42 protein-coding genes and 1 other RNA gene (1 of these 43 cut by a window edge) are annotated in these 57,671 nt (G+C 32.4%); 13 read left to right on the forward strand and 30 right to left on the reverse strand.

All coding sequences use genetic code 11. From position 1 onward, the window contains the following. Positions 1 to 14: 14 nt before the first annotated feature. The 8 genes from L3X39_RS07215 to typA all read right to left on the reverse strand — a co-directional run bounded on the left by L3X39_RS07215 (position 15) and on the right by typA (position 10,091). Positions 15 to 1,088, reverse strand: coding sequence for a glycosyltransferase (locus tag L3X39_RS07215; protein WP_237231099.1), 1,074 nt, complete (start codon positions 1,086 to 1,088; stop codon positions 15 to 17). A 10-nt stretch (positions 1,089 to 1,098) separates the two neighbouring features. After that, positions 1,099 to 2,214 carry a glycosyltransferase family 2 protein gene (locus tag L3X39_RS07220; RefSeq protein ID WP_237231100.1) on the reverse strand — a complete coding sequence of 372 codons (1,116 nt, stop codon included), beginning with the start codon at positions 2,212 to 2,214 and terminating at the stop codon, positions 1,099 to 1,101. Further along, complete coding sequence (locus tag L3X39_RS07225; protein WP_237231101.1) at positions 2,204 to 3,508, reverse strand: hypothetical protein; 1,305 nt, start codon at positions 3,506 to 3,508, stop codon at positions 2,204 to 2,206. Before L3X39_RS07225 ends, L3X39_RS07220 begins: the two co-directional genes overlap by 11 nt. A 129-nt stretch (positions 3,509 to 3,637) precedes the next feature. Then, a complete protein-coding gene (locus L3X39_RS07230) occupies positions 3,638 to 4,987 on the reverse strand; it encodes a phosphoethanolamine transferase (protein WP_237231102.1) in 1,350 nt (449 codons plus the stop codon). 259 nt (positions 4,988 to 5,246) lie between these two features. Then, the gene (locus L3X39_RS07235; protein ID WP_237231103.1) at positions 5,247 to 6,539 is read right to left on the reverse strand and encodes an O-antigen translocase; all 1,293 of its coding nucleotides are present in this window, start codon (positions 6,537 to 6,539) and stop codon (positions 5,247 to 5,249) included. A 31-nt stretch (positions 6,540 to 6,570) separates the two neighbouring features. Continuing rightward, positions 6,571 to 7,872 (reverse strand): O-antigen translocase, encoded by a 1,302-nt coding sequence (locus L3X39_RS07240; RefSeq protein WP_237231104.1) that lies wholly within the window; start codon positions 7,870 to 7,872, stop codon positions 6,571 to 6,573. Positions 7,873 to 8,056: 184 nt separating this feature from the next. After that, a complete protein-coding gene (locus L3X39_RS07245) occupies positions 8,057 to 8,290 on the reverse strand; it encodes a uroporphyrinogen decarboxylase (RefSeq protein WP_237231105.1) in 234 nt (77 codons plus the stop codon). Between the two features lies 1 nt (position 8,291). Continuing rightward, positions 8,292 to 10,091 carry a translational GTPase TypA gene (typA, locus tag L3X39_RS07250; RefSeq protein ID WP_237231106.1) on the reverse strand — a complete coding sequence of 600 codons (1,800 nt, stop codon included), beginning with the start codon at positions 10,089 to 10,091 and terminating at the stop codon, positions 8,292 to 8,294. A 142-nt stretch (positions 10,092 to 10,233) separates the two neighbouring features. Here typA and L3X39_RS07255 point away from each other — a divergent pair, with 142 nt between their 5' ends. Both L3X39_RS07255 and kdsA read left to right on the forward strand, forming a co-directional pair. Next, positions 10,234 to 10,584 carry a hypothetical protein gene (locus L3X39_RS07255; protein ID WP_237231107.1) on the forward strand — a complete coding sequence of 117 codons (351 nt, stop codon included), beginning with the start codon at positions 10,234 to 10,236 and terminating at the stop codon, positions 10,582 to 10,584. 32 nt (positions 10,585 to 10,616) lie between these two features. After that, positions 10,617 to 11,435, forward strand: a complete 819-nt coding sequence (kdsA, locus tag L3X39_RS07260) for a 3-deoxy-8-phosphooctulonate synthase (RefSeq protein ID WP_237231108.1) — start codon at positions 10,617 to 10,619, stop codon at positions 11,433 to 11,435. Here the strand turns inward: kdsA and L3X39_RS07265 are convergent. After that, positions 11,425 to 11,808 carry a DUF1801 domain-containing protein gene (locus tag L3X39_RS07265; protein ID WP_237231109.1) on the reverse strand — a complete coding sequence of 128 codons (384 nt, stop codon included), beginning with the start codon at positions 11,806 to 11,808 and terminating at the stop codon, positions 11,425 to 11,427. The two genes, kdsA and L3X39_RS07265, sit on opposite strands and share 11 nt — an antisense overlap. Before the next feature lie 93 nt (positions 11,809 to 11,901). Here L3X39_RS07265 and L3X39_RS07270 point away from each other — a divergent pair, with 93 nt between their 5' ends. The 8 genes from L3X39_RS07270 to L3X39_RS07305 all read left to right on the forward strand — a co-directional run bounded on the left by L3X39_RS07270 (position 11,902) and on the right by L3X39_RS07305 (position 16,815). Beyond that, complete coding sequence (locus tag L3X39_RS07270) at positions 11,902 to 12,510, forward strand: hypothetical protein (protein ID WP_237231110.1); 609 nt, start codon at positions 11,902 to 11,904, stop codon at positions 12,508 to 12,510. Between the two features lie 11 nt (positions 12,511 to 12,521). Next, complete coding sequence (locus L3X39_RS07275) at positions 12,522 to 12,821, forward strand: hypothetical protein (RefSeq protein WP_237231111.1); 300 nt, start codon at positions 12,522 to 12,524, stop codon at positions 12,819 to 12,821. A 4-nt stretch (positions 12,822 to 12,825) separates the two neighbouring features. After that, on the forward strand, positions 12,826 to 13,119 hold the full coding sequence (locus L3X39_RS07280; protein WP_237231112.1) for a winged helix-turn-helix domain-containing protein: 294 nt from the start codon (positions 12,826 to 12,828) through the stop codon (positions 13,117 to 13,119). Positions 13,120 to 13,166: 47 nt separating this feature from the next. Then, positions 13,167 to 13,931: an oxygenase MpaB family protein gene (locus L3X39_RS07285; RefSeq protein ID WP_237231113.1), complete on the forward strand. Its 765-nt coding sequence runs from the start codon at positions 13,167 to 13,169 to the stop codon at positions 13,929 to 13,931. Between the two features lie 75 nt (positions 13,932 to 14,006). Next, positions 14,007 to 15,395, forward strand: a complete 1,389-nt coding sequence (locus tag L3X39_RS07290; protein ID WP_237231114.1) for a DUF4153 domain-containing protein — start codon at positions 14,007 to 14,009, stop codon at positions 15,393 to 15,395. Positions 15,396 to 15,397: 2 nt separating this feature from the next. Beyond that, positions 15,398 to 15,766, forward strand: a complete 369-nt coding sequence (locus tag L3X39_RS07295; RefSeq protein ID WP_237231115.1) for a hypothetical protein — start codon at positions 15,398 to 15,400, stop codon at positions 15,764 to 15,766. Positions 15,767 to 15,784: 18 nt separating this feature from the next. After that, positions 15,785 to 16,162: a ribosomal maturation YjgA family protein gene (locus L3X39_RS07300; RefSeq protein WP_237231116.1), complete on the forward strand. Its 378-nt coding sequence runs from the start codon at positions 15,785 to 15,787 to the stop codon at positions 16,160 to 16,162. Positions 16,163 to 16,254: 92 nt separating this feature from the next. Then, complete coding sequence (locus tag L3X39_RS07305) at positions 16,255 to 16,815, forward strand: DUF1361 domain-containing protein (protein ID WP_262910969.1); 561 nt, start codon at positions 16,255 to 16,257, stop codon at positions 16,813 to 16,815. On the opposite strand, the gene L3X39_RS07310 is transcribed toward L3X39_RS07305, so the two are convergent. Genes L3X39_RS07310 through L3X39_RS07320 form a run of 3 tightly spaced genes read right to left on the reverse strand, consistent with a single transcriptional unit; the run spans position 16,810 to position 19,350 of the window. After that, positions 16,810 to 17,592, reverse strand: a complete 783-nt coding sequence (locus L3X39_RS07310) for an SDR family NAD(P)-dependent oxidoreductase (RefSeq protein ID WP_237231118.1) — start codon at positions 17,590 to 17,592, stop codon at positions 16,810 to 16,812. The genes L3X39_RS07305 and L3X39_RS07310 overlap by 6 nt on opposite strands. Before the next feature lie 21 nt (positions 17,593 to 17,613). Beyond that, complete coding sequence (locus tag L3X39_RS07315; protein ID WP_237231119.1) at positions 17,614 to 18,819, reverse strand: NAD(P)-dependent oxidoreductase; 1,206 nt, start codon at positions 18,817 to 18,819, stop codon at positions 17,614 to 17,616. A 9-nt stretch (positions 18,820 to 18,828) separates the two neighbouring features. Next, a complete protein-coding gene (locus L3X39_RS07320; RefSeq protein WP_237231120.1) occupies positions 18,829 to 19,350 on the reverse strand; it encodes a DUF1801 domain-containing protein in 522 nt (173 codons plus the stop codon). A gap of 140 nt (positions 19,351 to 19,490) precedes the next feature. On the opposite strand from L3X39_RS07320, the gene ssrA reads away from it, so the two are divergent. Beyond that, positions 19,491 to 19,885, forward strand: a transfer-messenger RNA (tmRNA) gene (gene ssrA / locus L3X39_RS07325). A 149-nt stretch (positions 19,886 to 20,034) separates the two neighbouring features. Here ssrA and L3X39_RS07330 read toward each other — a convergent pair. From L3X39_RS07330 to L3X39_RS07395, 14 genes are all read right to left on the reverse strand, one after another. Next, complete coding sequence (locus tag L3X39_RS07330) at positions 20,035 to 21,882, reverse strand: family 43 glycosylhydrolase (RefSeq protein ID WP_237231121.1); 1,848 nt, start codon at positions 21,880 to 21,882, stop codon at positions 20,035 to 20,037. 3 nt (positions 21,883 to 21,885) lie between these two features. Beyond that, the gene (locus L3X39_RS07335; RefSeq protein WP_237231122.1) at positions 21,886 to 23,577 is read right to left on the reverse strand and encodes a sulfatase family protein; all 1,692 of its coding nucleotides are present in this window, start codon (positions 23,575 to 23,577) and stop codon (positions 21,886 to 21,888) included. 5 nt (positions 23,578 to 23,582) lie between these two features. Continuing rightward, entirely contained in the window at positions 23,583 to 24,461 is an 879-nt protein-coding gene (locus L3X39_RS07340; RefSeq protein ID WP_237231123.1) for an alpha/beta hydrolase, read from the reverse strand. Next, the gene (locus L3X39_RS07345) at positions 24,462 to 27,065 is read right to left on the reverse strand and encodes a glycoside hydrolase family 2 TIM barrel-domain containing protein (protein ID WP_237231124.1); all 2,604 of its coding nucleotides are present in this window, start codon (positions 27,063 to 27,065) and stop codon (positions 24,462 to 24,464) included. 19 nt (positions 27,066 to 27,084) lie between these two features. Then, positions 27,085 to 29,310: a glycoside hydrolase family 3 N-terminal domain-containing protein gene (locus L3X39_RS07350; protein WP_237231125.1), complete on the reverse strand. Its 2,226-nt coding sequence runs from the start codon at positions 29,308 to 29,310 to the stop codon at positions 27,085 to 27,087. A gap of 8 nt (positions 29,311 to 29,318) precedes the next feature. Continuing rightward, positions 29,319 to 31,625: a beta-glucosidase BglX gene (bglX, locus tag L3X39_RS07355; RefSeq protein WP_237231126.1), complete on the reverse strand. Its 2,307-nt coding sequence runs from the start codon at positions 31,623 to 31,625 to the stop codon at positions 29,319 to 29,321. Between the two features lie 3 nt (positions 31,626 to 31,628). Continuing rightward, on the reverse strand, positions 31,629 to 32,342 hold the full coding sequence (locus tag L3X39_RS07360) for a carboxylesterase family protein (RefSeq protein ID WP_237231127.1): 714 nt from the start codon (positions 32,340 to 32,342) through the stop codon (positions 31,629 to 31,631). A 101-nt stretch (positions 32,343 to 32,443) separates the two neighbouring features. After that, positions 32,444 to 33,436, reverse strand: coding sequence for a metallophosphoesterase (locus tag L3X39_RS07365; protein WP_237231128.1), 993 nt, complete (start codon positions 33,434 to 33,436; stop codon positions 32,444 to 32,446). Positions 33,437 to 33,443: 7 nt separating this feature from the next. Beyond that, positions 33,444 to 34,808 (reverse strand): glucoamylase family protein, encoded by a 1,365-nt coding sequence (locus L3X39_RS07370; protein WP_237231129.1) that lies wholly within the window; start codon positions 34,806 to 34,808, stop codon positions 33,444 to 33,446. 6 nt (positions 34,809 to 34,814) lie between these two features. Next, on the reverse strand, positions 34,815 to 36,170 hold the full coding sequence (locus L3X39_RS07375; protein ID WP_237231130.1) for a glucoamylase family protein: 1,356 nt from the start codon (positions 36,168 to 36,170) through the stop codon (positions 34,815 to 34,817). A gap of 119 nt (positions 36,171 to 36,289) precedes the next feature. Beyond that, complete coding sequence (locus tag L3X39_RS07380; RefSeq protein ID WP_237231131.1) at positions 36,290 to 38,032, reverse strand: LamG domain-containing protein; 1,743 nt, start codon at positions 38,030 to 38,032, stop codon at positions 36,290 to 36,292. Positions 38,033 to 38,044: 12 nt separating this feature from the next. Continuing rightward, positions 38,045 to 39,580 (reverse strand): RagB/SusD family nutrient uptake outer membrane protein, encoded by a 1,536-nt coding sequence (locus L3X39_RS07385; protein ID WP_237231132.1) that lies wholly within the window; start codon positions 39,578 to 39,580, stop codon positions 38,045 to 38,047. Positions 39,581 to 39,592: 12 nt separating this feature from the next. Then, positions 39,593 to 42,610, reverse strand: a complete 3,018-nt coding sequence (locus L3X39_RS07390; protein ID WP_237231133.1) for a SusC/RagA family TonB-linked outer membrane protein — start codon at positions 42,608 to 42,610, stop codon at positions 39,593 to 39,595. Between the two features lie 225 nt (positions 42,611 to 42,835). Then, the gene (locus tag L3X39_RS07395; RefSeq protein ID WP_237231134.1) at positions 42,836 to 45,535 is read right to left on the reverse strand and encodes a helix-turn-helix and ligand-binding sensor domain-containing protein; all 2,700 of its coding nucleotides are present in this window, start codon (positions 45,533 to 45,535) and stop codon (positions 42,836 to 42,838) included. Positions 45,536 to 45,814: 279 nt separating this feature from the next. On the opposite strand from L3X39_RS07395, the gene L3X39_RS07400 reads away from it, so the two are divergent. Together L3X39_RS07400 and L3X39_RS07405 are read left to right on the forward strand one after the other, a co-directional pair. Continuing rightward, entirely contained in the window at positions 45,815 to 48,334 is a 2,520-nt protein-coding gene (locus L3X39_RS07400) for a M14 family metallopeptidase (protein ID WP_237231135.1), read from the forward strand. Between the two features lie 133 nt (positions 48,335 to 48,467). Further along, a complete protein-coding gene (locus L3X39_RS07405) occupies positions 48,468 to 51,761 on the forward strand; it encodes a VPS10 domain-containing protein (RefSeq protein ID WP_237231136.1) in 3,294 nt (1,097 codons plus the stop codon). 105 nt (positions 51,762 to 51,866) lie between these two features. On the opposite strand, the gene L3X39_RS07410 is transcribed toward L3X39_RS07405, so the two are convergent. The 4 genes from L3X39_RS07410 to L3X39_RS07425 all read right to left on the reverse strand — a co-directional run. Beyond that, the gene (locus L3X39_RS07410; protein ID WP_237231137.1) at positions 51,867 to 53,618 is read right to left on the reverse strand and encodes an alpha-amylase family protein; all 1,752 of its coding nucleotides are present in this window, start codon (positions 53,616 to 53,618) and stop codon (positions 51,867 to 51,869) included. A gap of 5 nt (positions 53,619 to 53,623) precedes the next feature. Further along, on the reverse strand, positions 53,624 to 54,550 hold the full coding sequence (locus tag L3X39_RS07415; RefSeq protein WP_237231138.1) for a carbohydrate kinase family protein: 927 nt from the start codon (positions 54,548 to 54,550) through the stop codon (positions 53,624 to 53,626). Positions 54,551 to 54,696: 146 nt separating this feature from the next. Further along, complete coding sequence (locus tag L3X39_RS07420) at positions 54,697 to 55,854, reverse strand: MFS transporter (RefSeq protein ID WP_237231139.1); 1,158 nt, start codon at positions 55,852 to 55,854, stop codon at positions 54,697 to 54,699. Between the two features lie 9 nt (positions 55,855 to 55,863). Beyond that, positions 55,864 to 57,671: the 3' portion of a trehalase family glycosidase gene (locus L3X39_RS07425; RefSeq protein ID WP_237231140.1), read on the reverse strand. Its footprint extends 61 nt past the window's final position; 1,808 of the gene's 1,869 nt are visible here — the last part of the coding sequence; its start codon lies off the right edge, out of view; the stop codon is at positions 55,864 to 55,866.

A 57,671-nucleotide genomic window follows, 5' to 3' on the forward strand; every position in this document is an offset into this window, starting at 1 on the left:
AAAACCTGATTATTCTAAACTAAAAGTTTTTCCCATTCTTTAGAAATATTTTCAATTGAAAATTTATTTATACTAGACTTGGCATTTTTTTTACAATTATGATATAATTCTTTATCTAATACAAAGGAATCAAATGCTTTTGCTAAGGCTTCTGGGTTATGATTTTCGACCAACAAACCATTATTTTCATGTTTTATAATTTCCTTTGGTCCAGATTTACAATCAACTGAAATTACTGGTGTCTCGCATGCCAAGGACTCAATTAAAACCATGGGAAAACCTTCATGTCTACTAGTTAAAGTTGTAAAAAGAGCCTTCTTAACAAATGGAAATGGATTCTTTATATATGAAGTGAGAATCACATCATTTTCAAGCTGGAATTCACTAATTTTTTCTTTTAATAAAAAAGTATCTTTCCCATCTCCTACTATTTTTAGCTTTATATTATTCTGCCAAAGGACCGATTTTTTATATGCATTAAGTAGTAAAGTTAAATTTTTTACACTTTCTTCAATTCTACCATAAAATAGTATATAGTTCTCTTTAACTTCAATAGCTTCATTTACATTTCGTTGTATCCTACTTAAATCAATTGGGTTATATATCTGAACACAATTCTTGAACTTATATTTATTTATAACTGTATTAAGAATTGCATTGCTTACCGCTACTATTTTATAATTGTTGTTATAAATTAGTTTTGCTAAAAATACAGATTTAGGTAAGTAATTTTTAAGATAATGACTATGTACTATTGATATTATCTTTTTTGCTTTAAATATATAACGATATAGAAAAAATTCTTTTAAAAATTGACTTCTCGTGCGATTATCTATTATATAATCGAAGTCATGAAGTCTAAAATATTTTTTTAAAATTTTGATCTTTTTTAAAGTAGAATTACTCCCTTCTAATGTTTGTTCTAAATTAAACAAGGACCCAGAAAATTCGTAATCAACAAAATCTTTCGTAGTAACTATATGAACTTCATGACCTAATCGGTCTAAAACTTTAGAAAGTGAGGCACAAAACCGCTGTGCTCCACCATTAGCCAAAGAAGTTGTGATTAAACAAATTTTTTTCGACATTGCCTAATAATTATATTTCTTCTTTTAAACCCAAAATACTAAAAAAGAAGCTAAATAAAATTAACTGTATTCCCATTGCAGCAATTGTCGTAGCGGGAACCATAGTATTTAATATATGTTCAAGGGTCGTGTCTTCATGTAAAACAAAAAAAGATAATACTACTCCTAAAGCAACTAAAAGGAACCCTAATAACAAACCTCTTTCTAAAGTAAAATATAAAAACAATTTATTATAACTTTCCTTTCTTGGTATTAAACCATGATTTGTGGCATAAATTTTTGTTAAAGCATAGAAAACAACAAATTGAAAGCTTATCAATAACAATCCAGAAAATAATGGTATATATTTTTCAGATATTAACTCGTTTGAAAATAGTGTTGTTAATGTTCCCGCTAAACCTAATAACATAAAAAATATTCCAGGAATAAGAAATAACCATTTGGGACTGTAAAGCAATAAAAATCTTAAATGTCGCCAACCATCTGGAAAGGTTCGAAGATGAGCTTTTCTAGACCTACCTGATGGGTAAACTGTTGTAGGTACTTCTGTTATTTTTAAATTTAACAAGGACGCTTTAACAATTACTTCTGATGCAAACTCCATTCCAGGGGTTGTTAAATTCATTTTATTGAAAGCTTCTCTAGTAAAGGCTCTTAGACCACAATGAAAGTCACCTATATTAGTTTTAAAAAATAAATTGCCAATAAAAGTAAGCACCGGGTTACCAATATAACGATGTAAAAAAGGCATAGATTCTGATAGTTTTTTTCCTTGAAATCTATTTCCAATAACGAGATCAAACCCTTCTTCTAATTTTTTTACAAAGGGCAATAAATTTAAAATATCATGGCTATCATCTGTATCTGCAGTGATAATATATTTTCCTTTTGAATAATTAATTGCTCCTATGGATGCATTTCCATAGCCTTTATTTTCAATATTTACAACTATCGCACCTAATCTTTTAGCAATTTCTTGAGAGCCATCTGTACTGCCATTATCACCAATAACAACTTCACCCTGTATGTTATTGTCTGACAGGAAACTCTTTGCTTTATTAATACAAAAGCTTATTGTTTCAGCCTCATTCAAACAGGGCATTACAATAGACAATTCAATTTTCATTACTTAATTTAAGGTTTAAAATTTCGTTTATAAACAAAATAACTATGGCAAAAATCAACCAATCAAAATAAAAAACATAACGCTTGACTGAGTGCATAGGTATAGCTATGAGTACATTGTTTGCAAACATAAGTAATATACCTAAAACAATGAATTTACTTAAAGAATCCTTATTCTTATATAAAAAAATAATACCATAAAATAATAATATTAAAAATAACAACATTTGCTTTGCACTAACAAATGAGTTTACTAAGTTTTTTAAAAACAATTTAAACCAATCTTGAAAATTATTTTTTATAAGAGGAAACAACATTTTTGAACACAGATTGTTTAATTTTATGTTTTGCTCTTCAAAACTAAGTTTCTCATTTTCATAAAATCCTAATCCAAGTTTATATATTCTTTTATTGCATATATTTGAGAAATTTTGATGGTAAAATTGATAATCATGTTTTAAAAGTTTATCATCAAGTTGATTTCTTAATAGTTTTGAGTTTTTTAAACTCGAATATATTGTTTTAAAATACTGTTGCTCCTCTGGGTCTTTAAACAAGTCCGCATCTGCTTCATTTGACACAAAAAATGGTGAGGTTATTAAATGAACATAATTCATGGTATTATTTACAAAATAACCAAAAACAATCTTATTATACACTCTTTCAGATAAACTAGTAATTAACGGTAATACAACAATAACAATTAAAACTGGTATACTTTTTAAGCCTTTTTTATCTTTAAAAACAACATATAGAGCTATCAAAAGTAAAACTGGAACAAAAGCTAAAAACTGCCCTCTAGTTAAAATTAAAATTATTAGTATAAAACTTAATCTATAAGCACATTTTAAGTCCGTAGTAACAAACATTTTTAAGGCGTACCTAAAAAACACTAAAAAAATTGGGTAAGTAATTGCTTCCGATAAAATTGCACTCCCTAAAAAATGCAAATAGATACACGGAGCAATCATAATTAGTTGTAAAATAAGTGCTCCAATAAAATGTATTTTAAATAGCGATTTAAGATATCTTAATAAAAAATCAATCCCTAAAATAATGATAATATATTGAGTTATTACTAAAGGTATTTCAAAATTACTATTAAATATCCAGACAAATGCTTTTAAAAATAAACAATAAATTGGCGAATGGTTAAACGCCATATCCAAAAAAGTATAACTATCCGGGTAGTATATAGCTCCTCGAGATATTACAATTACTCCTACTGCTAGATATATAACTAGTTTTGCATAGTTGTAAAGTCTTAAGTTTTTAATTTTTTTTAAAAATTCCATAATGATTAATAGCTACTATATAATTTGATTCCTAAGTTATAACCAACAAAAATTTAATAACTTTAATTTAAATAATTTAACAGTTTTATTTTTCAAAACCTCTAATTAGAATTTTATTTGTGGTCCAAGTTAATCTTTAAAGTAAATATCATAATTAACGGTGTCGAAAACAATACGTTTTCTTTCTTTAAAATATTCACTAAAAATACTTCGTGAAGAATCAACCTCATTGGATTTTATACAAAATAAATCTGCCATTGAATGAAACAAATCATCAATCATATACTTTGTATCAAGATTCAAAGATGAAATAACTCTTTTATTTTTATAGTTTTCAGATTGCCATAATATTAACGGTATTTCATACACGTTTTTGGTTTGCACCCTGTCTCTGTAATGTCCAGCAAACTCAATATCATCATAAACTTCTTCTCCGTGGTCTGAAAAATATAACACACAACTAACGGTATTGGTGTTTTTAATAGATTCAATAACTTTATTTATAATATAATCTGTATATCTAACAGCATTATCATAAGCGTTTATTTGATCATAAATATGTTTATCATTAAACTTAGTTTCAGGTACATCGTTAAAAAACTTAAAACTTTCAGGATAGCGGTTTTTATAGTTCATATGAGTACCCAAAGTATGCAAAAAAACAACTTTTTTATTTGCTTTACCAGATAAAACTTCATTCATTTTTTCAACCAAAACTTCATCAAAAACCGTTTCTTCTTTAGCATTTTTAATGTTCATGAAATAAGATTCATTTGCTCCCATTCCTATTTTAGTGATATGTGAATCATTAGCTCCTAATGGCTTCTGCGCCGAAATCCAGTACGTTTGAAAGCCTGCTTGGTTTAATAATTGAATAATTGAACCATCAAATTTACCATCAGGATTTTCATAATTGCCTAACGTAAGCGCCTTTGTTAAACTGGCAATGGTATAAGTATCAGGGCTAATGACTTTATTATATATTAATAAGTCGTTCTTTATTTCATCAAGTAATGGTGTTGTATTTCTATAATAGTTATAAATTCCTAAATGTGAACGTGCAGTAGATTCACCAATTATTATTACATATATCTCATCTTCATCTTCATCAAAGGTTCTTTGAACAAAGGTAAAATCTCCATTTTTATTTATGGCGTATTCAGCTAATTTTTTGGATTCAACATAATACAGAACGGCAGACCTCACTACCATATAAGGTAAATTATAAATAATGAGTCCTGAGAACTTTAGGACAACAACGATGCTCAATACAAGTAAAGCTATTTTCCTTCCAATAGGTTGAAACTGGAAGCTATGCTTATTTAATTTATACAATGCCAACAAAGTCAAAATTAGCATTACAACTCCTGAAAATATAATAGGCCTATCTATATAAAACCCAATAAACTCTTTGGTTTCTTTAGAGTTGGTATCAAAAGCGATAAAAATAGCCGATTCGGTAAATATGGTTTTAAACAAATAATAAAACGCCGTTTCCAAAAATATAACAAAGGAAAAAATAATAAAGGATGTACTCAGATAATATTTTTTCAATCTATAATTCTTAAAAATATATAGTGGACAAATGACTATAACTGCAAATAAAATATTCTCAACTAGATTTAAAAATACATCCTCCGTTATTTTGTTAAAAAAGCATTCAAAAATAAACGCAAATACTATAAGGTATAAATATTTAAAAAATAATGTTTTAAAATTAGCCATTTTATTTACCCGTTTATAGCACTTTAATCATTCCAAAAAAATTGTTTCTTAAAATATACAACACAACAATAAAATATATAATATATCTAACTAAATGCGCTATTACAATACCTTCAGTTCCATATAAGCCTATAAAATATTCAGAAAAAGCATAGAACAATAAAACCGATAAAAGTTCAGTAAAAATAAAATATCCTATCTGTTTCTTAGCTAAGAATTGATACGAAATAACGATTGCAATAAATTTAACTAAATCTCCTAATAACTGCCATTTGAAGAAGCTCCCTATAGATAGGAATTCATCAGTATACAGAAGCTGTATGATTAAATCTCTTAAAAAAAATACTAATAACATTCCAACAACTATAAAAGGTAATAGCATCTTATAAATTTTGAGTACTTCATTTCTAAAATCAATTGTGTTTGTAATTTTTGAATAACGAGGTAATATATACAATGGAAAAACAGCTGCCGAAAATTGCATATAGGTTTTTGAAATAGATGTCATGGCCGTCCAATAACCAGCATCTGCGATTCCAACCTCTTTTTCTATTAAATTTCTTATAGCAACATCCGTTACGTTAATAAAAAAGATAACGACTATCATCATAAAACTATAAGACAGCAATTTACTTTTAAAACTTAAATTGAACGATATGCTCTTTAAATTTATATATGGTCTATACGAATTACGAAACAGAATAATATAAGTTAAAAATTGAATTATGGGGATTAAACTAATAGCTAGCAAACTCCCTTTTACATTAAATTTTAAAGTAAAATAAACAATTAAAACTGTACTTATTATAATTGTTAGTAATGTTAGTTTTGTATACAATTTATAGGCAGAAAGACCATTTAGTAGTGCATATAAAATGGCATTTAATGCCATAAAAGGCATTATAAATGCTAAAACTTTAAATATAAAAACGTAGTCATTATTTAACCCAAAAATTAATTCGTTTAGGGTTTCTGAGGCAAAAAATAAAATTAAAAAAGAAACAATTGAAGCTAAAGTTGCAAAAACAAAAGTTGTAGAAAACAAATTATTTAATTGCGTTTTGTCTTCTTTAAATTCAGCTATATATTTTATTATTCCATTTGATGTGCCTAAAATAGAAAACTGCTCTAAAAAGCTTATAACATTTTTTAAATTCCCAACCAAAGCAATACCTTCAGCACCAATTAATATAGCTAGTGCTTTTTGGGTAATAACTGAAAAGACCATTCTAATAAAAACAACTATTGTATTGGCAGAAGTTACTTTTAATAATAAATTATTCTTTATAAAGCTTGGTAAATTCAATGATTAAGTAAAGTAAATTAATAAAAGTTGTCTAACTTTTTTCAGTATCAATACCAAAAAGCGAGCTTCCAAAAATCAGTAAAATTATACTGTAATACATAACATAGCTTACTAAATGCGCCACAACCGCACCTTTAACACTGTTAAATACATCTATAAAATAAATACTAGTAATGTATAAAATAATAATTAAAAAAGCTTCGGTTAATATGTAATGCCAAAACATTTTTTTAGCTAAAAACTGATATGCAATAACTATAGACAATATTTTAACAAAATCTCCCAACAATTGCCATAAAAATAAATCCTCTACTGGTAAAAATTCATCGGTAAAAATTGCCAAAATAATATACTTTTTAAGCAAATAAACCAGTAGCATACCAATCACCAATATGGGTATTATCGTTTTATAAAAGCTAAATACTTCTTTTTTAAATGCTTTAGTGCCTTCAATTTCAGAGAAACGTGGTAAAAGGTATAATGCTATTAAGGAACTAACAAGCATTAAATAATATTTAGATATCCTAGTCATGGCTTCCCAAAAACCTGCATCTTTATAACCAACATTATCAATAATATATGATCGAATTGCAATAGTTACTAATGGTAAAAAAACTGCTGTAAAAAGCGCCATCAATGAATAGGTGCTCATTTTTTTAAAAAACCCAAAACTCACATTCTCAACACGTATTAACGGCACCAAGCTTCGTCTATTAATAATACCTACCAATGTTATTAGAAATATTATAGATTCTGCTATAACTACTGAAATTAAAGCACCTTTCAGCTTTTCCTGGTAAATTAAAAGTAATGCTATAGAAACACTAAGTATTTGCCCAATAATGTTAATGACAATAAGTATTTTATACTTTGAAAAGCCATTCATTATTGAGAATGAAAATACATTTAAAGCATAAAAAGGAAGTACAATAGCAAATATTTCAATTACAAAAGTGTAATTATTATATACTGGGAAAATGGTGTCATTTATCCACTGTGCGTTGAAATAACAAAAAATGGAAACTATAATAGTTGATATAAAACCAGTATAATAAACTGTTGATAGTGTTTTACTTAACTCTATGGTATTATCCTTAAATTCAGAAACATATCTTACAACGCCTTTATAAAAACCAAGAGTTGCTACAGAATGTGAGGCACTAACAAAATCTCTAAGATTACCTATTAAGGCTAAACCTACAGGGCCAATAAAAACCGCAACTGCTTTAGAAGTAAGTAATCCGGCTATTATTCTAGTTATTACTGAAGCAGTTTGTAACGAGGCAATTTTAACTAAAACCTTATTGTTTATGTAGTCTATTAATTTTTTCAATTAATGTTAAGTTTTCTTAGCATTTAATTTTTTAAACATGGCTGAAACCAATAGCTAAACGCTAAAAACAATTAAATTATTCTTTTAGCATTAATAAAGAAACCAAATATACAAAATCATTTAGCTTTTATTAATCTTCCAACTAAAAGATAACCCGACCCTTATTCGTAGTTGGAACTCTTAATTAATACTTTTTTCTAGTTAAATAATATAAATTAATACCTAAGATAGCCAGATTAGTAATAATAATTGGTTTTGAAATTGGGGTTAGCACAAATCCATATACAACAAATAGTAAACACCCAAAAGAGTTTACTATTCGTAATTTTACAACAGATTTCATTAAGAATGATATTAGCACTGTAGCCATAGCTAAATAACCAATCCATTCAACATAAGAAACCCCTAATAATTCCATGTTATATTGATTTATTTCGCTTACGCTCAACCTCTGTTAAAAGTATTTTACGCAACCTAATATGGTTTGGTGTTACTTCAACATATTCATCCTTTTGAATATATTCTAAAGCCTCCTCCAATGAAAATTTAATTGCAGGTATAATTTTTGCCTTATCATCTGCGCCAGAAGAACGTACGTTGCTTAACTTTTTGGTTTTTGTTACGTTAATGGTCATATCATCACCACGAGAGTTTTCGCCAATTACCTGTCCTTCATAAATATCTTCTCCTGGGTCAATAAAAAACTTACCTCTATCTTGTAATTTGTCAATAGAATAAGGAATAGCCTGACCTTTTTCCATTGACACTAATGACCCGTTTTGACGTTCTGGAATACCTCCTTTTAAGGGTTGATATTCTTTAAAGCGATGCGCCATTATAGCCTCACCCGCAGTTGCAGTTAAGAGCTGATTTCGCAATCCAATGATTCCTCTTGAAGGAATAATAAACTGACAAACCATACGCTCACCCTTTGCTTCCATGCTCAACATTTCACCTTTGCGCATAGTTACCATTTCGATAGCCTTACCTGAAACAGTTTCAGGCAAATCAATGGTCATTTCTTCAACAGGTTCGCATTTTACACCATCAATTTCTTTAATAATAACTTGTGGTTGTCCGATTTGTAATTCGTATCCTTCACGACGCATGGTTTCGATTAAAACCGATAAGTGCAATACGCCTCGGCCAAATACCAAAAATTTATCCGCGCTGTCCGTTTCATTTACACGCAGCGCCAAGTTTTTTTCTAATTCTTTATTTAAACGATCTTTTATATGACGAGAGGTTACAAACTTACCGTCTTTTCCAAAGAAAGGAGAATCGTTAATAGTAAACAACATACTCATAGTTGGTTCATCAATCGCAATGGTTTTTAAACCTTGTGGATTTTCAAAATCGGCAACAGTATCCCCAATTTCAAATCCTTCTAGACCAACCAAGGCACAAATATCGCCTGCTTGAACTTCGTCTACTTTTTTACGTCCTAAACCCTCAAAAGTATGTAGCTCTTTTATTTTCGATTTTACAATGCTTCCATTTCTTTTTACTAAAGAAATGTTTTGCCCTACTTTTAATTGTCCTCTTGTTAAACGACCAATAGCAATTCTTCCTGTAAAAGATGAAAAATCTAAAGATGTGATTAGCATTTGGGTAGTTCCTTCTTCAATTTTTGGAGCCGGAATATGTTCAATAACCATATCAAGTAATGGTTCGATATTTTCAGTTTGATTTTGCCAATCATCACTCATCCAATTGTTTTTGGCAGAACCATAAACGGTTGGAAAATCTAACTGCCACTCTTCTGCACCCAGTTCAAACATTAAATCGAATACCTTTTCATGAACTTCCTCTGGCGTACAATTTTCTTTATCAACTTTATTGATAACTACACAAGGTTTCAAGCCTAAATCTATAGCTTTTTGCAATACAAAACGCGTTTGTGGCATTGGTCCTTCAAAGGCATCAACTAAAAGTAACACACCATCTGCCATATTAAGTACACGCTCCACTTCTCCTCCAAAATCGGCGTGACCAGGTGTGTCAATAATATTGATTTTAGTGTCTTTATATACAACCGAAACGTTTTTAGAAGTAATTGTAATACCTCTCTCTCGTTCCAAATCATTATTATCAAGAATTAAATCTCCTGTGTTTTCGTTTTCACGAAATAACTGACAGTGATACATAATTTTATCAACCAACGTAGTCTTTCCGTGGTCAACGTGTGCAATAATTGCAATGTTTTTAATATTAGCCATAATAGCGCCTTATTTTAAGCGTGCAAAGGTACGTGATATTTAGTTAAAAATATGTTATATAATGTCTCTATTATAATTTTTATTTTTTGTTTTCGTTAATTTTATCAAACTACCAAGCTCTCAACATCAAAAATATAATTTTATGAGCCCCATTAGTCGATATACAAAGTTAATTCCTTATCTGTATTTTATTGCCATAAGTGCCTATTGGTTTACTGACGTTAATAGACATGAAGGCATATATGCATATCCTATACTATTATTTGCCATACCTTTTATTTGGCAAATATTTAAGCCTAATAAAAAACTAAACTTTGTTTTAGGCATTACATTTGTGTGCTTATCTTCATATTTAATACTAGCTTATTTATATGATATAACTTCATTTACTGATAAAACTAAAAAGTTTTTTGTGTATGGCGGACTATTCGTATTTGCGAATTTTGCCATGGCGCTATGGATAATAAGAAATAGTTTAAAAGAAAATATTTAATATGTAACTTTGTTGCTTAAATTTTTAAGCAAATGAACCTTAACGACGTTCCTAAGTTAAAGCATACCAATTCTAATAACTTTTTTCTTTTATGTGGACCATGTGCTATTGAAGGTGAAGATATGGCGCTACGTATTGCAGAAAAAGTAGTTACTATTACCAATAACTTAAAAATCCCTTATGTTTTTAAAGGAAGCTTCAAAAAAGCTAATCGTAGCAGAATTGATAGTTTTACTGGTATTGGAGACGAAAAAGCTTTAAAAATTTTACAAAAAGTTTCAAATACTTTCGATATTCCAACGGTAACCGATATTCACGAGATTTCAGATGCTTCTTTAGCAGCACAATATGTTGATGTTTTGCAGATTCCTGCTTTCTTAGTGCGCCAAACCGATTTGGTAGTTGCGGCAGCTAAAACGGGTAAAGTGGTGAATTTGAAAAAAGGGCAGTTTATGAGTCCCGAAGCCATGAAGCACGCTGTACAAAAAGTAAAAGACGCAGGTAATAATAAAGCTTGGATAACCGATAGAGGTACTATGTTTGGTTATCAAGATATGATTGTTGACTTTCGAGGTATTCCAACCATGCGCAACTATGCTCCTGTAGTTTTAGATGTTACCCACTCTTTACAGCAACCAAACCAGAGTGAAGGAGTAACGGGTGGCAGACCAGATATGATTGAAACTATTGCCAGAGCTGGTGTAGTAAATAATGTAGATGGTTTATTCATTGAAACGCATTTTGATCCTGCGAATGCAAAAAGTGATGGTGCCAATATGTTACATTTAGATAACTTAGAAGGGCTTCTCACTAATTTAGTTGCTATAAGAAAAGTAATTTCTAAGTTTTAGATTTTGGCTTTAAAATAAGCTTAAATGGATTGGTGTTTATTAACAATTGTTGCTCAATAACATAAATAATAACCTCATCTATTATATCATCAACGGTTTTAAAACGTAGAGATGTAACTGTTTTTCTGTTGGTAACCACAAAATACTCTCTATACTCCTGTAAAGCATCACCATGCCAAAAAGCTAAATCCACATAGTCTTTAGATTGATTCAAATAACACAATGGAATACCGTTACAGTAATAAAATGGTATTTTCCATTTATAAAATAATTGTGCATTAGGAACAACCGCTTCAATAATGCTTTGAAGTTGTAACAAAATAGTTTTATAAGGCTCTTCTTGCCTTAAAATATAATCTTCAGCAGGTTTCATTTCTTTAAAAAAGATATTATTTCAAACTTAACAAAAATTTATGATGAAAAATTGAAAATTATTTATTTACTTTGTATTTCAAAGTACTTTTATATGGAATCAAAAGATTATTTAAAAGACATAAGCGAGATTAAAGATTTAATGAATAAATCATCTCGTTTTATTTCGTTGAGTGGACTCTCTGGAATCTTAGCTGGTATATATGCACTAATTGGTGCGACCATAGCTTATTGGCTAGTAACAACCTCGGTCAGAGGTTATTTAATTTTAGATGGAACTATTTTTAGAATTTGTTTTGCTATATTATTAGGTGTTGCATTTTTAAGTATAGTCACAGGAATTTATTTAACAACTAAAAAAGCCAAGAAAAACAACGAAAAAATATGGGATAGTTCATCAAAACGGTTATTGTTTAATTTTTTGGTTCCTTTAATTACTGGAGGCATTTACATTTTAATCATACTAAACCAAGAACGTTATGGACACACCGCTGCCTTAATGCTCATTTTTTATGGGTTGGCTTTGGTAAGTGCATCTAAATACAGTATTGGAGATATTAAATATTTAGGTTTTACAGAAATTATTTTGGGTTTAATTTGTGCTTTAATACCTAGCTATGGGTTTTGGTTTTGGGTTTTAGGCTTTGGGGTTATGCACATAGTTTATGGTACTTGGATGTACTTTAAATATGATAAAAATTAAAATTTAATAAAATGGGAAATTTAATTATACAAAACAAAAGGCTTTTAATCATATTTCTTTCAGTAGTAGTTATACTATCAATTCCATTAATAGGTATGCAATTTTCAAATGAAGTAAATTGGTCTGTATTTGACTTTTTAATTGCTGGAATATTATTATTTGGAACAGGTTTAGCTTTAGAATTCGTTGTTAAAACTGTTAAAACTAAAAACACCAGAATAATTTTAATTGTTGCGATTATAGTACTTTTAACATTGGTTTGGTTAGAACTTGCTGTCGGTATTTTTGGAACTCCATTTGCTGGAAGTTGAATTTATGAGCATTATAAACAATATAAATAAAGCTTTTGATCATCGGATTAGATTGGGTATTATGTCCATTTTAATGGTGAACGAGTATGCCGATTTTAATATGTTAAAAGAATTACTGGATGTAACTGATGGCAATTTAGCAAGCCATACCAAAGCTTTAGAAAATGTAGAATATATTAAAGTGGAAAAGCAATTTATAGGACGAAAACCAAATACACGATACTCTACTACAAAACTTGGAGCTTTAGAATTTAAAAAACATATTGATGCACTTGAAAAATTAATTAACAAACAATAATTTTTTTAATCATTTACTTTGTATTTCAAAGTACTTTAATATATATCATGAAAGATTTCGTAGATAAACATTCAATCGTTAGAAATATTTGGGGAAATAGCGATACCATTCTCCTCATATTTGCCGGTGCTTCAGCCGAATTTGCTCTAAACAAGGCTGTTGATTGGTTGTATTTTACAGGACAGCTTCCTAAAGACCCTCTAAGCAGATTATTTTCAACAGTTTCTTATGCGCGTCAAATCGTGTTTTCGGATGATGAATCTGCACTAAAAGCTATTCAGAAAATAAATACAATACATACATCAGTAGAAAATAAACGCGGGAAACCAATTCCCGATTGGGCTTACAAAGATGTGCTTTATATGCTTATTGACTACTCCTTAAGATCTTATGAACTTCTTGAGCGCCCACTTTCATATTCAGAAAAACAAGAGGTAATTAATGTATTTACAAAAGTTGGAAAAGACATGGGTTTAAATGAATTACCAAAAACCTATAGTTATTTTGATGAGATTAGAAAACAACACTTAAAGCAAGATCTCAATTATGGAGCATATACCAAAGACCTTTATAAACAATATCGTAAACACCTGGGCATTATTCGTTACAAATTGTTATTGGAAACTCAAAAAATGTTATTGCCAAAGCATGTTCGTGAATTACTCAAATTAAGGAAAACAGGAATAATGTATTTAATAATTCCAGTTTATAAATGGTGTAGATATTTAAAAATAGACAAACTATTAAAAATATTAATACTACCTACAGCATATCAAAAAGACATCAAAGCATTAAATATTATAAACACATAAAAATTCATCTTGTTGAACTCAAAACCCAAACTCTGAAGAAAACTGAAAATTATTAAAGCAATTTAAAATCAAAACATGAAAAAACTATCACTATTCACAGGAGCACTCTTATTCAGCACCCTATTTTACAAACAAAATATTGGGTTAAACTTAACCTTATTTAGCTTAACAACCATTCTAATATTAGGTATTTACAATCCGATTGCATTTAAAAAGAAAAGAACAATTGCCTTCTGTATTCTTTATATAATAACAGCAATCAGTATCTTTTTTTATAAATCTACACTTTCAATCGTTGCTAATTGTGTTGCTTTTTTCACGCTTATTGGCCACGTCTCACAGTACAATTCATCCATTTACATTAATTGGATTAATGGATTGTACACATTTATAGCTGGTTTTTTTCATCGGAATTTTAGTGTTATTGAAAATGAACAAAAAGTAAAGCCAAACAAAACTATTGATTACGTTCATTGGACAAAAATCATAGGAATTCCAATGGTAGTTGTTATTGTTTTTATAAGTCTTTACAAAAATGGAAACCCTGTTTTTAGTAATCTTATTTCAAAAATTGACTTCGGTTTTCTAAACTTTCAATGGATATTGCTTAGTGCATTGGGTTATTATTTACTGTACAACATCTCAACACCGATTGCGGTAAACCCAGCTACAGAAATCGATTTAAAAACGGGCAATATTTTAAAGAATTCAAGTAAGTTTTCAATTGAGAACTCAAAAAAAGAAAATCAATTAGGTGTCATACTCATTTCACTTTTAAACCTACTTATTATCATTTTTCTAATAACCGATTTTACTTATTTACTTTCTTCAAATGATTTAAGAGCCTCCATTTTTTCAAATCAAGTTCATAGTGGCATCAATGCACTTATTGCATCAATAGTAATGGCAATAATAATTATCCTTTATTTTTTCAGAGGAAATTTAAACTTTTATCGAAACAATAAAACCCTAAAAAATTTATCATATTTATGGATCATTCTCAATATCATTTTAGTAATAAACACCTCCGTTAAAGACTACCAATACATTTATTATTTTGGTTTAACATATAAGCGGATTGGAGTTTTGATTTATTTATTGTTAACAATAGTTGGTTTGATTACAACATCAATTAAGGTTATGAAAATTAAAAATTTTTGGTACCTACTTAGAGTTAACACACATACCGCCTTTACAATTTTAATTGTTTGTAGTGTTGTAAACTGGGATAAGCACATCACCTTTTACAATATAAATTATGCTCAATCTATGGATTTTAGATATTTAAACAATCTATCAAACAATAATACCTTCTTATTGAAACATTACTGTGACTATTTAGAATTTAAAGGAAAGAATAATAGATTGGTAAACAAAAAATACAACAACTATATAAAAGAACTTAATGATAGAAATTGGCAAGAATTAAGTTATGATAATTTCAAATTGGATTCTGAAAAATAATTATGAAAACTCCTCTAATAATATTGAAGGCAAGTATTATGGCTACTTGTATTTTTTGGACAATACTATTTTCAAGAAATTTTGAAAGTGAAATGGTGCCATTTATAATTGTCTCATTTATCCCAATTTCAATTTGTTGTGGTTTAACAATTATGCTTACCATTTATCCATTCTTTAAGCTAAAGAAAGATGTTGAAAGTAGCATGAATATATTCAAAAAGTACTTTCCATTTTATGCCATTTTCAGTTTTGGTTTATGCCTTTACGGCTCAATAACAATACCGGATATAATTTGCTTTTTTGCTTCAGCTTTTTTCACAACTATGCAAACGTGGGTTTGGTTTGGAAAAGTAAAAGGAACTACTAATTAAATTATCAAGAGACTAAACATGAAACTCAACAAAACCTATTTAATAATCGCCATAATACTTTTAACAACAGAAGTATTGATTGCCATTTATTTAAAAACCGGATTTATACGCCATACTTTTGGTGATTATCTTGCAGTAATTCTACTTTATAGTATAATAAAAAGTTTTATCCCTGAAAATCATTTTAAAATTGCTATTTCGGTTTTAGTGATTGCCTTTATTATAGAATTTTTACAACTCACAAATTATCTAGAAATGCTCAATTTGCAAGATAATTATCTAGCAAAACTGATTTTAGGAAGCACATTCCATATTTCAGATTTAATAGCCTACACGCTAGGAATAATAACTGTTTTAATTATTGAATATAAAATCTATAAACTATGGATCACATAAAAACCTTACTATTTAATCGCTTTAAAACATATGCATTTGTTTTCTTATCCATACTTTTTAGTTTAGGTTTACTTATGATTCGGTTGAAAATCATGAATTCATTTTTTTATTTGTTCTTGGTTTGGAATTTGTTTCTGGCAATCATCCCTTTTGTTATAACTAGTTATTTGATGAGCCTTCCCAAGCTCAATAAATTAACACTTGCTTTTTGGTTTTGCGTATGGCTACTTTTTTTGCCCAATGCACCCTACATCATTACAGATTTGTTACATTTAAAAATAAGCACTAATGATTTACTATGGCTTGATATTTTAGTGATTAATGCTTTTGCTTTAACTGGACTGTTGGTATTTTTTCTCTCTCTTTTTGACATGAAAACGCTTTTAAACAAAATAATGAGCGCAAACAGAATATGTTATTTTACAACATTCATCATTTTTCTGTGCGGATTTGGTGTGTATTTAGGACGGTTCTTACGTTACAATTCTTGGGAAATAGTTAGTAATCCAACACACTTATCAAAAGATGTTATAAATATTATTTTTAATCCATTTACGCATAAAGACGCTTGGTTGTTTACTTTATTGTTTGGCGCTTTTTTGTATGTTGGTTTTATAGTGTTTAAAGCACTAACAAAGGATAAGATATTATAAATCTCTATTTTTATCTTGAATTTTTCTTACTATTGATGTTGCACTATTTCTTGTTAAAAACCGAGGCAAAACTGATAAAAACTTGTTAAATCTACCAGGGATAGCAACCGTTTTTCCCTTATGCATAGCCCTATAACCATATATTGCCACTTTTGACGGACATGCCATATTAAAAGCAATTTTATTATCGATATTATTTTCTGAAACCACGCTTTGAAAATCTGTTTTTGTAGGACCGGGACATAGCACGGTTACCGTAACTCCTGTGCCCTTTAATTCATTTGCAATAGCTTCAGAAAATGATAACATATACGCTTTTGATGCGTAATAAATAGACATGAGCGGTCCAGGTTGAAAAGCAGCCAAAGACGAAATATTTAAAATTTTTCCAGAACCCTTTTTAAGCATTCCATCTAAAAATAATTTTGTTAGGTGTGTTGTAGTTAAAATATGCAAATGCAACATATCAAGTTCGCGCTCCCAATCCGTTCCAGAAAAAGTACCGAACAATCCAAAACCGGCATTATTAACTAATACATCTATAGAAATATCTTTAATCTCGTCATAAATTTCTAAGGCCACATTGGGTTTACTTAAATCTTTGATGATAATATCAACTTTACATTTGAAAGCTATATTTAATTCAGATTTTACTTTCTTAAGGTTTGGCGCATCAATATCCACAAGGATTAGATTATAATTATCTTTTGCCAATAAAAGCGATAATTCATATCCTAAACCTGAAGCTGCTCCTGTTACTAAGGCGGTTTTGGTCATTGAGATAATTCTGCCCTAAATTTATTCTTTTCCATCTACATAGTTCTGTAAATACGAGAATTTTTCAGTTAGTTTTCCATTTTCAGTAATTTTAGCACGTTGTAAAACACCATCTTTATCATTATTAAAAAACGCAGGAATAACATGTTTTAAAAACTGTTCTCCAAAACCTTCGCTGGCATCTTTCGGAAGCTCGCAAGGTAAATTATCGACGGCCATAACGGTTATAGCGTTTTCATTTTTATAATCTATTTCAGTTTCGGTTTGCGGGTCGTAGCCATAAATAGGGTCTGCAATAGTTGATGCTCGAAGTGTCGTGGCTACTGGTCCATCAACATCGCAACTAACATCGGCAACAACTTTTATATTAAAATCTGGAGATTTTACGTTATTTCTTGTATATAAATAAGGTGCGCCATCACCATAAAAATGACCAGCAATATAATAATCGGTTACTTTGGCAAATCGCATAAAGTCAGACACGTACTCTTGTGGATTATTATAAAAATCCGTATTGTCAATCACCTGTCCATCTTTTCGTTTGTTGTAATCTAAAACATCTATTTTGCAGTAAACGGGTTCGTTAAATGTATTTTTTAAATAGTCATGAACTGAAACACTCCTAATACCCATTGCATCTAGCATTTCTTGTGCACCATTTGATACTTTTCCACTACCAGTAAGTAAAATTTTAATATTTGGAAGTTTAATATTATTGAGCTCTTTTATTAGTGCTTCTTGATTAGGCAAAGGTCCTGCTTTTGGTAAATTCCAGGAATCATACTTTAATCCCCACGCTCTAAATCCGTTGTAAGCTCCAACAATACCAGCATATCTTCCAAAGCCTATTAATCGGAAACCTTTTTCATTTACTATGGTTTCATGGTCGTACAACTCTATATTTTTCTCTAAAATGGCTCTTAAAAGCTTTCTGTTATAGGGCTGCTTTTTTATGGTGTGAGAGAAGAAAAAGTATTTTTTGTTTGGAATAAGTGCCTCAATTGGTACTTCCTTTACACCAATCATAACATCGCAGTCTGAAACATCATTTATAACTTCAAAACCTTCAGCTTCATATTGTTCATCTGGAAAAACACGAATATCGCTTGATTCCACTTTAAATTCGGCTTTAGGGAATTGCTGTTTGGCTTCTTTTAGTTTTGATGGTGAAAAAACCACGCGACGATCGGGTGGGTTTTTGCGCTCTTTTATAATAGCAAATTTCATAGATATGGTTTAGGCGCCCAACAATGGCAAATGTTTTATTTTATGATAGGTCAAAGCTAATGAAATACAGTGTTTTAATTCCGCTTCAGGGATATTATCATTTAAATCAAACAAAATAGCCCGCTTTCCTTCATATTTAAATGTGTTTTTATAGATGGTTTTAAATGTTGAGACTAGGCTTGAAGTGCATTGAAAATACATAGCGTATTGATTTGGGTTCTTAGCTTTCCAATCCATACGTAAAGTACTTCCGTGTTTTGTTATATAACTTGGTTCTCCCCATTTAAGAGTTTCTTCAAGCTTCTCAACACTGTCAATTTGTGAGGCTGTTTTTAAAACCAATTTTCTAAGGTTTAGCATTTGTTTTTTTACGGTTTTTGGGTAACGATTAAAAACATCCTCAACTTTTGGGCTACTGACAATTTGCATAGTTTTTGAAACTGGAATAATTTTTGCTCTAAAATAGTAGGATTTAAAATGAATTACAAACTTTTTAAATACCTTTGCAACCCGCGTTAAGGATTGAGGCATTTGTTGGAGCTCTTTTTTGTTTTTCTCAAAAAAAGCGACTGCCGAAAGCCTGACCCGAAAGGGTGACGCCCACTTCTCGATACATCCCGAAATAAATTCGGGACACTCGAAGTGACAGAATTTACTATTTCATTAAAAACGGGGTCGACTGGTTTTGACAGCGAGATTAATTGAACGGTAAGCACGTCGTGTAATGGCATTGAAACACGTAAAAGGCTAGACCAAACTTTAAACGGCGAGAATAACTACGCTTTAGCTGCTTAATCTGAATTTTAGTAAGATTGGCCTAGGTACACAAGGTGTACAAGCTTTATGTCTCCGGAAAGCCTTGGTTAACGGCGTTCCATTTTGAGGCATCGTAAATGTTAACATAGATTGGGTAGTGCTTTGATACCCTTTTGAAACTAAAAAAGCTAAGTTGTAAGTAGGTTGTCTTTAACCAGCTTACAATCGAAAAAACAAGAAAAGAATAAACGTGTAGAAAGCCCTTTGGTTACTTGTTTGGACGAGAGTTCGATTCTCTCCGACTCCACTTTAAAAAAACCGATTTAACAATCGGTTTTTTTGGTTTTATAAACTTACCTGAATTTAAACTGGTAAGTGGTCTGTTGGATACTTTAAATCCCAGTTATCGCTTAAAACAGCATATTTATTTACTACTATATCGGATGCGGTAAAATAAAGTTATTCTGTATATAAAATATCACTTTTTACTGATATCCCATTTTCATTGAAAGCTTCAATTGTAAAATAATAAGGTGTATCTCGGTCTAAACATCTCATAAAATGTGTATTAGTATCGTAGACTTGCCAAGATTGATATAGCTTGTCTGGTGCAATTCCCCAACGAATGTTGTAACCTTGTGCGTCTTCTTCAGGATTCCAGTTAAAGGACACATCTCTTCGGTCTTTATCTCTTTTAATATCAAAACCTGAAACTTTTTCTGGTTTTTTCCCTAAACCTAAACCAAAAACTCTAAACTCCGACATAGCAAAATTTGCACCCGGTACTTCAACGTTTTTATATCTTACATATTTTGCCTTCAACGGCTCGTTTAAAACAATATATGCATTAGGAGCATCTTTATCACTTTGGCTTCTATCAACAACTGTTTGCCAGTTGTTACCATCTTCTGACGTTTCAATGGTAAAACGGTGTTTTAAGCCTTCGACACGTGTGTAAATTCCAGATTCGTAATCGTGAAAATTCAGTTGAAATGCGTGAATATTTCCCGGTTGTTTCATTTCAATGGTAATCCACTGTTTATCATTGTTTGCTTCGGCAACCCAAAAGGTTTTTGGGTTTTCATCGGTTAATACTCTGGAAATAATTTCCTCCTTCGCGTTTTTCTCAAGTGGTAATTCAGTGACTTCTACATCATCATCATTGGACGTAAATTTCATAATCTGTTTTAAGGATGATGATACGGTTACATTTCCTTTGTATGAAAGCAACATCCAACCATTATGTTGTCCTGCTTTTGTAGGATGACTTGGAGCAAAGCGCGGATAATCGCCATAATCTGTAGTGGAATACATTAATCCTTCATCATCAAAATAGGTAGGAAACATACACAAGCGACGTTCCCATTGCGCATTAGAAGCTAATGCCATAGTAGCGAAATGCCAATATTGCCCATTGGTTTGTTTAACTGTAATTCCGTGTCCCGCACCATTGGTAAAACCACCTGGTTTAAAACTCATGGGATTATTTTTCATGTAAGTAAAAGGCCCTAACGGTGTATCTCCAACATAAGCTCCATCGGCATAAACATTAAATTGAGTACCCGGAGCAGCATACTGCAAATAATATTTTCCGTTGTGCTTCGTCATGGAAGCGCCTTCCATATAGCCCTCTTTTAAAGTAGGGTGGAAATTATTTTCGCCAAAACGTTCCCAACCATGTTCTTCTTCAACAAGGTTTATCAATTCCTTTTTAACGCCTGTTTCAAGAAAACGGTCATCTTTATTCAACATTTTTACACGTAATGGATGTACGTTAGATGAGCCCCAGTACAGATAGGTTTTTCCGTCATCATCAATAAATAATTCTGAATCTTGGATATTGTTTGAAATTGAAGGTGTTGGGGTCCATTTTCCCCTTTTTGGATCGTCGGTATAAAGAATACTCCCGTAACCAGCTGGATCTCCTGCAAAATACACCAACGAATCTTTATAATTGAAAGCAGTTGGCGCATTGCATCCTTCAAAAAACCATTGTTGAGGCTTAATGAACTTCCAATTGACTAAATCGGTGGAATGCCAATAGCCAAAAGAGCGTGTTACAAACATATAATATTCGTCTTGAAATTCAATAACAGCAGGATCTGCACCTGAACGATAGGACAGGTTTTTACTTGAATTATAGACCATATAAGTATAGTCGATGTCTAAAGGATTACAATAAGTCTGGTAATCTCTTTTTTCATATTTGCTTAAATCTAATATCTGATGGTCTTCTGTATTTTGTTTTTTTTCAGTTTTACATGAAAAAGCAATTAATAATACTAAACCTAATACTATTTTTTTCATCTGCTAAAGTTTTATGTCTTTATCCTTTATTGCATCATACTTAGTACCTGTTTGACCACGCAATCTTTTAAATTGTTTATAAGCCCTTTCAACCTGCTCTTTTGGTGCTTGTTCAAACTCCTCTGTTGTGACTTCATATTGTTGTTGAAGAGCCACTAATCGATCTTTTAATTGAGTCTTGACTTCATCATAATCCGGGTTATTAATTTGATTATGTATTTCTTTAGGATCTTCTTCTAAATCATATAATTCCCAAGCGTCGATATCATCATAAAAATGCATTAATTTGTAACGTTTTGTTCTTACACCATAATGCTTTTTAACCATATGAAAAGCAGGGTAATCGTAATAATGATAATATACTGCATCTCTAAAATCATCACTTTTTGGTAAGTTTTCTAATAATGGTCGTAATGATTTACCTTGCATATCTTCAGGAATTTCTACCTGAGCATAATCTAAAAAAGTTTCTGCAAAATCGAGGTTTTGCGTTAAATCATCAATTACAGTTCCTGGTTTTATAGCGTTTGGATATTTAATTAATAATGGCATTGCCAATGATTCTTCGTACATGTATCGCTTATCAAACCACCCCTTTTCTCCTAAGTAAAATCCTTGATCTGTGGTGTAAATAACGATGGTATTTTCTGCTAATCCGTTTTCTTCTAAAAAATCTAAAACTTTACCAACACCTTCGTCAACAGATGCTATCGTAGCTAAGTATTCCTGTAAATATCGCTGCCCTTTCCATTCTGCAAGTGCTCTTCCCAATAAGTTAGCATCGTGAAATGCATCATTCTTTGCCTGATATGCATTATCCCATGCTGTACGTTGTTCTGGAGTCATACGTTCAAAATCTGTTGCCCAAGGATTCCATGCCAATTCGGGACTACCTTTTTTCTTGGTCATTTTTAAATCATGACCCTCGTACATGTCTTTGTAAATTGTTTGTTGTTGTTCTGTTGAACCCAATGAACCTTCATGATTTGTAAAATATGTATCAGGTAATGGAAATTGAATAGAATCATATTTATTAGCATGACGCAATGCTGGCATCCAGTTTCGGTGTGGCGCTTTGTGTTGTAACATGAGCATAAAAGGTTTATCCTCATCCTTAATACTACTTAGATATTTTATGGCATCTTCAGTAATAATATCGGTTGCATACCCTTGAATTCTCGTAGTATCTGCAACTTTGGTTTCCGAATTTATAGAAATAAAATCTGGGTTATAGTAATTCCCTTGATCGGTTAAAATATTCCAATAATTAAACCCTTGAGGTAAACCATGTAAATGCCATTTACCTATTACTGCCGTGTTATAGCCCGCTTGTTGTAGTAATTTTGGGAAAGTTTGTTGGCTACCATCAAATCTATCTCCATTCATTCTAAAACCATTAACATGACTAAATTTTCCTGTTAGAACCACAGCTCTACTAGGTCCACAAATGGAATTGGTGCAAAAATTATTTTTAAAAAGAGCGCCTTCTTTTGCAATACGGTCTATATTTGGCGTTGGGGCTAATTGGCTTATAATATGCCCATAAGCACTAATAGCTTGTTCTGCATGGTCATCCGCCATAATATAAACTATGTTAGGGCGCTTTATTGGTTTTATTTCTTCTTTCTGTTCCTTTTCATTCTTGCATGATTGAAATACAATCGCGATAAAAATGATATATTTTATAAATCTCATGATGCTTATCTTTTTATGATTTTTGTTTGAATAACTTCATTATTCATTACGGTACGCTCAAAAAAATTAAAAACTTTATCCAAATCTTCAAATGGAATTGTCGAAATCTCATGCATAGCTTCTTTTACAATATTGAAGTAATATGAAATTTCTAATTCTTCAAGTTTTTTAGCTATAATTTTAGAGCCATCTAACATTAAATACCCTGGTTTTTCTGGTTCACAAAAATGGTGAGGCGCTGTATCAAAGGGCACCAATTGGTCTTTCGTACCATGAAATAAAACCGTAGGTACCGCATTACTTTGTGTTATGTAATCTGCATTAACAATTGCACCAGCACAGGAAAAAACGCCTGCAAATTTTACATTATTGTATTTATTAAGGCTATCAGCAAAATGCTCTCGCATATAAACCGCATTTAAAGTACCTTCTGCTCCAGCGCTACTACCACCTGCAATAATTTTTGTGGTATCAATTTGTAATGCTTCAGCATTTTCAACAATAAAGGCAGCTGCATCTAAATAATCAATAGCGGCTTGTTTGAAAGTTTCTAGTTTGTCTTCTTTTGCACATTCGCACCCAAAACCAGTTGATATTCCCTTTCTTAATAATCGATAAGATATTGAAACGCCTATATATCCATTTTTTGCAGCATATTCACATAGTTTAGCATCATCAATAAAATCTCTTGCTCCTATTGAGAATCCACCTCCATGCATCCAAAGTAACACGGGAAACTTATCAGATTTTTTCATTTTCTTTGGCGCATAGACATCCAATTTTAAGGTATCACCCCCTTTAACAGAATACGTATATGTTGTTACAGCCTGTGCGTTTAAACACAACACTGATAACATACAAAATGATAAAAATATGTATTTCATCTAGTCTAGTTTTTCAATTAATATACCACTAATTACAGGTTTACCTTCAATAGCTTTTAAATTAATAGTTAAGCCTTCTTGCGAGCTTATACTTATTTTTGAAGATAGTATTACACCATATTTTTCTGGATATGCTCTTGCCAAATTGAATTGCTTTTCCATGGTCTTCGAATTTAAATAAACATCAAAAACACGTTGTTTTTTGGGAGCTGTTTCTGTTTCAGAATCAGATAAATTATATATATTTTCAGTAGGTTTTATTTGAGGCTCAACGAAAAATAAATTGACTTGATAGGTTCCTTCTGGGATATCAACTTTGTACATTGAACAACCTTCTAACATGGTTTGAAACAAAGGTTCCGATGTTGAATTTTTAATATTGTGAGGAATACCTTGGTTTTTATCTTTTGCCATTCCATAGGCAGTTCCATCAATATAACCAAACCAACCCTCTTTATAAGGTTGATCTGGTACGAAAGTAATTTGATGCTCTACATCATAAAAATGGAAATGTGAGCCTATATTTATACCAAACCGATTGAAATTTTTAAAATCTAAAGATTTAACCCTTTTGACTTCAAGAAATTTCGTCTTATGAGTTTCTTGGGTTCGTACTTCAATTTTATTATTCCCATTCTTTAAAGGTAATTGGACTTCAACAACTCCATTTTCTGCTTCATATTCATTAAGTTTTACGCCATTCAAATACACTGGAACCATATTTTGATTTGAAAATATTTGAACAGGGTACGCTTCATCACCAAACAGAATTAAATCATTCAAATAACCTGTTGCAATATGAACAAATGGCTGTTTTTTATCCAAAACCGATTTGTACCAATAGTAAATATCTTTAGGTGTTCTGTCGTATTGTACCAACCCTTTTTGGTTCACATGGGGTATGGCGTCTCCCCGAAACTCGGAACCAAAATCTGCAAAATTCCAAGCAGTCATTCCAGTCATGTAAGGTCTAGCGGTAATTTGCTGGTAATAAGATTGATGTAATTTAGCCTGATAACCTATTGAGAAATCAAACTTTTTAGGTGTCTTGGTAAAAATTCTAACGTCTGCTCCTGGTCCGTACTCTGAGAGTAATAATGAACGATTTGGATAACGCTGGTGTTGCTCATCTAAAAATATGCCTAAATCTGGAATGTCTTTGTCATACCAACCAAAATATAAGTTCCAGCCAAAAATCATTGGTAAATCTGCAATTCCAGTTTCATTATAAACCTCGTTTAAATGACCAGCCATAACAGTAATATGATTTGGTGCTAATTTTCGGGTTAAATCTTCTAACTGTGTTGCTAATTTTAAACTTGTGCTTTTTAGTTCTTCTTTTTGTGCTTCGGTAGATTTACCATCAAAAGCTAACCTTATAAAAATCTCATTCATGTAACCAAACATTACTACCGAAGGATAATTGTAATATTGCTTTATGTGCTCTTTTTGCATATTAATACTGGTTTTAAAAAAAGCATCGGAATTGGTAACTTTATTAATAATAGGTATTTCTGTCCAAACCACAATACCTAGTTTGTCGCATAAATCATATAGTTCACGTGCATGCGGATAATGAGCAAACCTGATAACATTCGCTCCCATATTTTTGATGAGTTCTATATCTTTTTTTTGAAGCTCGATAGGTACTGCATTACCATAACCTTTATAATCTTGATGACGGTTTACACCAATTAATTTTAAAGGTTTCCCATTTAAAAAGAAGCCTTTTACAGGATCAACGGCTGCCCAACGAAATCCGATATTTGTTGATTTGGAGTCTAAAACACTGCCTTTTTCATCATATAAAAACAACTTTAACTGATATAAATAAGGATCTTCAGGTGACCATAATTTTGGGTTATATATGTCAGATATTTTAATTTTAAATTCATTTGAAGCATCAGATGGCAGGGTAAAATTTTCCGAAAGAGTTTTTACACCCTTTCCTTCGGCATCTATTAGCGATAGCTTTAACTGTGTTTTAGCATCTGTTGAAGCTGCGTTTTTTAAAATTACACTTACGGTAATACTCGCTTTTTCTTCTGAAACATTATCGTAATTCACATAAAATCCTTCTGAGGCAAAATCAGATAGAGACACATGCTGTTTTGGCAAAGTAATCCACTCTACATCACGATATATGCCTCCGTAAAAAGTAAAATCAGCATCTAATGGTGGTATGTCTAAATTATGGGAATTATCAACTACTACTTCTATCAAGTTATATTTATCGAATTCAACAAAATCAGTTACATCAAAATTAAAGGCTGTATAACCACCTTTGTGATTTCCAACTTTTTGTCCGTTCACAAAAACAGTAGCTTCTTGATTTACCGCATTAAATTTTAAATAATGAACGTTTTCTTGTTCATCAGAGGAAATAAATACTTGCTTTTTGTAATAGCCTAATCCACGTCTGTAACCACGCTCGTCATCAAAAGCATCCAACTTATTCCAAGTATGTGGAATATTTATGGTTTCCCAAGAATTTTTGTCTTCTGAAAATTGCCAGCCAGAATTAATGGTTTTTGATTGTGAATACGCTTCAAATGAAAAAGCCATACACAATAGCACAAATAAATATTTTATCTTATGTATCATGTATGGCATATTTTGGCTATTAATCAATTAGTGTAAAATTATGCTTAAACTTAAAGTTGGAGCTTGATGCAATGGCTATTTCAAATTCACCAGGTTCAACATTATAGTCCATTTTGCTATTGTGAAATTTTAAATCTTCAGCTGAAATGGTAAATGTTACGGTTTTACTTTCGCCTTTTTCAAGGAATATTTTTTGAAATCCTTTTAATTCTTTTACAGGCCGTGTAACACTACCTACTTTATCATGAACGTAAAGTTGAACGATTTCATGGCCATCCATTTTACCTGTATTTGTAACGGTTACTGAAGCTGAAATTTCGTTTGAAAAGTTTAATGTATTTGAAGACAATTTTAAATCAGAATATTCAAATGACGTATAACTCAACCCGTGCCCAAAATCGAATAAAGGTGAATTTGGTGAGTCTATATAATTACTTTTATAGTCTTCATTTGGGTTATATTCAGGAATAGGGCGTCCTGTATTTTTCATGTTGTAATAAATAGGTACCTGCCCAACATTTCTCGGAAAAGTAACTGTCAATTTACCAGAAGGGTTAACTATTCCAAACAATAAATCTGTAATTGCAGCTCCACCCATTGTACCTGGAAACCAAACTTCTAAAATAGCATCAACCAAATCAACCTCATCAGATAAGTTTAACGGACGACCATTCATCAACACCAAAACAATTTTTTTATCAGGATTTGCTTCACGAATTTTTTTAATGAGTTTAGGTTGAACTCCTGGAATTTTTAGGTTGGTTCTTGAAGCTGCTTCACCACTCATATGATGACCTTCTCCCATAACCAGAACAATTTCATCTGCTTTTTTAGAAATTGAAATAGCTTCATCAAAACCAGAGTCGTCATCCTTTAAAATCTCACATCCTTTAGAATATAAAATTTGGTCAGATTTTAAATACTCAGAAACACCTTCGAAAACACTTATGGCTTTACCGTTACGGTCGCCTTTTGCTGCCCAATTCCCCAAAATATCATATTCGTCTTTAACTAACGGTCCTATAAATGCTATAGATTTTGAATCTTTTGAAAGTGGTAATGCTTCATTTTTATTTTGTAACAACACCGATGATGCCGATGCAATTTCTCTAGCTTTCGCTAAAAATTCTGGTTTATATTTAGTTGTAGCCTCTCGGTTTTCATCAATATAACGATACGGGTCGTCAAACAAACCTAGTTTGTATTTTGCTAATAAAATTCGTTTACAAGCCTCGTCAATAATAGCTTCATTTACCTTACCATCCTTAACTAATTGTTTTAAATGTTTTCTGTAAACGTGCCCCATCATATCTATATCAACACCTGCATTCATACCTATTCTAGCTGCATCAATGCTATCTTTAGCAAAACCATGAGGAATCATTTCGTTTATAGATGTATAATCTGAAACCACAAGTCCTTTAAAACCCCATTCGTCTCTTAAAATGTCTCTAAGGGTAAATTTGTTTCCTGATGTTGGTATGCCATTCAGCTCGTTAAAAGCCGACATAAATGTCTCAACTCCCGCATCAATAGTGGCTTTAAATGGTGGTAAATACACATTTCGTAATTCACCTTCGCTCATATTTACGGTATGGTAATCTCGACCTGCTTGTGCTGCACCATAGGCTACAAAATGTTTTGCACATGCTAAAATGGTATTGGGTTTTGATAAATCATCACCTTGGAATCCTTTAACATAAGCTTTAGCTATTTCACTTCCTAAATACACATCTTCTCCAGCGCCTTCTGAAATACGACCCCAACGCGGGTCTCTTGAAATATCAACCATAGGTGCAAACGTCCAATGCAACCCTTCAGCCGAAGCTTCTTCTGCGGCGATACGTGAACTTTCTTCAATCATTTTTAAATCCCAACTGGCAGACATTCCTAAATTAATTGGAAATATAGTTCTGTGACCATGAATAACATCATACCCAAATAATAGTGGAATACCTAAGCGTGTTTCTTCAACCGCTATTTTTTGCAAATCGCGAGTGCCTTTTACGGTAAAAGCGTTTAACATGGTTCCCATATTACCTTCGCGAATTAACTTCCCGTTATTAGACCCAACAATTGGTCCAGTTTGGTCCCAACTACCACCATACATCACCGTTTGCCCAATTTTTTCTTGAAGCGTCATTAAACTCATTAACGAATCAACTTTCGCTTCATAGTTTTGTGAAAACGAAAAACTTGAAACAAATGCGATGACTAAAAACCTAATATTGGAGGGAATTTTCATGGTTGAGATTAGTTAGTTAATTCAAATTCTGTCATCATTTTAGTATCTGAATTCGTACCTACAAATACTCGAAATGTTCCTGGTTCTGCAACAAAATCGAGGTTTGAATTATAAAATTTTAAGTCTTCGACAGTTAATTTAAAGGTTACTGTTTTTGTTTCTCCTTTTTTAATTTCAACTTTTTGAAACCCTTTTAATTCTTTTACTGGTCTGGTTACAGAACCTACAACATCTCTTAAGTATAATTGAACAACTTCCTTTCCGTCGTAATCTCCCGAATTGGTAACATCAACAGAAACTGTTAATTCATCATCCATATTGATGGTTGTTTTGTCTAAATTTAAGTTGGAATAATCAAAAGTTGTGTAACTTAAACCATAACCGAATGGGTACAATGGCTCATTTCGAACATCTAAATAATTACTTTTAAACTTTTCGAATTTACCTTCTGAATTCCCGAGTGGACGACCTGTGTTTTTATGGTTATAAAAAATAGGTACTTGTCCAACGTTCATCGGGAATGTTGCTGTTAATTTTCCTGAAGGATTTACATCACCAAACAATACATCAGAAATTGCTAAACCTGCTTCACTACCAGGAAACCATACATTTAATATGGCTGGTACGTTTTCGTTTTCCTCAACAATAGCTAGCGGTCTTCCAGTAAACAATACTAAAACAACTGGTTTTCCTGTTTTTAGAAGCGCATTAAGTAAATCCTTCTGCGCTTGTGGGATTTGTAGTTTGGTAACGCTACTGCTTTCACCACTTAATTCTGCAGGTTCTCCAATGGCAGCCACTATAACATCTGATTTCCGTGCGATTGCCAAAGCTTCATCCAACAATTGTTTATCTGTTCTATTGTCTCTTGGAATAGTTTTTCCAAACATAGTAATACGTTTTTCAAACTCTAAATCATAATCCACATTGCTTCCTTTGGCGTATAAAATATTTACATCATCACCTGCAACAGTTTTTAAACCTTCTAAAAGTGGGTTAGATTTTTCCTGTTTTGTTGCTACACTCCAAGTACCAGCCATATTAACCGCAGTATTTGCCAACGGGCCAACAAGCGCTATAGTTCCCGACTTTTTTAGTGGTAAAATATTATCATTCTTCAGTAGTACCATAGATTCTGCTCCCACTTTTCTAGCAAATGCTCTGTTTTCATCTGTAAAAACTTCTGCTTTTGGTCGTTCTAAATCGCAATATTTATAGGGGTCATCAAATAATCCTAACTGATATTTTGCGGTTAAAATGCGCTTTACAGCTTTATCAATATCATCCATTGATACTAATCCATCATCTAAAGATTTTTTTAAAGTATTTAAAAAACCTTCCGATACCATATCCATATCAGATCCTGCTTTAAGGGCTTGAGCTGAAACTTGCTGCATATTGCCAATACCATGGTACATCATTTCTTCAATACCTGTGTAATCAGTAACCACAAAACCGTTAAAGCCCCAATCTTCTCTCAACAAATCGGTAAGCAACCATTTGTTTCCAGTAGCTGGAACCCCATCAATTTCATTAAAAGATACCATCACAGTTCCAACTCCTGCATCAATTGCAGCTTTGTAAGGTGGCAAATATTCGTTGTACATTCTTATACGACTCATATCAACGGTGTTATAATCTCTACCTGCTTCTGGTGCACCATAAAGAGCAAAGTGTTTTACACAGGCAAGCACGGTATTATTTTTTGCTAAATCATCTTGTTGATAGCCTTTTACCATAGCTTCGGCTATTTTGCTTCCTAAGTATGTATCTTCACCCGAACCTTCAGAAATTCGTCCCCATCGTGGGTCTCTGGAAATATCAACCATTGGAGAAAACGTCCAGTTAATACCATCGGCAGTGGCTTCTTGTGCCGCCATTTGCGCCGTTTTTTCGATCATTTCCATATCCCAAGAAGCTGATAACCCTAATGGAATTGGAAACGTTGTTTCGTAACCATGAATAACATCCATTCCGAATATTAATGGAATACCTAATCGACTTTTTTCTACAGCTATTTTTTGAACATCTTTTATTTTTCCAACTGTCTTTATATTGAAAAGACCGCCTACTTTACCTTCTTCAATTTTTTTAGCAACGTTCGAACTTGATGAAGAACCTGTCGTTATATCACCAGAAGACGGTAAATTAAGCTGACCTAATTTCTCTTCAACAGTCATCAGACTTAAAATTGAATCAACTTTAGCTTCAAAAGGATTGTTAGCAGAAGTCTCTTTAGTACCTGAATTACAGCCAATAAAAATTAAGGCTATTATAAGAATCGAAATAAATTTAGTTTTAGTTAGTGTTTTCATTTTTTAATTTTTTGATTTTGAAAATAGCCAAGGTAAAAGTTTAGGTTCTGCAAAAGTAGAATCCCAACTATTATGATTATCGTCCGCATATAATGTGAAATTTGGTTTGCCACCAGCGTTTAAATAGGCACTTACTATTTGAACTGACAACTGAGGATCAACTACATCATCTTTTGCACCGTGAAATACCCAAAGCTCTGTTTTATTAGCGTATGCTTTAGCTCCCTCAGGATTTCCTCCACCACAAATAGCAAATGCAGCAGCAAACATATCCGGTTTACGGTATAGTATTTCAAAGGTTCCCATACCACCCATTGACAAGCCACCTACGTAAACTTTATCTCTGTTTACATAAGGTTTACTCATATAATCTTCCATCATTAACATAACTAACTTCAATGGTAAAGTTGGTGGTAAATCAAGTGGAAATTCTATTGTAATCGGTTTTGTAGTTCTATTCATAGATACATATGCCCAATAATCATTTTTAGGGCATTGTGGAAAAATAACTATTGCCGGAAATGCACCTCGATTCATATCATTTAGAAACAATTTACTTCCGTGTATTAATTGCTTGTTATTATCACTACCACGTTCTCCGGCACCATGAAGAAATAAAACTACTGGGTATTGTATGTTTTCTGAAAAGTTTTTAGGATATAAAATACGGTATTGCAAAGTATCTGTATTACTTATAAACTCTTTATGTTCGTACAAACTACTATTTTGTGCAAAAGAAAAACCGACACAAATAAGAAGGCAGAATGACAGTACAATGTAATTTTTATATTTTTTATAAAGAGCCATATATCCTGTTTTTAAATGTTAACATCTTTAAATGTAAATTCATGCTCTGGTTCTGTTTTAAAGGTCTTCAACCAAGGTGAATATGTTTTTACAGAAATTGTTTTATCGTTTTTATTCACTTTTATTAATCGCAAATATCCAGAATCGCCTCTTTCAACACCTTTTACATTTTTCTGATAATTAGCTAGCATTTGGTATACTTTCAATCCATAATCGTTTTGCGATACTAATTGACCTACACCCGAACCTAATATATGTCCTGAAAATACCATTCTAATGTTTTTGTTTTTTTTAATAAACTTTTCCCAAAGTTGACCTCCATCATTTACAGCATCCTCTCCAATCGCTTTACCAACACCATATTTTTGAGGCAAATACCAATCATCGCCATCCTGCAAGGTATTGTCGTTATACATATATGAATGTGTATTAACGATTATGCGATGCTCTGGGTATTTTTCAATTATGTTGTTTGCCCAATCAATCGTTTTATTTCTAGGGCCAAACTCTAAGGAGAATACCAACCAATTGGTTCCAGCAAGGTTATATTCCGCACAAGAATTATCTATTGTATTCTCAGGAAATGTTGCTATAGAGTTAGAGTTCTTTATATATTGGTTTATTGGAAAATAGGTGTTTGCCAAAACAGTGTTTCTAGTATCGGCAAATTTTCCAGGTTGGCTTCCCATATCATGATTACCTAAGGCTAAATTGTAAGGAACTTTTTGGTTTAAAAGTGAAAGCCCTGATTTTGCAACTTCCCATTCTTCTTCAGAATTATTTTGAGTAATATCGCCAACATGCAATACAAACGAAAATCTATCTTTTTGGTTTACAATCCATTCCATTTGGCTTTTATAAACTTCAGGAAATTCTTCAACTAAGGTTTGCGAATCTGGAAGCACTACAAACTCAAAACTATTTTGGCTATTAACCGTTGAGTTAACCATACAAAACAAGGTAGCTATTGCTTTAAAAATATGTATGTTGCTAAATAATACCATTAAATTTTTAATAATTGAAACCTAATTTATCCAAGCCATTTTTAACATCTTCATTTTGCATAAACAAATTCCAAAGTAAACCTGTTCTATGATTTTCTATCATTATAATTTGTGGACCTTGGTCTATAGCTAAATATGCGTTTGCAACCCAAAAATTATAATGAGGACTAAAAGCATCGTAAAACCCAGCAACCCCCAATACTTTTTCTTTTTTCTGATAGAGATAGTGCATAACTTTTAAAGACTCCGTAGGAGTATAAGGGATAGAACTTATTGCTGCTGTTGGTGAAATAACACCTAGATCATTTGTTGGACTATGAGCTGAATAGCCAATGGAACCATCACTATTTCTGGAATAGCTTGCTGTTAAACCCCATAAATTTTCACCATAATCATCATAGTTTTTAGGATTAACAATACAATACTGTCTGTTTATTTTTGTGTGGTTTACAGCTAAATTCCAATAATTACCATACTGATCTGTCAAGTTTTTCGGATTCAAGCCTAAAAAAGAATAATGACTAAAAAACAATGGCCCTCCAAAATTAGAGCCTCCAGCATGTTTAAGAACTAGCGGAAACCCATATTGCGACGCAGCAGATACGATAGCTCCTGAATTCGCCCAACCTTTTTCGTAAACCTCTTTAGTTATGGAATAATTGGGTGAAGCCACAGCTAAAACATAAGTAATCATAGTTTCATTGTAGCCTTGAAGTTTAAGATTAATATCGAACCCATAGTTTGGACTCCAATGCCAATACAATACTTCTTGATTTTGTGTATACCAATCCCATTCTACACCTTTCCACAGAGCATCGGCTTGATTAGCTAGTGCTTGTTCTTCAGTAGATCCATCTTTAAAATACTCTTTTACACAAATTAACCCTTGTACCAAAAATGCCGTTTCAACAAGATCACCGCCATCATCTTTTGTACTAAATGGAATAACATTTCCTGTTCCTCCATCAATCCAATGCGACCAAGCTCCATGAAATCGATTGGCTCCTTCCAAAAAATCTAAAATTTTGTCAAGTCTTTGAACCCCTTCTACCCTCGTTATATACCCTCTTTCAATACCCACTAATATAGCCATTAAGCCAAATCCCGTCCCGCCAGAAGTAACAACATTATCATTTAAAGTTGGGTTACTAGGGTGATATCTCTCTTTTGCCGCTCCGGAGTCTAAATTGGCAAAATCCCAAAAGTATTTGAATGTTTCTCTTTGGGTTAAATTCATCATTTCCTCATCCGACAAAGGTTCTATTACGGGTTCATCATCAGGCATATAAGGTTCTTGATACCCTGGACCACGATCTGATCCGCAGGAAAATAGAATGAAAGCAACGAGTATTAAATAATAGTATCTATACATTAATTTTTAGTTTTTTACTGTAAAACCTAGTTTTTCTAACCCTTTTAAAACATCTTTATTCTTCATAAATAAATCCCAAAGGAGACCTGTTCTATAATTTTCAATCATTACAGGAATTGGACCTTGATCTATTGCCAAGTATCTTGGTAAATACCAATTATCTTGTAAACTAAAGGCATCATATGGGCCATATTTTCCTATTAATGAATCGTGGTTTTTATATATGTTTTTTAGCATTTGCATACTTTCTTTTGGTGTATACGGAAAGGATGATAGTGCCGCTGTTGGCGAAATAACGCCCAAGTCTGCATTTGGTCTATGACCTGCGTAGCCTTTAATTGAATAACTTGAAGTTAACCCCCATAAACTATCTCCATATCCTTTGAATTTTTTTGGATTATCAACAGCGTATTTATAATGAATTTTAGCTTGATTTTGAACAAGTTTCCAATAATCCGCATATTTATCTGAAAGTCCTTTTGGGTTTAACCCAAGATAAGAATAATGCGCCCAAAAAAGTGGTCCTACTGGTGAATCATCATGTTCGTAATAATCTAAAACCAAATCTTCTCCATAGAATTTTTCGTTTGAAACAATTTTTCCATCTCCAGCCCAACCTTTATCATATACCGATGGCTCAATAGGATGTGTTGGCGATGCCGCGGCAAGTACATACATAATTAAGCATTCGTTGTAACCTCCCACAGGAAAATTCATTTCCCATTGATACTCTGGTGACCAATGCCAATACAACACATCTTCACCTTTGGTGTACCAATCCCATTCAACTTCTTTCCAAAGTTTATCAATCTTTGATGCGAGTAGTTGTTCTTTTTCGTTTCCGTCTCTAAAGTATTCAGCAACTGTTAAAAGTCCTTGTACTAAAAAAGCAGTTTCAACTAAATCACCACCATTATCTTTTTTGCTAAACGGAGTCACTTTTCCACTTTCACCATTAATCCAATGTGGCCATGCACCATGAAAACGGTCGGCTTTTTCTAAAAAATCTACTATTTTAAAATATCTATTTAACGCATCTTTTCTAGAAATAAAACCTCTTTCTACGCCTACCAAAATTGCCATCAAACCAAAACCACTACCACCTGTTGTTACAGTGTTTTTAGGTGACGTTGGATAAATATTATCCATGTGCAAGCGTTCTCTGGCTAAACCAGAGTTAGGTTCTGCCCCTTCCCAAAAATAATTTATGGTTTGCTTCTGTATAGTATCTAATAACTCATCATTTGTTGAAAACGTTTTTTCATTTTCAACATTAGCCATGTGTGCTTTCTTTTTATTGCAAGAAAATAATATGATTAAGATACTAAAAAGAGATGCTATTTTTAGTCCATAATGTGCCATGTAAGTGCGATTTAAGAAATTTAGCTGCATTGATGCAACGCAGCTAAATTCACATTAAACAAACAACTATAAAAAACTATTACTAAAACTTTAAAAAATTATAAATTGAATTTAAAGTTTTAATCAGCGTTCATTATTGCTTGGATTTCTGTTTGAGTTAAAGCCTTGTTGTATAGAGCCAATTCATCCAAATAACTCAGATCTGACTTGTGATTCCAACCGACAAACCTTGGTGCACCAGACATGATTGAAAGGATATCACAACCAGTCCAATCAACACCAGCAAAAGCACCTTGCCTAACTACCTGACCATTAATATAAACTACACATTCAGTTCCAGAAATTGTAAAGGCTAAATGCACCCAATCGTTTAATGCTGGATCAACATCTGCTGCTGCTCCTCCGTCAAACCAAGAGTCGCCTGCACCATGCCCAACATTTAATTTAAAACGTTGCATACCGCCAGCATTTTCTCGGAAAAATCTAAAACCACTTTTACGGTTGTTAGGAGCTGTAGGATTAGCATCATCTGGTGGACCAATAACTAATACACCTGCTCTGTCTGGATCCGCATTTAACTTATACCACATGGTTGCACTAAGTTCTGAGCCTAATAAACCTGCTGTAGGGAATGTTAAATATGAATCTGTAGCTCCTGCATACGCATTCAATCCTTTATATGATTCACCGGCAAAACCTGGGCTTCCCACTTCTGTAGCGTCCGTTTTACTTATAGACTCTGTATAGCTTCCATTGAATGACATATTTAGTACTTTACTACTTTGTGCCATCATATTAATTACATCATCTTGAGTTAATGCATTGCTAAATAATCTTAGCTCATCCATATTACTTAGGTCTGATTTGTGATTCCATCCTGCAAATCTTGGTTCTCCAGACATAATTGAAAGAATATCACATCCAGCCCAGTCTACACCTGAAAAAGCACCTTGTCTAACGACTTGTCCGTTTATGTAAACCACACACTCCGTTCCGGAAATTGTGAATGCAAAATGTGTCCATTCTCCTGTATCTGGCATAACATCTGCTGCTGCACCTCCATCAAACCATGAATCGGCTGTTCCGTTTCCTACATTTAACTTAAACCGCTGCATACCACCCGCATTTTCTCTAAAAAATCTAAATCCACTCTTACGGTTGTTCTGCGCTGTTGGGTTTGCTGTATCTGGAGGTCCTATTACCAAGACACCTGCTCTGTCTGGTGTTCCATTTACTTTCATCCAGAAAGAAGCACTAAACTCACTCCCTAACATCCCTGTAGTTGGGTATGTTAAATAAGAATCTGTAGCTCCTGCATATGAGTTTGAGCCTAAAACAGCATCAGAAGAAAACCCTGGAGAGCCTACTTCTGTAGCATCTGTTACAGTTATTAAATTAGTATAACTTCCATCGAAATTCATATAGAACATTTCGCCGCTGAATAGTGGTGTATATGGTGGTTGTTTACTAAAGTTAACAATAGATGATGTAGAGTTTCCTGCTAAGTCTGTTGCAGTCACTGTAAGTACATGATCTCCAGTAACTATATTGTCATAAACAAATTCATTTTTGAAAATACGATAATCAATAAACGAATCGTAGGATGCTATTACTGCCCCATCTAAATTTACAGTAACTGAGGCTATTTCAATATCATCCTCTGCAACAAAATCAATTGTTGTTGAAGTTACTAAATCAGGAACCTGTATTTCAAAACCTTCAACAGGTCTCATAATAGTTACAATGGGTGCTCCAGCATCTGGTCCTGGATCTACCTGAGTTATTGGGTCTATTCCTTCATAACAGGATGACATGATAATTAATGCCATGAATGTCAATAAATATTTATATAGTTTTTTCATAATAAAATCTTTTTAGTTGTTTTGAAGCGGTAAAAGGTCTAATTGTGCCTGAGGGTATGGAAGTAACTCTTTATCTGCTGTAAAAGTTCTACCATCATAACTTAGCTCATCATACCTATCTAAACGTATCATGTCATAATATCTAACACCCCATTCCATAGCTAATTCAGCGAATTTTTCATCCATAACTTGCTGATTAGTTACTCCTGACAAGGTGCTTAGTCCTGCTCTTGTTCTTACCAAATTCACTGCATCATCTGCGGACATAGCACTACTAGACGCTCCTTGAGTTAAAGCTTCGGCATGCATAAGTAGTATTTCCGCATATCTAAACACGATGAAATTTTTACTTGACCCATATGAATTTCTTCCTGGTGTTAATTGAACGGAAGGCAAGTAATGCTTACCACTTGCAAACATAGCTCTAGGATAATCGTTAAATCTATCTCCATCTGGTGTTGTATTAGAAATAAATCCTGGTAACGTTGCATAATTTGGATCTGACATAACTTCAGCAATACCTCGCGGTGTAAAAATTACACTTGTTTGAAGACGTGTAACCTCATTTCTATCCAACATAAATTTTATGTATTTCAAACTAGGCTCATAAAAACCCCAACCCCCAGAGGCGGTAGAAACAGCGGGTGTCCAATTAGATGGCCCAAATGGAGCATATAAATGGTTGTTAACTGCACCAGTATCTGAGTTATAATCTGAGAATTGTAATTCAAATAAACTTTCGTTACTTAATTCACCAGGTTTTTTAAAAAGTTGATAAAAATCTGAGTATAAAGAAAATTTACCAGAAGCAATAATCTCACCAGTGGCATTTGCAACACCCTGATAATTTTCCATTTCTAAATTTGCTAAGGCTTTTACCGTTAAAGCGGTATATTTAGTTACACCCCCTACAACATCTTGTCGCTCATTAGGGCGCATATCTGGAAGAAAAGGCATCGCTTCATCCATTAAGTCTGAAACGTATTGCATCACTTCTTGTTTGGTCGCAACACCTCTTTCAATATCTGCCGTTACATTTGAAGATGTAATTATAAAAATATCTCCCCAAAGACGAGACATTTGCAAATGTTGAAAACCACTTAATACTTTGGTTTCAGCTATGTATTGATCTGCTAAAGCAATGTCATTCCCCGTGGCAAATGCTTTATATCTTTCGATAGTTTCTCCAGAGTTTAGGATATCAACTATATCTCCATAAAAGTTTTCCCAAACTTGGTTGAACATCCAAAAACCATTATCATAATTAAATAAATCAGTTTCCGCAAAAAGTGGCTGATCACCTAGCCCTCCTGCATTTACATCATCTCCTCTAACACCAAGTAATAATGGATCTTCCCAACCTCTTGAATACACTTCTGAATAGGCTCCTATAAGCGGTAGTATCATATTTTCTGTAAGTGTAAAATCAAGGTCATCTGCTGCCAATTGACCATCATTTTCTTGTAATTTTTCACTGCATGAAAACACTAGCATGCATAACGCCAGAATAAATCCTAGCTGTTTTGATAGTTGTTTAAAATTTTTCATATTGCTTTTTTTTTAAATTTTTATATTTACTCCTACTGTATAAATTGCTGGAATTGGATACGTTTGACGGTCAATTCCACTCGCAACTTCAGGATTAAATCCGTTATACTTAAAAGATGTAAAAGGTCGTTCTGCCGTAAAGGTCAGTTTAGTTTCTGGCATATTTTTACCGATTAATGAACCTGCTGGTATAGTATATGCTAATTGAATATTTTGGATACGGAAATAATCACCGTCTTCAACATAAAACGTACTCATTCTTTGATTCCAACCTTTCCTTCTACCTGCTGAAGATGGGTATGAGTTAGTTGTACCTTCACCATGCCATCTATTAATCGCAAAATCTGCATCAACATTAGTGTCATTAGTAAAAATTACTTCTCCTCTTTTTCGGTTAAGTATTTGATTACCTGTTTGTCCAGCTATATCAACTGACAAGTCAAAGTTTTTATATGAAACACTCATATTTGCTCCATAATTAAAGTCAGGTAAAAAAGACCCTAGAACCACTCTATCAGCATCATCAATAGTACCACTATTATCTTGATCTACGTATTTAAAATCACCTGGTTCTAAATTATTTGCCACAGCGATAGGATCGCTTTGTACTTCAGCATCGTTTTGATAAACTCCGGCAACCTCTAACCCAAAGAATGCCTCTATTGGTTGTCCTACCATAGATCTTTGACGAAACTCAGCGCTTCCAGTATCAAAATAACCAGCCTCGCTATTAATTTGTGTCACTGTATTTTTAAGAGTTCCTATATTACCACCAACTGAAAAGCTCCAATTATCTGATAATTGTTGACTCCAATTTACTGCTATTTCTAAACCTTCATTTCTCATTTCTCCAGCATTCTCAAGAATCGTATTACTTACTATAGGTTGATCAATAGGTAAAACTAATCTCTTAGTATCTCTTATAAAATAGTCTGCTTCTAAAGTCATTCTATTATCAAACAATCGCGCACTAATACCAAAATTTGTTTCCTCCAAAATTTCTCTTTCTAAATCCGTAAAATTACTAGAGCTAATAATTCCATTGGTTGGCGTGTCTCCTATTGCGGTAGTAACTTGAGATATTGTTCTTGTTCCTGAACTACCACCTAACTGACCATTAGCTAGTTGTCCCCAGCTAGCACGAAGCTTTAAGAAATCGAAAACACCATTATCTTCCATAAAGCTTTCGCTAGAAATAACCCAACCCACACCAATTGAAGGCGTTGTTTCCCAAATTTTCTTTGGAAACTTTGCATCTCCTTCATGTCTTACAGTTGCATTTAAAAGATATTTGTCCTTAAAGCTATATTCTAGTCTTCCAAAATAAGCCAAGGTATAGAAGCGGTCACCAATTTCGTTGACTTGATTGCCAAACGATGTTGGGTCTGCAAAATTTAAATACCATGAGCTTTCTAAGCTAATTCCTTGAATGTCATTACCTGTGGCAGAGAACGTATTGAATTGTTCATCTCCAAAGGAAGAACCAGCAAGTACAGTTAAACCATGGTCTCCAAACGTATCTTTAAATGTCAACGTATTATCCCAATATTGAGTAGAAAACGTAACATTTGCTCTTCTAATAGAAGATACTTCACGTTGAGATCTATCCGATATAAAATAAGGCAATCTTACATTACGTTCTGCTATGGTAGAATAATCATGACTATAAGATGTTTTAAACTTTAACTTTTCTGGAATCAAATCATACTCCATAAAAATACTAGCTAATATCTTTTTAATTTTTAATTGATTATTATTAAAAGTCATTACAGGGAATGGGTTTTGAGCCCCTCTATAACCTATTAAGGTTGCGTCAGAAAACGCTATTGGTTCTGCAGCAGTATTAAGTGGGTCATATTTTGGTAAAATTGGTACTGCAAAATATGCTTGGAACCAAGCCCCATTTTCTGGGTTGTATTTTGTGGCATTACTAAAAATAGCATTTGTTCCTATTTTTAGTCTGTCCGATAATTTAATTTCTAAATTAGATTGAATATTAAAACGTTCATATTCATTCTTCATGTCTAATAAACCGTCTTGAGAAAAGTAACTGGCATTTACACCATATGTAGTAAGTTCACTACCTCCAGTAACCCCAATATTATGACTCGAAATGGTAGCGTCTCTTAAAACCTCTCGATACCAATCAGTATTAACATCTGGAATATTTGGATTAATTCGGCTTCTACCGAAACGTTGTATGGCGTTTTCAACGAATTGTATATCAGCCGTTGAACCCGACTCAAATGCCATTGTTACAAATTGTTCAGCATTTGCCATTTTTACAACATTCTGTGCATGCTGAACCCCTGTAAAACCTGTATATGTAATTTGAGGCTTTTGCTCAAACTTACCATTTTTCGTTTCTACGATGATTACACCATTAACACCTCTCCTACCAAAAATAGCAATTGAAGAAGCGTCCTTTAAAACAGAAATACTTTCTATTTGGCTACTATCTAAAAAATCTATGTTATCATAAAACATCCCATCTACAACAAAAAGAGGTGAACCTCCAGCTGCATATGAGTTTACACCACGTATTCTAATTGTTGGTGAATCACCTGGTGAACCATTACTAGTAACTTGCACCCCAGCAACTTTCCCTTGTAGGGATTGCATAATGTTACTATTTGGCGTTTTTTCAATACTCTCTGACTTTACAGTTGTAATTGCCCCTGTTAAATCAGCTTTCTTTTGTGTCCCATACCCGATAACGACCACCTCGTTTAGTGCTTCAATATCTGGTTCGAGCGACACATTAATAGTTGTCTGGTTTTGAATGGTTATAAGAACAGTTTTAAAACCTAATGAGCTAAACTCAAGGGTTTCTCCTCTATTAACATTGATAGTATAATTACCATCAAAATCTGTACTTACACCTCTTGTTGTACCTTTTACTATTACGTTAACACCTGGCACAGGAATATTATCTTCGGCACTTACAACAGTACCTGCAATTGAAATATCTTGTGAAAAAGCGCAAACAGAAAATAGAAAAATTAACAATAAAGTAAATCTTGTTTTCATATAGTCTTATTTAAAAAGTTAGTTTTTACTAAATTAGGAACTATATAAGTGGATGTCAAAAAAAGACGTACACATAAAATACGTCATAAATTTAAAAAATCCAAAAAAACCTTATTGACGTAGGATATAAAGGGTAAATTTTATCATAAATAAAGGCTTTACGGCTAAAATGACGTATTAATGACGTACCAGTGAGGTGGTGATTATACCAATTTGAAGGGTGTTCTATTTGAAATTTCGCAAATAATCACCTAAAGATTTATCATTACCCAAATTTAACTTGCGTTTTAATCGATATCTATGAGTTTCAAGCCCTCTAATTGAAACATTCATCAATGGCGCAATTTCTTTAGTTAATAAATTCATTTTAATGTAGGCACAAATCTTTAAATCTTTATGTGTTAGTTTTGGGAATTTACTTTTTAATTGATTGAAAAATTCTTCATGAACTTGATTGAAGTTATATTCAAATATTTGCCATTCATCCTCATGCCCAATAGAATTGTCAATCTTCTTTAATAATTTTTTATAACCTAAGGTATTTTTAAAACTTGCTTCATTTCTAGCAAGCTCATTTTTTATTTCGAGCATTGATTCATTTTTCTTTACCAATGCCATAGCTGTATTTGCCAGCTGTTTACTTTTAAGCTTTACTTCATTTTTTAACGATTCGTTCTTAATCTGCACAAGTTTTTTCTCATTTTCAATAGCCCTTTCCTTTAATATTATTTCTTGCTCCTCACTAAGCTTTTGACGAAGTAATCTATGCTCTTTAGCAACTTTTCGTTTATGAATCCAATAAGCAATTAAACTAATGAAAACAGCCATCAATAAATAGAAATAGCCATTTTTATACCATGGTGGCAAAACTTTTAATTTAATCGTTTTTAAGGGTGATGTTTCACCAGAAATACTAACTGACCTAAAATGTATATTATAATCATCGTTGCTCAATCGTGAAAGTTCTAATTTTTCATTTTCTAAACGATTCCAGTTTAAAGAGCTAGAGTTTGAAAGAGAATACTCAAAATAATGATTATTTAAACTTGTGGATGATATTGAGATACTAATACTTTTATTAAACGGAAGTACGTAAGCATCTTCTTCGCTTATATCTACCAAACTCTTATCTATTTCAACGCGCTCTATTATTGGTTTTTGAAGCGAATCTCTTTTAGTTAGGCTTTCTGTTTTATTTATAAGCATAAAACCTCCATACAAATTTAGAGTATAAACAGAATCTTGCAATTGAGAGACACTTTCCGCATCAACTACAAGTCGCTTTTTAAAAAGCTTATTTGGTAAATTTATATTTGTAGTTTCTGCATCCGGTAGAGAAACGAAGCTAATTTTATCGTTCTCGTTTTTAGTTACGAGCAAATCGGTATCAGGTTGAGAGATAATGTTTGTGTTAAAACCAAAGGTTTTGTTTAGCAAATCATTTGGTACAATACTATCAATTAATGGTTCGTATTTCTGCCATCCTTCATTCGTTTTAAAACAAATATCATTTTTAATATTGTAAACCCTAACATTGTAATCAGACCACAGACCTTTATTCTTATAATCTTTAACCTCAACTACTCTTTCAAATTCTTTATTAAATTTTACTCTAAAAACACCCTTATAGGCATGTGCTACCCAAGCAGTATACTCATCTTCAAACACTAGATACTTTATTGGTATGGTAGTTTCTCCTAAATGCTTTACATCCCATTTCCCGTTTATGTATTTATATCTTACCAATCCAGCGTAGGTTCCTTGAACAAATAAATTGTCTTGTTCAGGAACTTTCCTAATAACCCATCCACCAGTAAAATTCGATATTTTATTTAGCCTATTATTTTCTATGATATAGGTACCATTGTTATGACCACAAAATAATTGATTGTTAATTTTTACTAAATCCCAAACTTGTCCTTGAGAATCATTTATGAATTTAAGTTTTGTATCATTTTGGTCTAAGTAAAATAAGCCTGTGTTACTCCCTATATAAGTTTTATTATCATAATTAATTATATCATAAACTGCTCCTAACTCACCTGAATTATCATTATACAGTAAATAATTATAATTTAAATCAATAACGGTAACGCCATTATCTAATCCCACCCACAAATTATTATTGGCACCAACGCATAACCCCAAAACCGTACTATTTTGAAGCCCGTTTTCTTTACCAATATGAAATAATATCTCGCCAAAATTATTAGTAATATAAACTCCATTTTTTATGGTTCCGAAAACCATATTGCCGTTTTCTAGTAGCAAATATTTATTGAGTTGATGTTCTTTTATAATTTTATTAATTGGCGACTCCCATGTTTCAAGGGTTTCATTGCTATATAAAAAACAACCTTTTAATGCTGTAGTGATAAGTAATTTTTTATTAAGTTTAACAATGGAAATTACCTTGGTATCTTCTAATTTTTCTGTGTTCTTTAATTGTATTAAAGACTCATTTTGCACTCTAAATATTCCATTATCTAGCGTTGAAGCATAAATAGTATCATCAACTTTACTACAAGAAATTAAGGTTGATTCGGGCTTAATCTTAATGATTTTACCTTCTCTATAAATATATAAGTTTGCAAACGATCTAAAATAAATATCATTATCAATATTCAATATCTGCCAAAATTCTTCGTCAACAGACTCTTTATCTTTCTCAAAATCACTTAATGATGTATATGCTAATACTCCTTTTTTTGTTTTTTTCCAATACCCGAATTCCTCATAAGATCCCGTATAAATAAGACTGTCTTTTGCTAATACCGACCTTATAATGGTTTTATTAGGTAATTGATAAAAATCCCATTTAACCCCATCAAATTCAAGCAATCCTTTGTCATTCGCCACATAAAGTTTTCCGTTTTCAGAGAACGAAACGCCCCAGTTTTGGTTACCGGCATTATATTCTGTCAAAGCATAGTTTTGAAAAAACGGGGTGTATTGAGCATAAAAATTGCTATTAACAAAAATGAAAAGGAAAACAACAAAGCCATTTTTAAGATTAACTTTCATATTAATTGGAGAAAACTAGATGTGAACAAATCTAATCAATTTAAGCATCTGAATAAAATTACTAAATAGATGTAAATCTTTTAAAATGTTTAAGTTTGTTAATCAGATATTTATTATTAAAATTACAATATCTAATTGTTATCGTAGCATCAAAACTAAATTTCACAAAACAATAATCAAATGAAACACTATATTTTAACACTCTTTGTGTTATGCGGCTGCCTACTTGGAGCACAAAATGAGTTTGAACTTTCTTATCATTTGCCTCAAAATGTTACATATAATCCTGAAATCCCAACTCCTGAGAGTATTATTGGGCATAATGTTGGAGAATGGCATGTTACACACGACAAGTTAGTAAACTATATGACTACTTTGAGTAAAGTTTCAGATAGAATAAATATTGAAAATAGAGGAGAAACATTTGAAGGTAGACCCATACTTTTACTCACGGTTACTTCGCCCGAAAATCATGCTAATATTGAAAATATTAGGTTAAACCACTTGAAGCTAGTTGAAACAGGTAGTAACAGCTTAAATGTAGATTCTATGCCAATAGTTGTTTATCAAGGTTTTTCAATTCATGGGAACGAACCAAGCGGCTCTAATGCAAGTTTATTATTAGCCTATTATTTGGCTGCGGCACAAGGGACTCAAATTGATGCGTTATTAAAAAACACTGTTGTTTTATTAGACCCATCATTTAACCCCGACGGGTTACAACGATTTGCTTCTTGGGTAAATGCTAATAAAAGTAAAAATATTAACCCTGACCCAAATGATAGAGAATACACTGAAGTATGGCCCAAAGGAAGAACCAATCATTATTGGTTTGATTTAAATAGAGATTGGTTACCCGCACAATTACCCGAATCTAGAGCCAGAATTAACACTTATAATGCTTGGATGCCAAATATTTTGACTGATCATCATGAAATGGCAACTAGCTCTACCTTCTTTTTCCAACCAGGTATTCAATCAAGAGTGCATCCATTAACTCCTAAAGCAAATCAGGAGTTAACAAAAGAAATAGGAAATTATCATGCTAAAGCTTTAAATAAAATTGGGTCGCTATATTTTACAGAAGAACGTTATGATGATTATTATTACGGAAAGGGTTCTACCTTTCCAGATATTAATGGTGCTGTTGGTATATTGTTTGAGCAAGCTAGTTCTCGTGGGCATGCCCAAGAATCTATAAACGGTATATTAACATTCCCTTTTACAATTAGAAATCAGTTTACCACAGCCTTGTCAACTCTAGAAGCGGCAAACGAAATGCGCGTTAAACTTTTAAATTATCAAAGAGAGTTTTACAATACTGTTAGAAACGAAAATGCAAAAAGTAATATAAAGGGATTTGTTTTTGGTGATGAAGAAGACTTAGCTAAAACCTTCCATTTAGCTGAAATTTTAAAAAGACATGACATAAGTCTAAATAAATTAAACGCTGATATTACCGTTGATGGCAAAAGCTTTAAAAAGGAAAGCAGTTTTGTAGTTTCAATCAATCAATCAAAAAGTAAAATTATAAAGGCCATTTTTGAAAAACGCACCACTTTTACAGACAGTTTATTTTATGATATTTCCGGATGGACATATCCACTAGCATTTAACACTGATTATGCTGAATTAAAATCAACTTCAAATACTGGAGAGTTAGTTCAAAATTTAGAGCTTAATAAAGGGGTGGTAACATCTAAAAGCAACTATGCATATCTCATGCCATGGCACGAATATTATACCCCGAAAGCTTTAAATGCCATTTTAAACAAAGGTTTAAGAGCTAAAGTAGGACTCAATCCATTTTCTTTGAACAATGAAAATTTTGATTACGGTACTATTTTAATACCTGTTCAAAACCAAAGTTTAAACTCAGATGAGTTATTTGAAACTTTAAAAAATATAGCACAAAATAGTCATCTTAAAATATTTGGTGTTAATACGGGTTTAACCGAAGGTATAGATTTGGGAAGCTCTTCTTTCAAAAATATTGAAACACCAAAAGTTGCTATGTTAGTTGGTAACGAAGTTACCTCTTATGATGCTGGCGAGATTTGGCATTTGTTCGATCAGCGTTATCAAATGCATCTTACTAAACTCGATGTACTTTATTTAAAAGGCTTAGATATTTCAAAATATACTACAATAATAATCCCAAGTTCTAAACTAAAATTAGATTCCGAAACGATTGACACATTAAAAGATTGGGTTAAAAATGGTGGTACTTTAATCGGGTATAAAAACACCGTAAAATGGTTGTCTTCCAATAAATTTATTAAGCTTGAATATGCTAAATCTGAAGTGAAAGCGAAAAATATTTCGTTTGAACAAAAAGAAGATTTTAAAGGAGCTCAAACTATTGGTGGGTCGATTTTTGAAACTGAAATAGATAGATCGCACCCTATAAATTTTGGATATAAAAATAATAAGTTAGCAATCTTTAGAGACACCGAAATATTTATAAAAGCAGATAGTTCAAGCTATAACAACCCTATAAAGTATAGTAAAAATCCTCTTTTAAGTGGCTATATCTCAAAACCAAATTTAGAAGTTTTAAAAGAAACTGTTCCGTTTCAAGTGAAAAAATCGGGCAAAGGTAAAGTCATTGTTTTTACTGATAATACCAACTTTAGAGCGTTTTGGTATGGAACTAATAAACTTCTTATGAATGCTGTATTCTTTTCAAAATATATGTAACCTATTCATTCAAAAATAAAAGTAAACTTTTAAGATAAAATACTAAATTTTATCATTTTTATAAATGTTATAATTTTATTAAAGCTGGTATATTTTTGTTAATGAATAGTTAAATTTGAAATAAAAAAAACAGATGACTAATTCAAAAACCTTCATTACATTACTTTTCGCATTTTGCTTACTTTTTTCCGTAAATGCACAAGAAACCAAAAAAGATTCCACCTTATCAGGTCTTAAGTTTAGAAGCATAGGTCCCGCTTTCATGTCGGGTAGAATTGCTGACATTGCCATAGACCCAACCAACCAAAATATTTGGTATGTTGCTGTAGGATCTGGCGGTGTATGGAAAACAATAAATGCCGGAACAACTTGGACTCCCTTGACCGACAAGGAATCATTTTATTCAACAGGTTGCTTAACTCTAGACCCTAATAATCCAAATACTATTTGGCTAGGTACAGGCGAGAATGTAGGTGGGCGTCATGTTGGTATCGGCGATGGTGTTTATGTAAGCTACGATGCTGGAAAAACATGGAAAAACAAAGGGCTAAAAAAATCTGAACACATTTCTAAAATCATTGTCAACCCAAAAAACTCTAACGAAATTTGGGTAGCTGCCCAAGGGCCTCTTTGGAGTTCTGGAGGTGAACGCGGTTTATACAAAACAACTGATGGCGGTGAAACATGGAGACTTGTTTTAAGTAGTAATGAATGGACAGGTGTTACTGATTTAGTAATGGACCCAAGAAATGAAAAAATCTTATACGCTGCAACGTGGCAACGTCACAGAACCGTTGCCGCTTATGTTGGTGGTGGCGAAGGTACAGCCCTTTATAAAAGTATAGACGGTGGTGAAACATGGGATAAATTAAAAACTGGGCTACCCAGTAGTGATAAAAGTATAGACGGTGGTGAAACATGGGATAAATTAAAAACTGAACTACCTAGTAGTGATATGGGAAAAATTGGTTTAGCCATTTCGCCAATTAATCCAGATGTATTATATGCAGCTATTGAATTAGACAGAAAAAAAGGAGCTGTTTATCGCTCTAATAACATGGGCGCAAGTTGGGAAAAAATGTCTAACACCGTTTCAGGAGGAACAGGACCACATTACTATCAAGAGTTAGTGGCTTCTCCTCATGTATTTGACAAAATATACCTTATGGATGTACGTGTTCAGGTATCGGAAGATGGTGGAAAAACTTTCTATACTATGAATGAAAGTAATAAGCATTCTGATAATCATTCGATGACATTTAAACCTAATGATCCTAATTACTTACTAGTAGGAACAGATGGTGGTATTTATGAATCGTTTGATGACACAAAAACCTGGAAATTTGTAAATAATCTACCCATTACACAGTTTTATAAAGTGGCTGTGGATGACGCAAAACCTTTTTACAATATTTTCGGTGGAACCCAAGATAATAATTCACAAGGTGGTCCTTCAAGAACTTTAAGGTCTAACGGTATAGCAAATTCTGATTGGTTTGTACTTTTAGGTGGTGATGGTCATCAACCAGCTACTGAACCTGGTAATCCAGATATAGTATATGCTCAGTCACAACAAGGAAATTTACATCGTGTAGATAGAACAACAGGCGAAGCGGTTTTTATTAAACCACAAGAAGGTATTGACGAACCCTATGAGCGTAATAATTGGGATTCACCAATTATAGTTAGCTATCACGATTCTAAACGAATTTATTTTGGAACGCAACGTGTTTGGAGGTCTGATAACAGGGGTGATAGTTGGACACCGATTTCAAAAGATTTAACCAAAAACGAAGAACGCATAACCTTACCAATAATGGGTAAACAGATGAGTTGGGATGCTGCTTGGGATGTTTATGCTATGTCAACTTATAATACAATTACATCGCTTTCGGAATCTCCTTTAGATGAAAATATTATTTATGCTGGTACCGATGATGGCATTATTCAATACACAAAAAATGGAGGTGAAACTTGGACAAAAGTTCTAGTTTCTAGTTTACCAAATGTACCGTCAACCGCGTTTGTAAACGATATAAAAGCAGATTTACATGATTCGAAAACAGTTTATGTAGCTTTAGATAATCATAAATATGGCGACTACAAACCCTATTTATTAAAAAGCACTAATGGTGGAGCTTCATGGAAATCTATTACTAATGGAATTCCTGAAAACACTTTAGTTTGGAGATTGGTGCAAGACCATGTAAATCCTAACTTAATGTTTTTGGCAACTGAATATGGTATTTATTTATCATTAAATCAAGGTGAAAAATGGATGAAGTTTTCAGAAGGATTGCCAACCATTTCATTTAGAGATATAGCTATTCAAAAACGAGAAAACGATTTGGTTGCTGCATCATTTGGTCGTGGATTCTATGTACTTGATGATTATAGTCCATTAAGAAGCATGAACGTAAATGACTTTTCAAACCCTAAATTATTTAAACCTAGAAAAGCATTACAATACAACCCTATTAGTGGGGGAACTTCTAGCCAAGGTGAAAGTTATTTCACAGCTGATAATCCAGATTTTGGCGCAGTATTTACTTATTATTTACCCAAAAACTTTGAAAGTTTAAAATCTATCCGTCAGAAGAGAGAAAAGACGCTTAAGAAAGAAAATAAGAATATTCCTTTTCCTGGTTGGGATGCTTTAGACGAAGAGAAAAATGAAGAAAGTGCATCCATTATTTTAGTTATTAAGGATAGTAAAGGAAATTTTGTAACACGCGCAAATGCGCCTTATAAAAAAGGATTTAATCGTGTTGCTTGGAACTTAAGAACTCCAATGCAAACCTCATTAAATATGAATAGAATTAATGACGATCCTACAGAATCTCGAGGTACTACTTATGCTGATGAAGGTACTTATACGGTTACTATGTTTTCGAATATTAAGGGAGACATCACAGCCTTATCAGCACCACAAACTTTTGAGGTTGAAATTATTAAGGAAAATGTTCTTAAAAACCCAATGAGTAGTAATATTGACACTTATATGGAAGATCTTAAAACATTCAAAACTCAGTTGGAAATCACTTTGAATAATTTTAGAAATGCCTCAAAAAAATTAGAAGCATTTGATAAAGCTACAGCTTACATAGATGGAGAACCTGGTGATTTAGAAAAAGAGATTGGTGATTTAAAAGCTCAACTACAAGCACTAAACCAAAAACTTAACGGAAATTCTTCTAAAGATGAAATTGGTGAAAAAGATGTACTATCAATCTCATCAAGATTATCTGTGGCTCAAAGAGGTTTTAGAACTATTTACGGACCAACAAAAATGCACATGGAAAGTTTAGATATGGCGAAAGCACTCTTTAATAGGATTAAGCCACTACTAGATAAATTTATTAATGTTGACATTCCTACTTTAGAGGAAAAATTATTAAACGCTGGTGTACCTCCCATTTTGGATTAATTTTATAAAGTATAGAAATGGAAAAGCTCGTAAATAATTTACGAGCTTTTCTCCTACTAATTCCAGTACTCTAAATACTGAGAACAAACACTTAATTAAACATTTTTAATTTTTAAAATTCATAGCTTTTTTAATTCCGTTTTCTGAATAATGTATACTAAAATTGAATGTTTCTAGATTTCCTTTTAATTGGGCAAATTCACTCTGATTCGTCCAAGTTATATCAATTTCATTATCACTATTTTCAGTTATTTCAATCTCACCTAAAAAGGCTTTTGAAGTATTTCGCAATCGCATTATTTTAAGCTGATTCAAAACCACATCTTTTTTTAAACCTCTCTCAATATCAGCTTTTGATAATGTTGTACGGTTGATTTCCTTATGTCCAGCACTTCCTCCTTTATCAGCAGCTTCATAATCGTTTTTTCCAGCAAAAATATCTAAATACCAAACTTGCGGAATCCCAGGCATAAACATTTGAATAGCTCTTGCAAGTAATAATTTTTGTTCGTTTTCGCCTAAAGCGCTAAAATAAGTGGCATTAATTTGATAGTAAGATATCTTGTTGCCAGAAGCATCATAAAGATTCTTAACACGTCCACCACGCTCTAATATTTTAGACATTATAGATGCTATTTCATCGTCTTCTAATAATCCTTTATTATATCTACCATTAACCTCTTTGCCCTTTAAATCTAAAACCGGAATCCCATCATGACACCCTAACATATTCACGGTTTTATAACCCTTATTTATAATTTCTTTAGCCCATGTTAAAAGTGCTTTACTCGTATTACTTTCTAGGGTATGTATAATCAATCCAGGTAAGAAAAAATCATAAATATAGTAGCCTTCTTTAGCTACTTCATCATGCAAGCCCAAGCCATATTCTGCATGAATTTCTGGCAATAGCATAAGCTCATTTTTATTTGCAATTTGCTTGATGCGTTCTAAATAATTCCATGTCCCAGGTTTATTAAAAAAGTTAGATTGACCAATTTCCTTGTGTAAATATGCAAAGGCATCCAATCGTAAAATTTTGCAACCAAAATCTTTTAGTTTGGAAAGTGTTTCTTCATAGAAGTCCCAAACTAATGGAGATTTAGCATTCACATCCATTTGTCCTAAATAAGACCTGTTTTTTTCAACCACTGAAATAATCTCATTCTTAAACTTATCACTTTCTTCAAAATTCAAAGTTTTAAAATCTTGGTTTTGCTTGATAGCATTGTTAACCTTATCACAAATTGATTTAGCTTGTTCATAACTTAACCCTTGAATATTTTCTAAATCCTTTTCGTTAATTTCGTTATACTTTATCTCTTGGTAAAATGTGTTCCAATAGGGTTTCTCAGAACCATCAGGAAAAATTACTTTTAAAATAGGAAGACCCGGTTTTCTCATAAATAATTTACTGAGAAACTCTTCTTTTGGCACTATTATGCCATCCTTATTCATCGTTCCGTTACCTTCCCAAAAGGTATTCCAGTTTATAAAAAAATCTTTGAATTTTGATTTTTCTCCTTTTTCTAGTAAATCCTTAAATTGAGGTGATGCCACAGACAAGTGATTTAAAACAATATCAAATTTTAATTGAATATTCAATTTCTCTAAATCTTCTAAATCAGAATCTGAAACTAACTCCTTATTAAGATCATAATCTATAACAGAAAATCCACGATCTAAATCACTATTAAAAAAAGTAGGAAGCACATAAAATAAGGAAAATACATCTTTAAACTCAGTAGTCTTAAGCATGTTAATCGTATCACCTAGCTTTTCTCCAATGCTATCAGGATATGCATTAAGCATAACACCGTTATAATCATCTCGATTTGAGTTTTTACTTTCTAACATTGACTTTATAATAGTTTAGATAAAATATTAATATTATCTGGCAGCCTTCCAACATTTTGAAGCTTTAAAGCGGCCAATTGTAAAGCGACTTCTAAACATTCTTCCATAGTTTTTTTCTTTATATAAGCAAATAAGAAGCCTGACCAAAAAGCATCACCCGCGCCAGTAGCATCCATAACTTGTTCAATTTTTATTGCCGGTAATTGTATGGTTTCTTTATCTATTTGAGATAGTTTAACACCCTGACTACCTAATGTTAGGCATACCGTATTAACACCCAAATCATGAAAAAAATCGAATATTTCTTGATGGGGTAATTTTTGTTCAAAAAGCCTAAACATATCGTCTTCGCTAATTTTAACCAATGGATTAAACTTGCAATACGTTTTAATTACTGTAAGCGCTTCCTCTCTTGAGTTCCAAAGCTTTTTAGCATAATTAATGTCTATACTTAATTTACATCCTAAGTTAAAGGCCTCTTCAGCCTTAGATAAAATAGTTGTCTGAGCTGGAATTTTACTTAAAGCAAAACAGGTTGTGTGAAAAATGTTCGTGTCAGAAAGCATTTCTTTTGAAATTTGACTTTCTACAATATAAGCATCGGCTTCTCTAAATGGTATAAAATCAGGAGTACCATCTGTTCTTGAAACAAAAATAACACTTGTTGGTTTAGTAATTATTTTATGAATAGAATCTGTATTAACTCCTACTTCGGCAAGTCTTTCAAAAATATATTCCCCAAAACCATCATCACCAACTGTAGCGACTAATACGGATTTAAGCCCTAATCTAGCAGAATTCATAGCAACGTTTGCCGGAGAGCCTCCTAAATAACGATGATAATCTCTGGTTTGATTGATTTGAGCGCCTATTTGATGACCAATAAAGTCTACAAGCACTTCGCCTACAGATAAAATATCAATACTTTTCAAATTTAGTTTAGATTAGTTTATTAACGGCAAATTACAATTACAATCTCCATTAAATAAAATTTTGAGCGTAAAAGTGTTTTTTAGTTATACGAAATCGATTTCGTAACTACCAATTTTAGTGAATTATAATACTAAACTAAAGGTGTTTAATTATTGTTTTTCTTAAATAATAAAATGAGTGATGCCAAAATTGTTAATAATAACAAAGAAAAAAAGCTAATTTTTAAGCTAAAGGCATTTGAAATATAACCTAATATAACTGGCCCTAAAAGAAAACCAACGAACCCAACGCCAGACACAAATGAAATGCCCACGGATGCTTTTATACCTTTCGTTTTTCCAGCGATTCTAAATAATTCAGGGATAATTACTGATAATCCAAGTCCTATAATTCCAAATCCTAAGATAGTAATGAAAAAATGAGCCGATAGAATACACAAATAGCCAAAACATGCCAATATACATCCCAAAAGAATAATTTTTATGGAACCTATTCGCTCACTTATTTTATCTCCAAAAAACCGTCCTATGGTCATAGTTGTTGAAAATACGATAAACCCAATCCCTGCTAAATTATTTTTAGCAACCCTAACAACGTCGGTGAAATAAAGTGTACTCCAATGTTCTATAGCCCCTTCGCTACACATAATAACAAAGGCTATTAAGGCTATAACATATAAAGGTTTGAGTGTTTTAAAATGGAAGCTTGTTTTCTCCTTTGATATGGCTTTTTCAGCAATATGAAGGTAATATTTTCCTAAGATTAAATTAACCAATATGATAAACAACACCATAACGACCATGTGATAAAATGGCTTTGAGAAAAATGGCATTAAAAAACTCCCAAACATTGCCCCTAACACACCTCCTAAGCTAAAAAACCCATGAGCAGCAGACATGATGTTGCATGAGTTCCTTCTTTCAACTTCTGAGACTAAAGCGTTCATAGCCACATCAGTAGTTCCTAAAAATATTCCAGCAAAAAATAATGAAGCACAAAGCGTTAAATAACTTGGAGCTAACAACGGTAACAAAAATGCCATTGAAAATAATAAAACGCCAATTAACGTATAGCGCCCTAAGCCTATTTTTTTACTCAAAAACGGTACAAATGGAATAAATAATAGCACGCCTAAAGCAAGACAAAATAGCGCCAATCCCAATTCTGAATCATTAAGTTTTAGTTTTTCCTTTACATAAGGAATATATAATACCCAAGTACCAATTATGAAGTTTAAAGAACTAAACACCCAAACTGGTGCAAAATATTTAAGATTGGTTAAGATTAATTTGAGTGAGTTCATTTATGGACTTTAGAAAATCTTTTCGGGTTCTATAAGTTTGTTTAAATTTTGAATGTATCGATTTTCTAATAAGGATAACCCATATTGATATGAAGCATTCATCCAGCCAAATCCTTCTTGAGAAATATATTCAAAGTCGGTACCAACGTTTCCGTATTCTGCAAATACTTTATGAGTGGCTTCAACAACATCATATTTCTCTGGAATAGTACCGTTATAATCCACTGCATTCTTAATAATCATGAATAGCCAACGGTAAATTAATTCTTGAGCTTCTTTATTAAAACCGTAATTAATCAGTCCTTTCCAAATCATCATTTGGTGTGGTGCCCAACCATTAGGATAATCCCACTGGCGTGCAGGGCGCTCTTCTGAAATGTCTCCTCTACTCGCTTTAGTACTTCCAGCAATTCCTCCTTTTTCTTTTAAAAGTGGCAATGCATTTTTAACTAATACTGTGGCTTGTTCTTTACTAGCTAAATTACACCATAGCGGCGTGAATGTAGTTGCAGCCACAAATGTAGATTGAGTTTTAGTAACATGATTATAGTCTACATACAACCCTAAGTCAGCATTCCAACAAAACGTATTAACTAACTGCTTTCTATTGTCAGCTTTTTTAAACCAATACGAACTTGTGTATGAATTTGAATTCGCATTAAAGGAATCATCAAAAACATTTTTTATCAATTCCGCAAAATCTAATTCATATTTGTACAGTAACACATTAAGTTCTACCAAATTTAAATCGGCACAATTACCTTCAATTCTATAAGAAGTATCGTGCCCCGACTCTCTTACGGTTCTATCATGGAGAAAGTAAGTATCTAAAAAATCATTTTGCAATTCACCTTTCTGATATTTAGTAATGTAATCTTCAATGCTACAATTAACCTCTGCTGCAAAAGGTTTTAAAACAGCATCATAATGGCCTTCTTCACATTCAGGAGGTATTCCCAACCCTTCGGCTAAGTATCTATTTAATCCATTTTCTGTAAGTCTTTTACCTTTAACCATCCAAACGGATTCATACTCTTTAATTGCTGTTTTTAAATGGCTTTTTAACCAATTTTTATCGTTAGTAATTTCAAAAACTTCACGAATTAAACTCGTATAAAATGGTGGTTGTGTTCGTGTTAAATAATAAGACCTGTTGGCATTTAATATTTTTCCGTAATGTTCTATTTCATATTGAAAATTATCCGCCATAGCTTTTGCTAAATCCACTTTCCCATCAACGAGCAACCCAACGGACTCGAAATAGCTATCCCAACCGTACATTTCATTAAATCTTCCTCCTGGAACCACAAAAGGAACACCTTTAATTTCTCCATTTTCCTTTTCTAATTTCAATGATAAAATACCTGGTTTATCATTTAATGATTTTACAAATTCTGGAGAAATAACTTCAGGCAACTTAGCCGCATTTATATTTAATTTTGTCTCTAGAGTCTTATAGTAATTAAAAGCTAAGTCATCTTGAAAAGGAATGTATATCGGGAGTTTTTCTGCAGTTAGTGATTCATTTTTTGTGTCTGAAATCAGTTTTTCAACACCTTGGGCGTCCATGCTTCTTGTTAACCCTTTCCAGTAAAAATCACGAATCATCCGGGATATTCGGCTTACAGGTGGTTCGTCAATTTTGTTTAATGGAATTTTTACAGACGTTTTACCGTCATACTTAGCGATAACCAATTCCTGTAGCAAGTTAGATAGCTGATACGTTCCCTTTATAACATGCTTTGTACCATCTTCAGAAATTAGATCAAATGCCTTTGGTCCCTTATCTTCAATGGTTATTTTCTTATCGCCATCAG

Source organism: Flaviramulus multivorans (genome assembly GCF_021728415.1).
Classification (GTDB): Bacteria; Bacteroidota; Bacteroidia; order Flavobacteriales; family Flavobacteriaceae; genus Sabulilitoribacter; species Sabulilitoribacter multivorans.

What these genes read in the sequence shown, in the direction of transcription:
- L3X39_RS07330 (WP_237231121.1), bottom strand. Translation starts at nt 21,882, where the DNA reads ATGAAAAAAATAGTATTAGGTTTAGTATTATTAATTGCTTTTTCATGT.
- L3X39_RS07375 (WP_237231130.1), bottom strand. Translation starts at nt 36,170, where the DNA reads ATGGCACATTATGGACTAAAAATAGCATCTCTTTTTAGTATCTTAATC.
- L3X39_RS07420 (WP_237231139.1), bottom strand. Translation starts at nt 55,854, where the DNA reads ATGAACTCACTCAAATTAATCTTAACCAATCTTAAATATTTTGCACCA.
- L3X39_RS07270 (WP_237231110.1), top strand. Translation starts at nt 11,902, where the DNA reads ATGGAATCAAAAGATTATTTAAAAGACATAAGCGAGATTAAAGATTTA.
- L3X39_RS07290 (WP_237231114.1), top strand. Translation starts at nt 14,007, where the DNA reads ATGAAAAAACTATCACTATTCACAGGAGCACTCTTATTCAGCACCCTA.
- L3X39_RS07340 (WP_237231123.1), bottom strand. Translation starts at nt 24,461, where the DNA reads ATGAAATACATATTTTTATCATTTTGTATGTTATCAGTGTTGTGTTTA.
- L3X39_RS07215 (WP_237231099.1), bottom strand. Translation starts at nt 1,088, where the DNA reads ATGTCGAAAAAAATTTGTTTAATCACAACTTCTTTGGCTAATGGTGGA.
- L3X39_RS07255 (WP_237231107.1), top strand. Translation starts at nt 10,234, where the DNA reads ATGAGCCCCATTAGTCGATATACAAAGTTAATTCCTTATCTGTATTTT.
- L3X39_RS07385 (WP_237231132.1), bottom strand. Translation starts at nt 39,580, where the DNA reads ATGAAAAATTTTAAACAACTATCAAAACAGCTAGGATTTATTCTGGCG.
- L3X39_RS07305 (WP_262910969.1), top strand. Translation starts at nt 16,255, where the DNA reads ATGAATTCATTTTTTTATTTGTTCTTGGTTTGGAATTTGTTTCTGGCA.
- L3X39_RS07225 (WP_237231101.1), bottom strand. Translation starts at nt 3,508, where the DNA reads ATGGAATTTTTAAAAAAAATTAAAAACTTAAGACTTTACAACTATGCA.
- L3X39_RS07365 (WP_237231128.1), bottom strand. Translation starts at nt 33,436, where the DNA reads ATGGTATTATTTAGCAACATACATATTTTTAAAGCAATAGCTACCTTG.
- L3X39_RS07310 (WP_237231118.1), bottom strand. Translation starts at nt 17,592, where the DNA reads ATGACCAAAACCGCCTTAGTAACAGGAGCAGCTTCAGGTTTAGGATAT.
- bglX (WP_237231126.1), bottom strand. Translation starts at nt 31,625, where the DNA reads ATGAAAACACTAACTAAAACTAAATTTATTTCGATTCTTATAATAGCC.
- L3X39_RS07220 (WP_237231100.1), bottom strand. Translation starts at nt 2,214, where the DNA reads ATGAAAATTGAATTGTCTATTGTAATGCCCTGTTTGAATGAGGCTGAA.
- L3X39_RS07275 (WP_237231111.1), top strand. Translation starts at nt 12,522, where the DNA reads ATGGGAAATTTAATTATACAAAACAAAAGGCTTTTAATCATATTTCTT.
- L3X39_RS07320 (WP_237231120.1), bottom strand. Translation starts at nt 19,350, where the DNA reads ATGCCTCAATCCTTAACGCGGGTTGCAAAGGTATTTAAAAAGTTTGTA.
- L3X39_RS07335 (WP_237231122.1), bottom strand. Translation starts at nt 23,577, where the DNA reads ATGAGATTTATAAAATATATCATTTTTATCGCGATTGTATTTCAATCA.
- L3X39_RS07265 (WP_237231109.1), bottom strand. Translation starts at nt 11,808, where the DNA reads ATGAAACCTGCTGAAGATTATATTTTAAGGCAAGAAGAGCCTTATAAA.
- L3X39_RS07280 (WP_237231112.1), top strand. Translation starts at nt 12,826, where the DNA reads ATGAGCATTATAAACAATATAAATAAAGCTTTTGATCATCGGATTAGA.
- L3X39_RS07410 (WP_237231137.1), bottom strand. Translation starts at nt 53,618, where the DNA reads ATGTTAGAAAGTAAAAACTCAAATCGAGATGATTATAACGGTGTTATG.
- kdsA (WP_237231108.1), top strand. Translation starts at nt 10,617, where the DNA reads ATGAACCTTAACGACGTTCCTAAGTTAAAGCATACCAATTCTAATAAC.
- L3X39_RS07345 (WP_237231124.1), bottom strand. Translation starts at nt 27,065, where the DNA reads ATGATACATAAGATAAAATATTTATTTGTGCTATTGTGTATGGCTTTT.
- L3X39_RS07315 (WP_237231119.1), bottom strand. Translation starts at nt 18,819, where the DNA reads ATGAAATTTGCTATTATAAAAGAGCGCAAAAACCCACCCGATCGTCGC.
- L3X39_RS07370 (WP_237231129.1), bottom strand. Translation starts at nt 34,808, where the DNA reads ATGTATAGATACTATTATTTAATACTCGTTGCTTTCATTCTATTTTCC.
- L3X39_RS07390 (WP_237231133.1), bottom strand. Translation starts at nt 42,610, where the DNA reads ATGAAAACAAGATTTACTTTATTGTTAATTTTTCTATTTTCTGTTTGC.
- L3X39_RS07400 (WP_237231135.1), top strand. Translation starts at nt 45,815, where the DNA reads ATGAAACACTATATTTTAACACTCTTTGTGTTATGCGGCTGCCTACTT.
- L3X39_RS07350 (WP_237231125.1), bottom strand. Translation starts at nt 29,310, where the DNA reads ATGAAAATTCCCTCCAATATTAGGTTTTTAGTCATCGCATTTGTTTCA.
- L3X39_RS07295 (WP_237231115.1), top strand. Translation starts at nt 15,398, where the DNA reads ATGAAAACTCCTCTAATAATATTGAAGGCAAGTATTATGGCTACTTGT.
- L3X39_RS07245 (WP_237231105.1), bottom strand. Translation starts at nt 8,290, where the DNA reads ATGGAATTATTAGGGGTTTCTTATGTTGAATGGATTGGTTATTTAGCT.
- L3X39_RS07285 (WP_237231113.1), top strand. Translation starts at nt 13,167, where the DNA reads ATGAAAGATTTCGTAGATAAACATTCAATCGTTAGAAATATTTGGGGA.
- L3X39_RS07405 (WP_237231136.1), top strand. Translation starts at nt 48,468, where the DNA reads ATGACTAATTCAAAAACCTTCATTACATTACTTTTCGCATTTTGCTTA.
- L3X39_RS07300 (WP_237231116.1), top strand. Translation starts at nt 15,785, where the DNA reads ATGAAACTCAACAAAACCTATTTAATAATCGCCATAATACTTTTAACA.
- typA (WP_237231106.1), bottom strand. Translation starts at nt 10,091, where the DNA reads ATGGCTAATATTAAAAACATTGCAATTATTGCACACGTTGACCACGGA.
- L3X39_RS07380 (WP_237231131.1), bottom strand. Translation starts at nt 38,032, where the DNA reads ATGAAAAAACTATATAAATATTTATTGACATTCATGGCATTAATTATC.